At 37.7% G+C, this 57,671-nt stretch carries 45 protein-coding genes (1 of these 45 only partly in view); 13 read left to right on the forward strand and 32 right to left on the reverse strand.

The window, feature by feature from the left end; all coding sequences use genetic code 11:
• A protein-coding gene (locus AC106K_RS20735) for a GH3 auxin-responsive promoter family protein (protein WP_482447347.1) crosses the window boundary here: on the forward strand, positions 1-1,170 show its 3' portion. Its footprint begins 345 nt before the window's first position; the window shows 1,170 of its 1,515 coding nt (coding positions 346-1,515); the start codon falls outside the window, past its left edge; its stop codon occupies positions 1,168-1,170.
• Between the two features lie 84 nt (positions 1,171-1,254).
• On the opposite strand, the gene AC106K_RS20740 is transcribed toward AC106K_RS20735, so the two are convergent.
• The 10 genes from AC106K_RS20740 to AC106K_RS20785 all read right to left on the reverse strand — a co-directional run bounded on the left by AC106K_RS20740 (position 1,255) and on the right by AC106K_RS20785 (position 10,897).
• Complete coding sequence (locus AC106K_RS20740) at positions 1,255-1,701, reverse strand: hypothetical protein (RefSeq protein ID WP_482447348.1); 447 nt, start codon at positions 1,699-1,701, stop codon at positions 1,255-1,257.
• A gap of 27 nt (positions 1,702-1,728) precedes the next feature.
• Positions 1,729-2,100, reverse strand: coding sequence for a hypothetical protein (locus AC106K_RS20745; protein ID WP_482447350.1), 372 nt, complete (start codon positions 2,098-2,100; stop codon positions 1,729-1,731).
• A gap of 4 nt (positions 2,101-2,104) precedes the next feature.
• Positions 2,105-3,076, reverse strand: coding sequence for an endonuclease/exonuclease/phosphatase family protein (locus AC106K_RS20750; RefSeq protein WP_482447352.1), 972 nt, complete (start codon positions 3,074-3,076; stop codon positions 2,105-2,107).
• 73 nt (positions 3,077-3,149) lie between these two features.
• Positions 3,150-4,142, reverse strand: a complete 993-nt coding sequence (locus AC106K_RS20755; protein ID WP_482447353.1) for an endonuclease/exonuclease/phosphatase family protein — start codon at positions 4,140-4,142, stop codon at positions 3,150-3,152.
• A gap of 9 nt (positions 4,143-4,151) precedes the next feature.
• The gene (locus AC106K_RS20760; protein WP_482447354.1) at positions 4,152-4,880 is read right to left on the reverse strand and encodes a rhomboid family intramembrane serine protease; all 729 of its coding nucleotides are present in this window, start codon (positions 4,878-4,880) and stop codon (positions 4,152-4,154) included.
• A 5-nt stretch (positions 4,881-4,885) separates the two neighbouring features.
• Positions 4,886-6,679, reverse strand: coding sequence for a DNA mismatch repair endonuclease MutL (mutL, locus tag AC106K_RS20765; protein WP_047099546.1), 1,794 nt, complete (start codon positions 6,677-6,679; stop codon positions 4,886-4,888).
• A 328-nt stretch (positions 6,680-7,007) separates the two neighbouring features.
• Complete coding sequence (locus tag AC106K_RS20770) at positions 7,008-7,835, reverse strand: YoaK family protein (RefSeq protein WP_047099545.1); 828 nt, start codon at positions 7,833-7,835, stop codon at positions 7,008-7,010.
• A gap of 35 nt (positions 7,836-7,870) precedes the next feature.
• On the reverse strand, positions 7,871-8,365 hold the full coding sequence (locus tag AC106K_RS20775) for a hypothetical protein (protein WP_482447355.1): 495 nt from the start codon (positions 8,363-8,365) through the stop codon (positions 7,871-7,873).
• 417 nt (positions 8,366-8,782) lie between these two features.
• Entirely contained in the window at positions 8,783-10,186 is a 1,404-nt protein-coding gene (locus AC106K_RS20780) for a sensor histidine kinase (RefSeq protein WP_482447356.1), read from the reverse strand.
• Positions 10,187-10,189: 3 nt separating this feature from the next.
• On the reverse strand, positions 10,190-10,897 hold the full coding sequence (locus tag AC106K_RS20785; protein ID WP_482447358.1) for a response regulator transcription factor: 708 nt from the start codon (positions 10,895-10,897) through the stop codon (positions 10,190-10,192).
• Between the two features lie 553 nt (positions 10,898-11,450).
• Here AC106K_RS20785 and AC106K_RS20790 point away from each other — a divergent pair.
• The 8 genes from AC106K_RS20790 to AC106K_RS20825 all read left to right on the forward strand — a co-directional run bounded on the left by AC106K_RS20790 (position 11,451) and on the right by AC106K_RS20825 (position 23,188).
• The gene (locus AC106K_RS20790; protein ID WP_047099541.1) at positions 11,451-12,020 is read left to right on the forward strand and encodes an XRE family transcriptional regulator; all 570 of its coding nucleotides are present in this window, start codon (positions 11,451-11,453) and stop codon (positions 12,018-12,020) included.
• A 605-nt stretch (positions 12,021-12,625) separates the two neighbouring features.
• Positions 12,626-15,451 carry a TonB-dependent receptor gene (locus AC106K_RS20795; protein ID WP_482447359.1) on the forward strand — a complete coding sequence of 942 codons (2,826 nt, stop codon included), beginning with the start codon at positions 12,626-12,628 and terminating at the stop codon, positions 15,449-15,451.
• Between the two features lie 9 nt (positions 15,452-15,460).
• Positions 15,461-16,765 (forward strand): DUF5690 family protein, encoded by a 1,305-nt coding sequence (locus AC106K_RS20800; protein WP_482447360.1) that lies wholly within the window; start codon positions 15,461-15,463, stop codon positions 16,763-16,765.
• Positions 16,766-16,776: 11 nt separating this feature from the next.
• Positions 16,777-17,931 (forward strand): TIGR03364 family FAD-dependent oxidoreductase, encoded by a 1,155-nt coding sequence (locus AC106K_RS20805; RefSeq protein WP_482447361.1) that lies wholly within the window; start codon positions 16,777-16,779, stop codon positions 17,929-17,931.
• Positions 17,932-17,937: 6 nt separating this feature from the next.
• Positions 17,938-18,606 carry an HAD-IA family hydrolase gene (locus AC106K_RS20810; protein WP_482447362.1) on the forward strand — a complete coding sequence of 223 codons (669 nt, stop codon included), beginning with the start codon at positions 17,938-17,940 and terminating at the stop codon, positions 18,604-18,606.
• Positions 18,607-19,087: 481 nt separating this feature from the next.
• Positions 19,088-19,912 (forward strand): hypothetical protein, encoded by an 825-nt coding sequence (locus AC106K_RS20815; RefSeq protein ID WP_482447363.1) that lies wholly within the window; start codon positions 19,088-19,090, stop codon positions 19,910-19,912.
• Between the two features lie 17 nt (positions 19,913-19,929).
• Positions 19,930-20,712: a hypothetical protein gene (locus AC106K_RS20820; RefSeq protein WP_482447364.1), complete on the forward strand. Its 783-nt coding sequence runs from the start codon at positions 19,930-19,932 to the stop codon at positions 20,710-20,712.
• 622 nt (positions 20,713-21,334) lie between these two features.
• A complete protein-coding gene (locus tag AC106K_RS20825; RefSeq protein ID WP_482447365.1) occupies positions 21,335-23,188 on the forward strand; it encodes an alkaline phosphatase family protein in 1,854 nt (617 codons plus the stop codon).
• Between the two features lie 78 nt (positions 23,189-23,266).
• Here the strand turns inward: AC106K_RS20825 and AC106K_RS20830 are convergent, their stop codons facing one another.
• The 8 genes from AC106K_RS20830 to AC106K_RS20865 all read right to left on the reverse strand — a co-directional run bounded on the left by AC106K_RS20830 (position 23,267) and on the right by AC106K_RS20865 (position 34,878).
• Complete coding sequence (locus tag AC106K_RS20830) at positions 23,267-23,752, reverse strand: GNAT family N-acetyltransferase (RefSeq protein ID WP_482447366.1); 486 nt, start codon at positions 23,750-23,752, stop codon at positions 23,267-23,269.
• A gap of 15 nt (positions 23,753-23,767) precedes the next feature.
• Entirely contained in the window at positions 23,768-25,183 is a 1,416-nt protein-coding gene (locus AC106K_RS20835) for an aminotransferase-like domain-containing protein (RefSeq protein ID WP_482447367.1), read from the reverse strand.
• A gap of 44 nt (positions 25,184-25,227) precedes the next feature.
• On the reverse strand, positions 25,228-25,593 hold the full coding sequence (locus tag AC106K_RS20840; protein ID WP_482447368.1) for a hypothetical protein: 366 nt from the start codon (positions 25,591-25,593) through the stop codon (positions 25,228-25,230).
• A gap of 344 nt (positions 25,594-25,937) precedes the next feature.
• The gene (locus AC106K_RS20845; RefSeq protein ID WP_482447369.1) at positions 25,938-30,740 is read right to left on the reverse strand and encodes a DNA repair ATPase; all 4,803 of its coding nucleotides are present in this window, start codon (positions 30,738-30,740) and stop codon (positions 25,938-25,940) included.
• 209 nt (positions 30,741-30,949) lie between these two features.
• On the reverse strand, positions 30,950-32,971 hold the full coding sequence (locus AC106K_RS20850) for a flotillin family protein (RefSeq protein WP_482447370.1): 2,022 nt from the start codon (positions 32,969-32,971) through the stop codon (positions 30,950-30,952).
• A 124-nt stretch (positions 32,972-33,095) separates the two neighbouring features.
• Positions 33,096-33,758 carry a hypothetical protein gene (locus AC106K_RS20855; protein ID WP_482447371.1) on the reverse strand — a complete coding sequence of 221 codons (663 nt, stop codon included), beginning with the start codon at positions 33,756-33,758 and terminating at the stop codon, positions 33,096-33,098.
• Positions 33,759-33,761: 3 nt separating this feature from the next.
• Positions 33,762-34,463 carry a PspA/IM30 family protein gene (locus tag AC106K_RS20860; RefSeq protein WP_482447372.1) on the reverse strand — a complete coding sequence of 234 codons (702 nt, stop codon included), beginning with the start codon at positions 34,461-34,463 and terminating at the stop codon, positions 33,762-33,764.
• Positions 34,464-34,482: 19 nt separating this feature from the next.
• Complete coding sequence (locus AC106K_RS20865) at positions 34,483-34,878, reverse strand: YbjN domain-containing protein (protein ID WP_482447373.1); 396 nt, start codon at positions 34,876-34,878, stop codon at positions 34,483-34,485.
• 121 nt (positions 34,879-34,999) lie between these two features.
• On the opposite strand from AC106K_RS20865, the gene AC106K_RS20870 reads away from it, so the two are divergent.
• Positions 35,000-35,629: a helix-turn-helix domain-containing protein gene (locus AC106K_RS20870; protein WP_482447374.1), complete on the forward strand. Its 630-nt coding sequence runs from the start codon at positions 35,000-35,002 to the stop codon at positions 35,627-35,629.
• A gap of 10 nt (positions 35,630-35,639) precedes the next feature.
• Here the strand turns inward: AC106K_RS20870 and AC106K_RS20875 are convergent, their stop codons facing one another.
• On the reverse strand, positions 35,640-36,809 hold the full coding sequence (locus tag AC106K_RS20875; protein WP_482447375.1) for a PepSY-associated TM helix domain-containing protein: 1,170 nt from the start codon (positions 36,807-36,809) through the stop codon (positions 35,640-35,642).
• The gene (locus tag AC106K_RS20880) at positions 36,810-39,194 is read right to left on the reverse strand and encodes a TonB-dependent siderophore receptor (protein ID WP_482447376.1); all 2,385 of its coding nucleotides are present in this window, start codon (positions 39,192-39,194) and stop codon (positions 36,810-36,812) included.
• A gap of 98 nt (positions 39,195-39,292) precedes the next feature.
• Here AC106K_RS20880 and AC106K_RS20885 point away from each other — a divergent pair, with 98 nt between their 5' ends.
• The gene (locus tag AC106K_RS20885) at positions 39,293-40,279 is read left to right on the forward strand and encodes a helix-turn-helix transcriptional regulator (RefSeq protein WP_482447378.1); all 987 of its coding nucleotides are present in this window, start codon (positions 39,293-39,295) and stop codon (positions 40,277-40,279) included.
• Between the two features lie 101 nt (positions 40,280-40,380).
• Complete coding sequence (locus tag AC106K_RS20890; RefSeq protein WP_482447379.1) at positions 40,381-41,127, forward strand: ThiF family adenylyltransferase; 747 nt, start codon at positions 40,381-40,383, stop codon at positions 41,125-41,127.
• Between the two features lie 7 nt (positions 41,128-41,134).
• Here AC106K_RS20890 and AC106K_RS20895 read toward each other — a convergent pair whose 3' ends face one another.
• From AC106K_RS20895 to AC106K_RS20935, 9 genes are all read right to left on the reverse strand, one after another.
• Entirely contained in the window at positions 41,135-42,241 is a 1,107-nt protein-coding gene (locus AC106K_RS20895; protein ID WP_482447380.1) for a DUF7005 family protein, read from the reverse strand.
• An 18-nt stretch (positions 42,242-42,259) separates the two neighbouring features.
• Positions 42,260-45,169 carry an NHLP bacteriocin export ABC transporter permease/ATPase subunit gene (locus AC106K_RS20900; RefSeq protein WP_482447381.1) on the reverse strand — a complete coding sequence of 970 codons (2,910 nt, stop codon included), beginning with the start codon at positions 45,167-45,169 and terminating at the stop codon, positions 42,260-42,262.
• Positions 45,170-45,180: 11 nt separating this feature from the next.
• Positions 45,181-47,373 carry an NHLP family bacteriocin export ABC transporter peptidase/permease/ATPase subunit gene (locus tag AC106K_RS20905; RefSeq protein ID WP_482447382.1) on the reverse strand — a complete coding sequence of 731 codons (2,193 nt, stop codon included), beginning with the start codon at positions 47,371-47,373 and terminating at the stop codon, positions 45,181-45,183.
• Between the two features lie 16 nt (positions 47,374-47,389).
• Entirely contained in the window at positions 47,390-48,652 is a 1,263-nt protein-coding gene (locus AC106K_RS20910; protein WP_047099524.1) for an NHLP bacteriocin system secretion protein, read from the reverse strand.
• 11 nt (positions 48,653-48,663) lie between these two features.
• The gene (locus AC106K_RS20915; protein WP_482447383.1) at positions 48,664-50,238 is read right to left on the reverse strand and encodes a TolC family protein; all 1,575 of its coding nucleotides are present in this window, start codon (positions 50,236-50,238) and stop codon (positions 48,664-48,666) included.
• Between the two features lie 24 nt (positions 50,239-50,262).
• Positions 50,263-50,784 (reverse strand): cyclic nucleotide-binding domain-containing protein, encoded by a 522-nt coding sequence (locus AC106K_RS20920; protein ID WP_047099522.1) that lies wholly within the window; start codon positions 50,782-50,784, stop codon positions 50,263-50,265.
• 89 nt (positions 50,785-50,873) lie between these two features.
• Positions 50,874-51,212, reverse strand: coding sequence for a hypothetical protein (locus AC106K_RS20925; protein ID WP_482447384.1), 339 nt, complete (start codon positions 51,210-51,212; stop codon positions 50,874-50,876).
• 18 nt (positions 51,213-51,230) lie between these two features.
• Positions 51,231-51,878, reverse strand: a complete 648-nt coding sequence (locus AC106K_RS20930) for a helix-turn-helix transcriptional regulator (RefSeq protein ID WP_482447385.1) — start codon at positions 51,876-51,878, stop codon at positions 51,231-51,233.
• A 49-nt stretch (positions 51,879-51,927) separates the two neighbouring features.
• Positions 51,928-52,530 (reverse strand): hypothetical protein, encoded by a 603-nt coding sequence (locus tag AC106K_RS20935; RefSeq protein WP_482447386.1) that lies wholly within the window; start codon positions 52,528-52,530, stop codon positions 51,928-51,930.
• Between the two features lie 246 nt (positions 52,531-52,776).
• On the opposite strand from AC106K_RS20935, the gene AC106K_RS20940 reads away from it, so the two are divergent.
• Complete coding sequence (locus tag AC106K_RS20940; protein WP_482447387.1) at positions 52,777-53,541, forward strand: response regulator transcription factor; 765 nt, start codon at positions 52,777-52,779, stop codon at positions 53,539-53,541.
• Positions 53,542-53,623: 82 nt separating this feature from the next.
• Here the strand turns inward: AC106K_RS20940 and AC106K_RS20945 are convergent, their stop codons facing one another.
• The 3 genes from AC106K_RS20945 to AC106K_RS20955 form a co-directional block, all read right to left on the reverse strand.
• Entirely contained in the window at positions 53,624-54,274 is a 651-nt protein-coding gene (locus AC106K_RS20945; protein WP_482447389.1) for a DUF3667 domain-containing protein, read from the reverse strand.
• Between the two features lie 347 nt (positions 54,275-54,621).
• Positions 54,622-56,139 (reverse strand): type 2 lanthipeptide synthetase LanM, encoded by a 1,518-nt coding sequence (lanM, locus tag AC106K_RS20950; RefSeq protein ID WP_482447390.1) that lies wholly within the window; start codon positions 56,137-56,139, stop codon positions 54,622-54,624.
• Between the two features lie 78 nt (positions 56,140-56,217).
• Positions 56,218-57,423 (reverse strand): cupin domain-containing protein, encoded by a 1,206-nt coding sequence (locus AC106K_RS20955; RefSeq protein WP_482447391.1) that lies wholly within the window; start codon positions 57,421-57,423, stop codon positions 56,218-56,220.
• Positions 57,424-57,671 lie beyond the last annotated feature (248 nt).

The following is a 57,671-nucleotide window of genomic DNA, read 5'->3' on the forward strand; positions in this document are numbered from 1 at the left end:
TCAGCAGAAAGTCTGGAATATTGCCATATGAAAGCCGGAAAAGATATGGTTTCCATATATGCCAACAACCATCCTGAGAATCAGCTTTTTAATTATAAAAACTTACGTTTGGGCGGTAGCTCTGAACTGTATGCTGATTTTAACACCAAATTCGGAGATTTATCCGCGATCCTGATTGACAATCTTCCGTTCTGGGTAGAAATAACCACTACCCCAAGCAAAAAAGTTTCCCTGATGGGAGAATGGGAAAGCAAACTGAGAGCCATTACTTCTGAAGTAAAGAATGAAGATGTAGGAAGTATCTTGGGAGTACCAAGCTGGATGATGGTTCTTTTACAAAGAGTTTTGAAAGAAACCAATATAGGCAGCATTTCCGAGCTGTGGCCTAATCTGGAGGTCTTTTTTCATGGCGGAATCAGTTTTAAGCCCTACAGGGAACAATACAGGCAGATCATCGGAAAAAACATCAATTACTACGAAATTTACAATGCTTCTGAAGGCTTCTTCGGGATACAGGACAGATCCAACAGCGATGAAATGCTTCTGATGCTGGATTATGGAATTTTCTATGAGTTTATTCCAATGGATCAGTTTCATTTTTCCAATCCGAAAGTCGTAAGCCTGGAAGATGTTGAAATTGGAAAAAACTATGCGATGGTCATCACTACCAATGGAGGCCTATGGAGATACCTCATTGGGGATACAGTCGTATTTACATCTACCAATCCGTTCAGAATAAAAATAACGGGAAGAACCAAACATTATATCAATGCCTTCGGGGAAGAACTGATGATCACGAACGTAGAATCTGCACTCTCTAAAGCCTGCGAGGCAACAGGTGCTCAAATTACAGATTTTACAGGCGCTCCGGTCTTTATGAAAGAAAATGAAGGAGGTGCCCATGAATGGATCTTCGAGTTCAGCCAGCATCCTGATAATCTCGACAGTTTTATTGATGTATTTGACACGCATTTAAAGAAGATCAATTCAGATTACGAAGCGAAAAGATATAATAATATGACCCTCAGAAGGCCAATTGTTCATATTGCTAAAGATAACTTATTCTATCACTGGCTGGAATCTAAAGGCAAACTTGGTGGTCAGAATAAAGTCCCTAGACTGAGTAACGACAGAGAATATATTGAACCATTACTGGAACTTAACAAGTAAAAATGGGTAGATAAGGGCTTATCATATCCCTGAAATTTCTAACATAAAAAAAACCGCAGTTGAAATCAATTGCGGTTCTTCTTTTTATTTGCTTAAATCTTCTTTTACTTTTTTGGCAGCTTCCTCTACTTTTGAAGCCCCTTTTCTGGCAGCCTCTTTTGCGTCTTTTCCTGCCTCCTGAGCGCCGGTTTTAATGTCCTTTCCTACTTTATTAGCCTCGTTTTTTATGTCCTGCCCCGCTTTGTTAAGATCATGCTTTGTCTTATCGGCTGTGGCATCAATTTTATCTTTGGCTTTCTGGGCAGCATCGTCTATTTTATTTCCAGCTTCATCTACCTTTGCTTTAACATCTTCTTTGGCCTTATTTACTTTTGAAGTATCAACAACACCAGAAGGGGTTTCTGTAACAGTAGTGGTCGTAGTGGTAACCGATCCGTCCGGGTTTTCAACCTGTTCTGTTTTACTGGTCGATTTTGTGCAGGCTACAGCAAATACTGAAATTGCCAGAGCTGCTAAGATTTGTTTTTTCATATTATATATTTTTAGGGATATTTTGGTCTATTCTGTGGTCTTGTTTTCTTTGGCTGCAGAAGCAGGAGACTCTGAAGCTTTCTGCTTCTTTTCTGTTTCTGTTTTTTTCTTTTCCTCGTCCAGTTTTGCTTTGTTTTCTTTTTCAAGCTCAGCTTTGAGTTTTTTCTCTTCTTCCTGAAGCTTTTTAGCCTGCTTTACCGAGTCCAGATATTGAGGAGAAGACATTCTTATCTTACGCGCAATATCTACCGAAACAGCACCTGTTGAAAAAGAATCAACAGCAGCGGTATCATAATGGATCTTAACGTCCTGTTCATTAGCGAATCCCGGTGACTCTTTCTTGGAACAAGCTATAAACAGAATCGTAGAAACAAAAGATGCAGACAGTATATTTTTCATGGAACTAATTTAGCAGAAATTCTGCAATTACAGGATAGTGATCCGATAATTTTATAGACTGATCTACCTTATAACTCAAAGGAATAATTGATTTTGAAGTAAATATATAATCGATTCTCAAAGGAATTTTATAATCGTGGAAACTGCTTGCACTCCCTTTACCTGCAACTAAAAAAGCATCCTGAAGATCTTTCCCAAGGTTATAATATTCATAAGAATTGGGCACAGAATTAAAATCCCCGGCCAGAATCACAGGATAAGGTGATAAATCCACTATTTTCCTGATTCTTTTAACCTGATCTTCATGTGCCTGAAAGGTAGGTATCATATGAGAAAGTAATGTAGATACATTCCCAAATCCCAATCCGTCAAGTTTCGTAAACATGGATTTATGAAGGCGGAAAGGCTCCAGATATACATTCACAATTCTCACAATTTTACCATTGATATCTATATCAGCGTAGAATGAGTTTCCTCTTGCTTTTTCATCAATCAGCTCAGCCTGTCTTACGATTTTATGTTTTGTTTTGAGAATGACGGAAGGATACTTTACCAAATCCCGTTTGATAGCACGGTTGGTATCTTTTTCCTGAACCAGAATAATATCTGCGTTTTGTTCTTTGATGTAATTTTTCACTTTATCCCAACCGTATTCTCCATATTTTACATTGAAAGTGACCACTTTTATATCCCGTATTGTTTTTGTGTTCTCTACTTTAGGCGAATAGTTGACCCATCTTCTCACAGGATTGTAAAAAATAAGAGTACCCAGGGCAAAAGCAATGGCAACTTTTTGTTTTTTAATGATCCAGACCAGTGTAAGGAGAATATGTATGGCCATCAGGTAGGGGAAACCAAGAGAAAGAAGATTAAGATTTCCCAAAAGGTTAGGAGAAACCCATGCATTCCCCAATGTGCATAGCAGCAAAACAGCAACAGCGATATGTATAAATAGTAATATCTGATTCGACTTCATGAAAAACGGTCTTGGTACGGCTAATTTTAAGCAAAAACCCTACCAAGCAGTCAAATATTAACTATTTTTATGATTATTTATTCGTTGTTGAAAATTTTACAATGACCGGATAATGGTCTGAAATACTGACAGAACGGTCTACTTCATAGGAAACGGCACGTAATGATTTCGAAGAAAAAATATAGTCAATTCTGATCGGAAATTTATAATCATGGAAGCTGGTTGCACTTCCTCTTCCTGCTGTTAGAAACGCATCTTCAAGTCCATCAGACAAATGATAATATTCGTAGGAATTGGGAACAGAATTGAAGTCTCCGGCTAAGATTACCGGATACGGGGAATTGTCAATAACTTCCCGAACTAAAGCAACCTGAGTCTGATGTTTTTTAAAAGTAGGGATAAGGGTTTTCACAATATCTTTTACTTTTTGCTCATTGGTATCGGAATTGCCATTAAGCTTTACCATATCCTTTTCAAAATGAAAGGATTGGAGATGAACATTGATGAATCTGTATATTCTACCTTTAATCTCTATATCAACCTGTAAGCCCGGAACCTTTACATCCTCATCATGTCTTTCTATTATCTTGTAGCCTATAACTTTATGTCTTGTTAAAACAGTAAGACCGATTTTGGGATTAACTTTCTGGTAATCTTCAAATTTATATACGTCACCAGCATCTTCCTGAAGTAACAGAACATCTGCATTCAGTGACTTCAGAAAAGGAGCTGTTTCTACAGATCCTCTCCCACCGGCTCTGGTATTAAAGGAGACTACTTTTATATCTGAATTTTCTTTTGGGCTTGAAGAATAATTAACCCATCTTTTCACAGGATTCAAAAAAGCCAATCCCACAAACATAAATGCGAAAGCTCTCTTTTTCCAGCTGAATACCCAGAATACAGTCAATATGATATACAGTATGATCAGTATAGGAAACCCTAAAGAAAGCAGGTTGAACCACGAAAATATCTTAGGTGGAACATAAGCATTCAGCAAAGTGCCTAAAAGCAGGAACAGAATTCCAATATGGAAAATCAGGAGGATAAGCCGTAAAATCTTCACAAAATAGTTTTAATTGAATCTATAGAGATGCTTTTTCCAATTCCGTGCCAACAGCCATCCTACTAAAGCACCTCCAACGTGAGCCAGGTGAGCAATGCCGCCCCCGTTTCCGGAAACACCGAGATATACAGAGATGACCACAATAATTGGCAACAGATATTTTACTTTTATGGGAACTGGGATAAACATGATTCCAATTTTTGAATCAGGATATAAGGTTGCAAATGCCGCCACTACTCCAAAGATAGCTCCGGAAGCTCCAACCATTGGTGTTGTTATAATATCCTTTAAGCTTCCTAATAATTCCTTTTGTTTAAGAATAGAGTCTGCATTTCCATTAAATTCAACACTTGCTCCGGATAAATATGCATTTACATTAAACCCAAGCTGCTGCAATTCACTGGAAAATTGCTGAGCTTCAACAAAGTTCCATAAGTTAAACAGGAAAAAAGCACCCAAACCGCTTAAAAAATATAGAATCAGATATTTCTTATCTCCTAATGTTTGTTCTAAAATAGGACCAAAACTAAATAGCGTCATCATATTAAACAAAATATGCATGATACTTCCGTGCATGAACATATGAGTAATCACCTGCCACGAATGGAAAAACGGAGAAAAGGGATAAAATCCTGCAAGATAACCAATGACCTGATTCCCCATTAACGATGTAACAATGAATACAATGACGTTTATAATGATAATATTTCTTGTAATCGGCGGTATATTGTTAAACATAATTTTTAAAATTTGTTTTTAAAATCATTGAACGGAACTTCATAGAAGCACCTTTTCCCATCCGGTAAAAACTCTGGGAATCCTAATGCTGTAAAGTCTTTGATGACCTGTTCCGCATCTTTTTTATAGAGAAAATCAAATCTTGATTTCGACTGCATTTTATTCCATTGATTGTGGTAATACTGCAAAAACTCTTCTTCCGTTTTATAATCCAGAATCTCAAAAAGGTTCTCCAGAAACTTCATTGCCTGGGTTTCTTTCAGGCCTTCCGGAAGTGAATCGATCCTCAATACACTTTCATGAGCAATTTTCATGTCAAACCCTAATTCCGGAAGATATTTTTTGAATGCATTGTATTTACTTTTTTCAATTTCATTCATATGATATTCCAGAGAAAACAAAAGAGCATGGCTGTTTGTGCTTGATTTTCTGGTAGATTTATTATTTTCTGACACCAATAATCTGTGCATTCTACCCAAATCCAGCATCAGGGTGACATCTCCCTTATTGAAAAGCCAGTAGCCGTTCGGAAGTCTCATTAAATCTTCGTCAAAATCTTCATCTTCAAATAAATTGATCTTTGAAGGTTCTGCCGTAATATTCTGATGGTACATTTCCGTAAGGTTCTGAATTTCTTCAGGATGCACAACATTTTTTTCTTCCAGGAACGGATTATAATCTTTGTCTACAATAATTTCCGGCATTTTGATAACCCCGCTGCCTCCGCCACCATTTCCTTTGCTCGGAATAGGTTTATTCATCATTTCATCCAATTCAGGATCTTTGTCGAAGTCAAGGCTTGGAGACACATTATAAATTCCTAAAGACCTTTTAATTGTTGAACGCAGTAAAGCAAAAATAAGATGTTCGTCTTCAAATTTCACTTCCGTTTTCTGCGGATGGATATTTACGTCTATTTTCTCCGGATCAAGTTCCAGGAAAAGGAAGAACGAAGGTACATATCCCGGCTGAAGCAATCCTTCGAAAGCTTCCTGTACTGCCTTATTGAAATATGGGCTCTTGAAATATCTGCCGTTTACAAAAAGGAACTGCTCTCCTCTTGATTTTTTCGCACCTTCAGGCTTGGCAACAAACCCGTGAAGTTTACACCAGATAATATCTTCTTTGATCGGAATCAGGAGCGGCTGTAGCTTTCTTCCGAAAACATCTACGATACGCTGCATCTGACTTCCTTTTCTCAGCCTGAAAACCGCTTCATCATCATGGAACAAAGAAAACTCAAGATTCTCATGGGCCAATGCAACACGCTGGAATTCATCAATTACATGCCTGAATTCGATATTATTATTTTTCAGAAATTTTCTTCTCGCCGGAACGTTATAGAAAAGGTTTTTCACTAAAAAATTAGAACCTTCCGCTGTCTGAACAGGATCCTGAAACTGGAAAACACCTCCTTCGATATAAATATTGGTCCCGATAGAAGTATCTTTTTGTTTTGTTCTCAGCTCAACCTGGGAAACTGCAGCAATAGAAGCCAAAGCTTCTCCACGGAATCCTTTAGTGGCAATTTTAAAAATATCTTCCGTTCCCTTGATCTTGGAAGTAGCATGTCTTTCAAATGCCATACGGGCATCTGTTTCAGACATTCCTTTTCCGTCATCCACCACCTGTATAAGATTTTTTCCGGCATCCCTGATGATCAATTCAATTTTCGTTGCATCTGCATCTATAGCATTTTCCAAAAGCTCCTTCACGATGGATGCAGGCCTCTGCACCACCTCTCCCGCTGCAATTTGATTGGCTACATGATCCGGTAAAAGCTGAATAATATCTGACATAAAAACGTAAATCAACTTACAAAAATAGTCAATGAAAACGGGAATTAAAATACTAAAACCGGGATTTAATATTTAATTATCAACATTTTTCCATATTTATCCCCATCCGATTTTTTTATTCTTTGTAACGAAGGACTTTAGCAACGCTCTTCCTTTAATTCAGAAATCCGGTTTTACGGGATCAGAATCATTCCTATAGTATTTCAATCTCTTGTACCCTCTACACTATAAGAAAAAGTCACTTTTCTAAAAAAACACCCCCATTTTATAATAAAACAGAGGTGTTTACAGCTAGTTTATACAAAAAATTAATAGTGATGTATCTATTTTAGTCTTCAAAGACAAGTTTTCTCTTCTTTTCTCTTTTAGGAATTCCGTGAATCTTTTCATACAAATAAGCAAACAGATTCGGTTTTCTGTAAATCCTGTTGTATCTGTATTTGGTATTGAAGTGTCGTATATGAATTTTATAAGCATCATACCCGATGACAATCAGAAGACATACACTTATCACATAAAACACTCTGAATTCCAGATAATAATAAGTCATTCCTGAAAACACGGCCCCTAAAACATAGGCAAGCATAATGCTCATGAGTAGTTTTGCTCTTCCGATCAGTTCCCCGTTTTTCCTGTATTTTTTCTGGGTAAACATAGACACCAGAATTCCCAGGTCGGTGGTGGTTCCCGTAAGGTGGGTTGTTTTTACAGAGAAGTTGGAAATACTTGCTGTCAACCCATTCTGGAGACCTGTAGCAAAAAGCATCAGGGCGACCAGATATTCTGTTTCTTCCAGGGTTTTCTGATAATACAGCTGCCCGTAGACTCCTACAAAGAGTAGACATATGATCTCCAGCACAATCGGCATGGCATGGGCAAAATATTTGCTTTTCTTATTAAAATTGATCACAATAAAGTTGGATAGAAAACTTCCGAAGAAGAATAAGAAAATCCATCCACCTACGACTGCAACCTGCGTCCAGTTTCCTTTACTGATCTCTGCGGCTAAAATGGCATAATGCCCGGTTACGTTCGATGTGAAAGAGAGGAATATTAATAGGGATGCTATATTTATAGTACCTGCGGTAAATGCAGTCAGCGTCCCCAATCTGATATTGTCTCCCAGTGTCCTGCTGTTACTATAATTTCTTAACATTTTTTAGTTTTTTAAATTGTTCATGATGTGTTTTTCTAGACCTCTACAAAGATCTCTGCCAGTCTTCCTCTTTCCGGAAGGCTTTCTCTTACCTCAATTCTGATTTCATGAGACTTCAGTTCTTTGCTTTTTTTGATGTAAGGGATAAGATCAAATTTTCCTTTTCCTTTGCTTTTGATGGATGGAGAATAATACGCTTCTTCGATATTTTCAGCCTTTACATACTGATTGAATGTTCTCTGGAAGCTTCCGGTGAAAATATCACAGACGATTTTATTAACCAGGTGAGGATATTTATTCTTAATAATTCCATACGCGTCACAAAACTCTTCGGGTCTGATCTTATTAAAAACCGTTGTTTTGGTATTAAACAAAAGATCTCTGATAGAATCTCCGGAATCGTATCCTGAAGTAAGAAGAATATTATACTGGTTCGGATCTTCTGCCGCATCCTTCTCTTTAAGTACTTTTTTCAATATGTTCAATGACTCAAGAGAGTAATCTGTTGCAATTAAAATTGTTTTAGCCATGTTCTTTATTATTTTGTATTGTGTTTATCTTTTTTGATGATACAAAACTAGAACGACCATATTAGAAGATCTTTGGAACGGAATTAAAATGTGATTAAAGAGATTAAAATGAGATTAGAAAATTGTTAAGGGGAGTTAATGTAGGCGGGGGTAAAGGAAGCTGAGAGAGCTAAGAAGGTAAAGAAAAAAAAACACGCAAACAACTTAAAATAAGACAATTATACAGTAAATAAAAAGAAAGAGTAGATAAGATAAAAACAAAAAAACCGATTAATCGGCAATATTTACGATCAATCAGTTCCTTTTAATTTTGAGCATTATATCTACTTTATCCAACTCTTTGCTCTTCCAGCTTCCTTTGCCTTCTTAGCCTCCTTTGCTTTCTTAGCCTTTTCACCATTTCGCCTTTTAGCCCCTCTATCCTTCCCCCTTCTGCATACTATAAAAATTCGGGAAACGCATTTGAACGGTTGTCCCCTGGTTCTCATGGGAACTTACGATCAGTTCACCGTGGTGCATTCTTACGATATTCCGGGCCAAAGGAAGCCCGATTCCGTAACCTTCGTAGTTATTGGTATTGGAAGCCCTAAAGAAAGGGTCGTAGATTTTATTCATTTCCACTTCCGGAATTCCGATACCATTGTCTTTTACAATGATATATACATCGTTATCTGTTGCTCCCAAAGAAACTTTAACCTGTTGAAAATTAGAATACTTACATCCATTACTGATGATATTGGCTACCGCAAGATGCAGAAGCTGCTCATTCCCCTGAACCTTCAGTTTTTTCGGATTATCGGGAAGCATGCTTATATCCAGATAGATATTGTTTCTGGAATCGATTCTTCTCAGGGTTTCGATTACATCCCAAAGCAGCTGATCTATTCTCACCTTATCCATTTTCTGGATCTTACCGTCGAATCCGGTTTGGGCGATCATCAATAAGGCTTTGATCTTTTTGTCAAGCTTTTCAGCTTCATTCAGGATAATTTCCAGGGTTTCTTTATATTCTTCCGGAGTTCTGCTGATGGACAGAGCAACATCCGCTTCTCCCATAATAGAGGTCAGAGGAGTTCTTAATTCATGAGAAACATTTCCGATCAGGTGATTCTGAGTTTCAAAAGAAGTCTCGATACGGTTGAGCATCCCGTTAAATGTATCTACCAGCTCATTCAGCTCTTTATTATCCGGCTGGGGCTCCAGTCTTAAATGAAGATTTTCTGAGCTGATCTCTTTTACCTTTCCTGTAATTTTTAAGATCGGCCGGAATAATGTTTTCGACAAATAAAAAGAAAAGATCATACTGAAGAACAGTGAAAGGACGATACAGGTAAGCAGCGTTCTCTTTAAAAATCCAAGGTAATAGACGACATAATGGTTTTTTGCAGAAGCAATAGCAATATAGTCTTTATCATCATATCTGAAACTCTGTCCTATATAGTAAAACTCTTTATCATTGTAATTGGACTCTCCTGTTTTGATGATATTTTTAAAGAAATAATCCGGAATATGAACTTCCTGGGATATTTTTTTGAAATTGGAATCAGAGGGAACGGCAAAAACATAGTCTTTCTCCATTGGAAGCTCTTCATCATTCAGACTATTAAGGATATAATTCTCCGGAAGGTCGAGATGGTCTTTGCTTTTTTCGATCTGAACAATGGTCGCTGTACGGATCTTCAGCAATTCATAAAATCTCTGATGGGAAAAATTTACAATTGAAAAGTAGACCAAACCACTGAACAACAGAATGATGGCCGTAAAAACCAACATTAAAAGTACCATCGTCTTGGTCTGATTTGTAACTACTTTATTAAACATCCATTACGTTTTTTTCAATACATACCCCATTCCTATCACCGTATGAATCAGTTTATTATCATCCTGACTATCCAGTTTTTTTCTTAAATAATTGACATACACATCTACTACATTCGTCCCCAGCTCATAGTTCACTCCCCATACAGCATCCAGAATCTCGGCTCTGGAAATTACTTTTTCAGGGTTATTGAGAAAATAAAGCAGGAGTTTGTATTCTGTAGAGGTCAGGGTAATTTCTTCTCCGGCACGGGTTACTTTTTTCGTATAATCATTCACTGTAAGATCGGAAAACTGAAATACGTGTTCATTATCCGGCTCCGGTTCTACAGTTTCCTGCGGTCCGTTGTTATGGCTTCTTCTCAGCAGAGATTTTACACGCGCAACCAATTCAATAAACTTAAAAGGCTTCACCAGATAATCATCTCCACCACTTTCCAGCCCAAGTACAATATTCTCAGAGGTTCCCAACGCGGTCAGGAATAAAATCGGAACACTTTGATTGGTTTTTCTTATTTCTTTGCATACATCCAAACCATTCATTTCCGGCAGCATAATATCGAGAATTACAAGATCGAAGTCATTGGCCTGCACGAGCTGCACTCCTGTACGGCCGTCAAAAGCCACAGAAATTTCATACCCATTTTCCTGAAGTCCTTTTTTAATAAAAGAAACCACGCTGGTCTCGTCTTCGATAAGAATAATTTTTTTCATAAATGAAATAAGGAGTTCTACAAAAATAGGGAATTTTTATTGGGATAGACAAACCCGGAGTATTGAAAGGAAGTGCTTTTTTGGGAAGAGAAAAAGGAGAGTTGAAAGAGGAGAACCTCTTGCGGACGGTTTGTTGTTGCTTAGGTTTTAACACAAAATGCGCAAAGAATTTTTAATATAAAAAGGAGTAAATATGATCGCAAAGGCGTTTCACTCAGCTATGGAACATGCTTGACTGAACGGAGTGCCACTGCGATCGAAAAATAAAGCAGCATACTTCATCAACTTGCGAACCTTGCGCTTTTATTTTTTTCAGATATGTTTTTACTACAAAATACATAATGATGCTTATAGAAACAATTCTGATGCAGATTGTGCCCCCAGCTGAACGAAGTGCCTTTGCGATCGAAAAATAAAACAACCTACTTTATCAACTTGCGAACCTTGCGTTTTTAATTCCCCCCTTCTTATCATTTTACCTTTTCGTGAATTCTTCTTTTTACCACACAACCTATATAGAATAATACTACCTTTGTTTTTCATTGAATACAGCATGAATGACTTTTTAATAGGGATCGGTAAGCGATTAAAGGATATTAGAAAAAAGAATAATTTAACCATTAACGAGCTGGCTTTCAAGGCCAATGTAAGCAACGGTCTTGTTTCCCGGATTGAAAACGGAAGAACGATTCCGTCATTACCTGTTTTACTGGATCTGATTCAGTCTCTTGAGATTGATGCAAGTTATTTCTTTGAAGGCGTAGAGAAAAAATCCAATGCCAAATTCATTTATGTTCCCAAAGAAAGCCAGCAGGTCATAGAAAAAGAAGTTGAAGCTGAAGGCTTTAAATACATGCATATCTTCAGCAAAAGTCTTCATTCTTTAGGTTTTGAAGCTGTTTTGCTGACCCTTGAACCCAATTCTAAAAGAGAAAAAGTAATTACTGATGCCTGGGAATTCAAATATATTCTGAAAGGCGAAGTAAAATACATCATAGACAATGAAGAAGTCATCATGAAAGAAGGTGATTCTTTATATTTTAACGGAAAGTTTCCTCACGTTCCGGTAAGCATTAGTAATGAAAGCTGTGTAATGCTTGTTCTCTATTTTTATACTGCTTAACAAACCGATTTCTTTTAACGCAAGAATACGCAAAGAGACTATACAACATCATTCCCATTTTTTGATCGCAAAGGCACTCCGTTCAGCTAAGCACGCTACCATAGCTAAGTGCCAACGCCGCTGCGAGCATAAAATTTAAATTTTTCAATAATAATCTTAGCGAACATAGCGTTAAAACGATCTCTTATTTCAAACTTTGGGTGGAATAAAAAGTTTCTTCTTGCTTTCCCGGATCATTTTGCACTCCATTCTTCATTTATTGCTCTTCTCTTCGCCTAGTTTCATTGAGGTTTCCATACAAAAGTTTACAAATATGCAACTTTTAGTTTTCTGTTTTTTCCTTAAATGAACTCAATATTAACTGAAACAAGCACTTTTCTGAGAAATATTCCCTCTGTTATTTTTACCCATTATTCACAAAAAAACGCTGATATAGCACATTTAAACTGTGTTTTCATCTGTTTTCATTCATTGATTTATTTAGTTTTCAAAGTAAAAAAGGCGTAACACACAACACTTATTTGTTAATCAATACTTAACATCAAATATTTATATATATTAAAATTATTAGCGTGATTTGCATAAAAAATTTAATATATGTAAAAATGAAAACAACATTAGAGAAATTACTTACCCTTGTTTTTGTCTGTTTCATTATTTTTGTTTCAGCACAGAAACAGTTAATTATAGGAACTGTTCTTGACGACAGCCAACCCCTTCCTGGCGCCTCAGTTAAAATAAAAGGCCTGTCCAGAAATACAACCACTGATGTTGACGGAAAATTTACGATCAACGACATCAAAGAAGGCCAATACAGCCTTCAGATAAGCTACATTGGTTATGAATCTTCCGATATAAATATTGACTTAAAACCGGGAGAAACGTTTGATCTGGGAACAGTGAAACTTTCTCAGCAGCGAAAAAACATTGATGAAGTTGTAGTGACCGGAACTTTGAAGAATACGGAAGCAAGAGCATTAAATCTTCAGAAAAACGCGATCAATATTACTAATGTTATCGCTTCGGACGGAATTGGAAAGCTGCCAGACAGAAATGCAGCTGAAACGGTACAGCGTGTACAGGGTGTTTCGATTGAAAGAGACCAGGGAGAAGGAAGATTCGTTTCTCTGAGAGGACTTCCACCGTTCTGGGCCTCAACAACCATTAACGGAAACAGACTTCCCACCGCTGAAGAAGAGACCACTTCCAGAGCAACGGCCTTCGATTTCTTTCCTACGGAACTGATCTCTTATGTACATGTCAATAAGTCTTTTACCCCGGATATGGAAGCTGATGGAATTGGTGGCGGAATCAATTTTATCACCAAAACTCCGCCAATGAAGTCTGAGTTCAAGGCCACTTTAGGAAGTGGATACAATGCCAAGGCAGATAAAGGAGTTTATAATCTTGGATTACTGTATGGCGGAAGAACGAAAGATAAAAAATTCGGGTATCTGTTCAACTTTGCCCACTTTATCAGAAACTGGTCTACGGATAATTTTGAGGCTAGAAGAAGTGGCGATGAAGGTGTTTTCAGACTGGAACTTCGTGATTATAACGGGGTGAGAAAAACAACCGGAATCAATACGGCTTTTGAATATGTTTTATCCCCAAAAACAACTTTCTACCTGAAAGGAATGTATGGAACACTTTCAGATGATGAAACACACTACAAACATAGGATCAGATTTGATAAATTCAGTTCAGCGAATAATACGGCAAGAGTTGAGCTTCAGAACATTCACAATTTACTGATCACGGAACTTACATCTGTGTCTTTGGGTGGAATTCACAATTTAAACAAAGGGAAAATCGACTGGGATTTATCTTATTACGATAACCGGTTCAAGTATGGAAATATTCCTGATCAGCAGAACAACTCTTATTATGTTATCAAATATACTCAATCAGGTGTAGGCATCAATCCTTCTTATATCTCTGATCACGGAAACGGGCCAAGAGCTTACTGGAAGGCTGACGGGGGGAAATTGGATTATAAAAATCCTGATGCCCTATTCGGTTTCTATAGTGACCCGAATTTTAAAATGGACGCTGCACAGATGAAATTTACAGATCTTGAATTCTATAAGGTTTTTGTGGAAGAGAAAGATAAAATCGTGGCGGCATTCAATCATGAGATCAATGCATCTGATAAGCTGACCTTTAAATATGGTTTCAAATACAGAGATAAAGAACGTAATGCCAGATTCTCAGATATTTTCTACAACTGGAGCAACGGAACAGCACCCCTTTTGTCAGATTATTCTCAATATATTACGACACAAGCCAACGGACCGAAATATTTAAGTGAAATGAATACCCACATCGGGAATACTTTCGGACCGGTGCTTTCCACCACAGGCATGAATCAGTTCTGGTACCAGAATCAGGGGAATTTAAAGATCAATACAGCAGATTCCGAGGCTTTAGAATACAATAAAGCATTGGGACGAAATTTTGATGTGTTTGAAAAACATGCAGACGCTTATGGAATGGCAACGTACAAACTAAATGATAAGATGACCATTCTCGGAGGAATCAGATTGTCAAATACCCATACGAAAGTAAGAGGATACAGCGTAATTGACGACGTGCTTACCCCTGTTGAAAATACGAAAAACTACTTAGCTGTTCTTCCGATGGTTCATTTAAAATATACACTGAATGATAAGGCCAACCTTCGTTTTGCCGCGACAAGAACTTTCTCAAGACCGAATTTCGGAGATCTTACACCAGGTGGAACTTATATTGAAGCGGATAATGAATTCAAAGGCGGAAACCCAAACCTTAATCCTACGTATTCATTGAATTTTGACCTGATGGGAGAATATTATTTTTCCAATGTAGGAATTCTGAGTGGTGGTGTTTTCTATAAATCTATTACAGATCCGATCTTCCAGGATTCTTTTATTGGAAATTATAACGGAATCAGCGGAGTACAGTTTACGGCTCCCAACAACGGAAATGCAGCATGGCTAGGCGGTATAGAACTGGGAATCAACAAGAGATTCGACTTTTTACCAGGTTTTCTTCAGTATTTCGGGGTCCAGCTTAACGCCACTTTCATGACCTCTGAAATGGAAAAACCAAGCGGAAGAAAGGTTGCACTGCCTTATCAGGCTAAAGAGCTTTATAATGCTCAGCTTTTCTTTGAGAAAAAAGGATTTAACGCAAGACTTGCCTACAACTATAAAGGAAAATATGCAGTGGAATATGCTGAAGACGACATCAACGATTCTTACTATGGCAAATACAGCAATCTGGACTTCGGAGGATCTTATCAGTTTACAAAGTACCTGACGCTATACGCCGATGTAAACAATATTCTGAACAAACCTCTGATCTACCACTTTGGTAAAAACGAAGACCGTCCTGAGCAGGTGGAATACTATGGTGTAAGATTCAACCTTGGAATAAAACTAAATTTCTAAATCATCACCATGGCCAGAACCATCAATAAAAAAACATTAGTAACACTGAAGGCCGCTTTTGCCGCTTTCGGTGTTTACTTCTGCATGTACGGTTTCAGAAAGCCTTTTACCGTAGCTTCTTTTGAAGGACTCTCCTATTTCGGAGTGGATTATAAGATCCTGATTATCATCGCTCAGGCTATCGGATATTTTATTTCAAAATTCATTGGGATCAAATTTATTTCCGAGCTGAAACCTAAAAAAAGGATTACTTATTTATTTTCTTTCATTGCCATTGCTGAGCTTGCTCTGTTAGGATTCGCGGTGGTTCCTGCTCCTTACAATATTCTTTTGATGTTCATCAATGGGATTCCGTTGGGAATGATCTGGGGTATTGTTTTTTCTTATATTGAAGGGCGGAAGACAACAGAGATTATCGGACTGTTCTTATGTTCGAGCTTTGTGGTTTCTTCAGGATTTACTAAGTCTGTGGGAAAATTCCTGATGGATACGTTCCATATATCTGAATTCTGGATGCCTTTTTCGGCCGGACTGGTCTTTGTTGTTCCACTGATCTTTTTCGGGGTTCTTCTGGAAAGAATTCCCAAGCCTACGGAAGAAGATATTTTACTTAAAAACAAGCGCCAGCCTTTGAATGGTCCTGAAAGAAAAGCACTGGTTCAGCAGTTTTTTATTCCCATTGTCTGTATCATCTTTCTTTATATATGTCTGACGGTTCTGAGGGATTTCAGAGACAACTTCAACCGTGAGATCTGGGACGGGCTGCATTTTAGTTTTGACAGTTCTATTTTTACCTTAACCGAAATTCCTATTGCAGTAATGGTGCTGGTGATCTTAAGCTTTATGGTAAAGGTGAAAAACAATAAGAGAGCATTTGCCTATTATCATTACATCCTTTTTGCCGGGATTATTACGGTAGGGCTTTCAACGTATTTATTCCAGCAGGGGGCATTATCACCGTTTTTATGGATGACTGTTTCAGGTTTTGGAATGTACATCTGCTATATTCCTTTTAATGGAATTTATTTTGACAGGATGATCGCCGCTTTTGAAATCAAAGGTAATGTAGGATTCCTGATCTATATTGTAGATTCATTCGGGTATCTGGGAAGCGTACTGATTCTATTGTACAAGAACTTCGGTTCTGCACAGACCTCGTGGCTTAATTTTTATATTGAATTAAATTATATTATTACAGCTTCTGTACTTATTCTTTCGGTGATCGCTTTTCTGGCATTCAGAAAAAAATCAAAGCCGAAATCAAACTCAAACTCTAATCAAATCATCAATTTCGATACTTCGAAAATTTTATAAATAATAATACAATGACAACAAAATTTGATTTACTCGTTGTAGGAGGTGGAATTTTAGGAACATTCCATGCATATCATGCGCTGAAGAAAAATCTGAAGGTAGCTTTACTGGAAAGAAACTCTGTGCCTCAGGGCGCCACGGTAAGAAATTTCGGGCAGGTAGTTCCCTCCGGAATGGATCTTAAATGGCAGAATTTCGGAAGAGAAAGTCTCGCAATATATAATGAACTTCATACTCAGGCCGATCTTACCATCAGAAAAAACGGATCTGTATACATCGCTTCCAATGATGAAGAGCTTCAACTGATTGAAGAGCTGTATGAAATCAACAGAAACAATGATTATGAATCTGTTTTATTATCAAAAAATGACTGCATCAAGAAATTCGATGGTCTCCGTTCCGATTATTGTAAAGGAGGGCTGTTTTTCCCACAGGAGCTATCTGTAGATTCCGCAGAGATGATTGTAAAGCTTCATAAGCTGTTACAGGAAAAAATGGGACTTCAGATCTTTTACAACACAACGGTTCTGGAAACACATGAAGATGATCAGAAATGCACAGCAGTCGCAGCAGACGGAACGGAATTCCATGCTTCCAAAATGATCATTTGTGGCGGGCATGAATTCAAAACTTTATACCCAAATGTATTCAATGAAAGTGATCTTGAAGTGAGTAAACTTCAGATGCTTCAGACCAAGCCTCAGGGCATTTATTCTCTTCAGGGAAATATCCTTACCGGTCTTTCGATCAGAAGATATGAATCGTTCAGCGAATGTCCTTCTTTCCAACAAATCAAGGCATTGGAAGACCCTCATTCGTTTGAAAAGAAATATGGGGTTCACATTTTATTCAAGCAGGCTCTGGACGGTTCTGTGATTCTGGGTGATTCTCATGAATATGCCGATGCAAAGAATGCTGATGATCTGGGGTATGACCTTAATATGGAGATTGATGAATTCATGATTCATGAAGCCAAAAAAATTATTGACCTTCCTACTTATGAGATCCAGAGAAGATGGTTTGGGGTATATTCCCAGTGCAAAACAAAAGACATTTTTGAACACAGCCCATCTGCCAATATTCACATTGTAACGGGAATCGGAGGAAAAGGAATGACGGGAAGCGGCGGCTTCTCTAAATTTAATATTGAAAAAATATACGCCTAAACTGAAATGAAAAATATAGAATTACTGGTTCTGGATATGGCCGGAACAACAATTGATGAGGACAATGTAGTTTATAAAACCCTTACAGATGCAGTCAATGATTATGGCTATAAAGTAAGTCTTGACAAAGTCTTATCCACCTGTGCCGGAATGGAAAAACTGGAAGCCATCACCAGTCTGCTGAAAGAAATTAATGGTAAAGAAGAAGATGCTCCGGCTATTTTTGAAAATTTTTCGGACCAACTCAAAGAATCGTATCAGAATCTTGAAGTAAAACCCATCAACGGAACGGAAGATTTTCTTCTGAAAATGAAGGGCCAACATAAAAAAATAGTTTTAAATACCGGCTACACTTCCGAAATCGCCCATCAGCTTTTAAATAAACTGAACTGGAAAGAAAATATACATTTTGACGCTCTCATTACGGCAGATGATGTCTCTGAAAGCCGTCCAAGCCCGGAAATGATTCATCTTGCAATGAAGAAATTCAACATCACTGAAGCGAATAAGGTTTTAAAAGCCGGAGATTCCGTAATTGACATCGAGGAAGGAAAAAATGCAGGATGCGGATTGACGATTGCCGTGCTTTCCGGCGCACAAAACAGATCTGAACTGGAAAAGGCTGCCCCTGATTACATCTTCAATACGATTTCTGAAGCTGAGACAATTCTTTAGTTACTTCTTTTTTTAAATACTTGGGACACAAATGCATTTTATTATTGCATTTGTGTCATTTTTTTGCCCATTCACATCTTTGGAAGAATCGAATAATCATTCTGTTGACAGGAATTATTCAGCTTTTGAGTTCTCCTGAACTCACTCTGGGAAGAATTAAATAACTGCAAGAATACCAAAAGCTTACCTCTTAATTTTAAAAAAATAATAGATATGTATTATTTTTAAAATTATGTGAACGTTTTAAATTTGCCCTCCGAAATTAATTTTATCATTAATAATTATAAGCAATTAAATCAATAATATTCTATTTATCACATAATACTTATGCTTTATGTGAAAAATATAAACAAAGCATATGATCTCAGAATATATTCTTACTGAAAAAAAATCTGAACACAATATTTTTTCAATGGAAAAGTATCCCTGAGAGTTTTATAGATCAATTTTTTACAAAGCAACATTAACAAACAACAATACAATGAAAAAATTAAATTTATTACTGACCTTTTCCCTCTTCATTACGGGCAGCAGTTTTTTTGCACAAGTTGGCATCAACACAACCAATCCTAAAGGAACATTTCATGTAGATGCCGGAAAAGACAATCCTGCAGCTCCAGATGATCCGGATGCGACCCAACAGCTCAACGATGTGGTTGTAGCACCTTCAGGAAGTATGGGAATTGGAACTGTGATCCCTGGAGCAAAATTGCATATTAACAGTGCCACTCCGGGAGCCATCATTATTAATGATGGTACTCAGGGCCAAGGAAAAGTTTTAACCAGTGATGGCTCCGGTATAGGAACCTGGACCAATGTCCCGGTATACCAAACAACAGTGATGGGAGATTATACGTCTGCTACAGAAAAAAAGGCAAGCCTAAACAATGGATTTGATGATGGTGGCGGTCCTACTAATTTTCCTATCTATTCAGGAATCCAAATAACACTTCCAAAAGGAAAATGGGCTTTAAGTGCCGGTCTTGCCTTCAAAAATGCAGGAATTTCCAATTCTTTCTGGCAGCATGCCTATCTTTCCACAAGTACTACTTCAGTGGTCCGAAACGGATTTACTCATCTGGGACCCGCCACTACCAATACAGCTTATGCAGGTTTTATGCTGGGTACAGCGTCTTTACCCAATCCTAATAATAAAGGTTTTATCTCAGGGACCTCTATTATTGATGTTACAGCAGCTTCAGGGGTGACCATTTATCTTATCCTTGAAAACAGATCTCCGGTTAATGCCTTCACATTTGACCCTTTTATGCCTGAAAATTATTTTTATGCCTTCCCAATTAATTAAAAAAGCGAATCAGAACAATGAAACCCTATTATATATTGCTAATTTCTCTGTGCTTCAGCCCATTTTTTAATGGACAGATTGGTATAGGAACATCCGATCCTAAGGGATCTTTTCATGTAGACGCAGGAAAAAACAATAATCCTGTTGTACAGCCTGATGATGATGTCATCATACAAAGCGGAACGGGGAATGTAGGGATTGGAACTACTGATCCTACCTCCAAACTTCACCTCAATGGAAAAATAAGAATAACGGATGGGTCACAAGGTCCTGACAGAATTCTCGTTTCTAATGCTAATGGACTTGCAAAATGGGTTTATCCGGCTATTAAAAGAAATAATAGTGTGGGGATCAATCCAAATCCTGTTGTTACAATCAATTCAGGGCAGACTGCCAATAATTTTAATTATAGTGGGTTTTCTATTACTTTGACAGAAGGGAAATGGCTTGTGAGCTCTTCTCTTACTTTCTCTTCAATAGGACGTAATGGATCTTCCCCTCTTCCCAATGTCAATTACTGGATGCGGGCCTATCTCTCAACATCCAATACTGATTTAACAAATATAAAAAATGTTGGCTTCACTCATTTAGGTCCTGCTGGTCCCAACACCGCTTTCGGAGGCCCTCTTGTAGCGACCAATTATACACAGGATGTAGGCTCTATCTACGGAAGTTCTGTCATAGAAGTGACGGTTCCAAGTGTGACTGTTTACCTCTTGATGGATCAAAAACCTGCAAAATACTATATGTATAGCAGCAATTATTTTGAAAATTATTTCTATGCAGTTCCAATTGATTAGATAACCTGCTGATTTTAAAAGGAGAATATTGCAAATCTGTAACACGCAATAAAAATAATTCATTTACAGAACTAAAATATTACAATTCTAGGGATGAAGACCCCAATATAACACAATGATTTTCTTAACATTAAGCCCTATTCAGGTTAATACCATTTTCATTTAGCATAATAAGGAAGTCAATGCGGAGATCATTGATGCAGGAAGATCACTATCTCCAACTGAACCAGTGATCTTTGAATAGAAATTATAGCGGGAAAATCAATATTGGAGGTCTTCTTTATGATATTTAAAAAAAGTAGAAAGTAACAGATAAAAGCTGTTATAAAGCAATTAGATTTAAATTTTTGATATTAGAACAAGGATTTTCTGTCCAAGTTCTAATATCTTTTTTTATGCTTATGGATTGGAATGTTTTGATCCGTCCTTTATTTAAAGTTTTAAAAGTATTTTAAGCTTTTGTGATTTTTGAGGTTTTACGATTCTCTTTTTATATGAACTTTTTAATTATCAATTAATTAATCTTACGTTCATAAATGTTTACAAATAGTAAACTAATTTTACAATAATTAAAAAATAAATTACTATTTGTAAATTTTTCTTTTTCAAAACCCATTTTCCCATGAAAGCAAAACTATTCTCAATGGCTGTTGTAATGAGTTGTTTCCTCGGAGCTCAGACCAAAAAAGTTTTATTTATCGGTATTGACGGATGCCGTGCTGATGTAATGATGTCTGCTCCTACTCCAAACATTCAGGGCCTCATCAATCAGTCTATTTATTCTCTTGACGGGCTTTGCGCTGCAACGACCTGGAGCGGAAACGGCTGGAGCACGATGCTTACCGGCGTATGGCATACCAAGCACAATGTTCAGGACAACAATTTTACCAATCCGAACTATGTCAATTATCCGGATTTTCTAACGCGGGCAGAAACCTTTAATCCGGGCTTAAGAACCATTTCCCTTGCCCATTGGGGCCCAATCAATGATAAAATTATTCAGAATGCAGACGTAAAAACCAATCTGGCAACGGATCTCGCTGTGAAAAATGCTGCTGTAAATGCTTTACAGAACGATAATCCTGATATTCTTTTTGTAGACTTTGATGACGTAGATCATGCAGGTCATTCTTATGGTTTCTCTTCAAGTGTTCCACAATATGTTTCTTCAATTCAGACCACAGATTCTTTTATCGGAGAAATCGTTGCAGCCATGAAAAACAGACCCACCTACAACAATGAAGACTGGCTGGTGGTATTGACAACAGATCACGGAGCGGTGGAAACCTCACATGGTGGCGGAGCGCTTTCGGAAAGAAATATTTTTACCATCTACTCCAATCCCGGGTTTAGTCCTCAGCAAATCAGTAAAACGTTGCTGGAAGCCAACAAAACATTTAATCAGTTAAATTTTCCGTCAGGGACGTATGCAAAGCCAGCTGATCAAACTCCTTTTAATTTCGGAGCCAACCAGGATTTTACCATTGAATTTTGGGTAAAACCCAATGCTTCCTATACCAGCGATCCTGTAATGCTTGGTAATAAAAACTGGGCCAACGGAAAAAATAAAGGAATTATCTTCTCAGGATATTCCGGGCAAACCTTCAAAATGAATATTGGCGACGGAACCAACAGAATAGACCTTACAGGTGGAAAAGCAGAAACCAATAAATGGAAACATATCGCCGCCAGCTTCGACAGAGACGGTCTTGTAACGCTGTATGAAGATGGAGTTCCGGTAACTTTTGCAAAAATGAACAGTATCGGAAATATTGACTCCGGATTTCCTTTGACCTTGAATCAGGATGGAACGAATACGTATGGAGTCAACCTGGCTGCGTCTTATAAAGATGTCAGAATATGGAAATCTGCACTTCCTAATGATGTAATTGCAAACTGGGCCAACCAGGATATTACCCCATCACATCCTTATTATTCTCAGCTATTGGCGAACTGGAAATGTAATGAAACATCCGGAAATATCCTGGCAGATTCAGGGCCTAATGCCAACAATATGAATATTACAGGAAATCCCACTTATAATGCAAATACAACGAATAATTTCAAAATTTATGATTATACCTCCACAACACGGGAAACAGATCACTTCCCTACCGTATTGAACTGGCTTTGTATTCCGGTACAGTCTTCATGGGGAATAGACGGGGTAAACAGAATTCCCGCGTGTACTAATGAAACATTGGCCGCAAAAGAAATAAAGGCAATCTCTAATGATTTTAAATTATATCCCAACCCTGCATCTACCAACATTGGCATTCAGTATAAGTCTGAAGATAAAGTGATCAGTATTGATATTATTGATACAAAAGGAGGTCTTATTTCAACATATCATTTGAAATCTTCAAATGGTCAGTATGATGAAAAATTCAATATTGAAAGCCTTCCAGCCGGAATCTATTTCCTTAAAATCAATGGAAGCAAAAAGTCTCTGACGAAGACTTTTATCAAGAGATAAAACAGTAAAGCAATTAGATTTAATTTTTTGATATTAGAACGAGGATTTTCTGTCCAAGTTCTAATATCTTTTTTATGCTTATGGATTGAGATCCAGCTGCATCTGCACATCTACCCGGTCATACCCGGCATCTGTAATAGGAATATGTCTGAAGCCCAGCTTTTCATAGAGTTTTATAGCCGGACCCAATGCTGAGTTGGTTTCCAGAACTATTTTATCGGCTTTCAGGTCTTTTGCCATATTCACCAGTGTCGTACCCAGCAGATACCCAATCTTCTTTCCCTGTGCTTTGGGACTTACGGCCATTTTTGCCAGTTCATATACGAAAGGTTCATGTTCTGATTTCATTAAAGCGCATGTTCCCACAGCTTCACCATTCAGTATGGCAAAAACAATATGCCCGCCTTTCTCCAAAATCTCTTCTTCAGGATGATCCAGCATTTTATAATCGCTCTCTTCCATCACAAAGAATGTTTTGATCCATTCTTCATTTAAAGTTTTAAAAGCATCTTTATACTGAGGCTCATACGTCACTATTTTTACTTCATCTTTAGTATCATTCATTGTTATAAGGTTTTGTTATATTCTGTTTTTAATCAGTTTGCCCAGTTTTTCAAGATCACTTTCCACACGGTCTGTCCATTCCAGGGCATAGTTCAGCCGCAAGCAGTTCTGGTACTGGTTATATTGTGAAAACATTCTTCCGGGGGCAAAATTTACTTTCTGCTCCAGTGCTGCATCATAGAGACCTTCCGTACAGATTCTTTTATCCAGCTCCAGCCAAAGCATAAACCCACCTTTAGGCTCAGAAACTTTGGTATTATCAGGAAAATACTGATTCACTGCTTTCTGGATCTGAAGATAATTCGCATACAGTTTCTTTCGGAACATTCTCAGGTGATGATCGTATCGTCCATGCGCCAGGAAATCGGCAATCACATCTGAAAATAAAGAAGGGCCACTCACTGTCTGAACGAGTTTCTGACGAATGATCTTATCTTTAAATTTCCCGGGAGCCACCCAGCCCACCCTGAATCCGGGAGCCAGTGTTTTTGAAACAGAACCTGCCCACATCACAAGATCAGCTTCATCATAATATTTACAAGGTTTAGGTCTTTCTGCTCCAAAATAAATATTCCCATACACATCATCTTCAATCAGAGGAACATTGTATTCTGTGATAAGCCTTACCAGTTCTTTTTTATTTTCATCCGGCATCTGGAAACCCAGCGGATTATTAAAATTCGTTACAAAACAGCATGCGGAAAGTTTCGGCAATACTTTCTTTAAGGCATCCAGATCTACTCCGTAAATAGGATGGGTAGGAATTTCCACTGCTTTTAATCCCAACAGCTGAATTGCCTGAAGCATCCCGAAATACACAGGACTTTCTACCGCTACGGAATCACCGGGCTGGGTAACTGCCATTAAACAATTATAAACGGCATTCATGGCACCGGAAGTAATCACCAGATCATCTTCTGTAATTTTTCCCTCCATTACAATAGACCATTTGGCAATTTCACGGCGGAGCGCTTCGTTTCCCTGTACCGGCTCATAATTGGTTCCGCTATCACTCTTCCGCTTCATTACGTCAATCATACATTTCTTCATCTTGGCTACCGGAAGAAGACTTTTCCCCGGAATTCCCAAAGCAAATTGGGTAATATCCGTTCCTTCAATGGTTCCGAATACTTTATCAATGAGATCCTGCGGGGTATTTTTCTTTTCCGACAGTTTCATTTGAGCCACAGAAGGCAATGCCAGTTTCCGCTGGGAAGTCTGGCTTACATAATATCCGTATTTGGGCCGTGACTCTACCAGAGAACGGCTTTCCAGTTCCATATAGGCCTGCTTTACGGTATTCAGGCTTACATTATAGAGTTTCTGGGCACTTCTCAGAGAAGGCAGCCTCTCGCCGAACTGCAGCGTTTCACTTTTGATCTGCTCCGTGACGGAATTGGCTATTTTAAGGTACAGAACATCTTTAGACATCGGATTCCGGTTTTAAGTAAATGTACAATTTTCTCTCTGTTTTATTAAAAATTCAGCCAATCTACCATATTGCTGATATTGATTTTCAACTGTTCAGCATTGCGGAAATTGGAGGTATTATTCTTTTTAAAATAACTTTCAACACGGGAAATAAAGTTTTTTTTCTCAGCTTCCGACATTTCTTTTTTATGATATACACGGAAAGAGATTTTGTCGTTTTCATGAAGAATAAGGCTGGCAAATGCAATGATCCCGTTTTTCTTTTTTGCCAAAAGGAAAGGAAGCCCGAAACTTGGGTTTACGGACCCGGCAAACTGCGTCTGCAAAAAAATATTTTTCAGCATCAATAAGTCTGAAATATAGACTTCAGCATATTGAATCTGTTCCTGATGTTGAATGATTGTTTCCATATGTGTTCTTCTTGCTTAACAAAATTATGGAGTCTTGATCTTTGGATACAGATACAGAAGAATAGAATATCATGGGTACAGATTTTAAATAATTTTTAATATGAAGCCCACTATTGCCATGGATTGGCTGAAAAATGCAAAGGACTATATATATTGTATAGCTTTAATGGCCAAGGAAAGTGAGAGTTTTGTGAGAGTTTTTTTGCCACGAATACACGAATTTTTTCTTTTATTCGTAGTAGATAGAACAGGATTTAATTCTATCGCAGCATATGTATATAAAACCCGGGCAGTTTCTATTCGAAACTGCCCGGGTTGAAGATCTTTAAAAGATTTTTTGTGTATTACTCCACTTTTTTCAAAGCTTCTTTAATGCCTTCCAATCCGTCTCCGAACTGGGCAAGCAATGCTACAATCTGAGACATTCTATCGTTCTCTCCCAGGCCTTTTATCGTTTTATTTTTTACAAACGTTTTTTTGATTTCTTCCCAACGTTCTGTTTCGTCATTTGAAATGGTTCCGATCAGCTCTTTCAGCTTCAGCATATTGGCTTCTGCTCCGGTTGTCAAAGTCTGGGATTCATTCTGATAATGATTCAGGACAAGTTGAGTGACCTCATCTTTTTTCAGAATAGGTTGGATCTGTGCAATAAGCTTATTCATATTACGGTATGATCCCTGAAGCTTGAATGGCGGCTCATTTCGGTAATCATCAGACATCGCTGCAGAAGCAATATATTCTTTATTTACTTTAAGAACCATATTTCTCACCATAATGGTGTTTTTCAGCACTGCTCTGAAGTCTGATATTTCATTGGAACTGAAGTTTCCTTTCAGGTTATCAGCAGGATTATCTGTTATTACACAATCGTAAAGTTCGTAAAGATTATCCATTCCCGGCTGGGTCAGTCTGGTCAGATATTCATTAGACATTAAAGCATTTTCTATAAGGCTCAAGTCGAAAAGATCTGTCTTAGACCCTGAAATTTCTCCCAGATTGTATGTGTCTGAGCGGTTGGCCAGCATATCCGGAATTTTAAATTTCTCTCCGTTTTCCGTATATGGGTTTCCGGCCATTACCAGACAGAATCTTTTGGAACGGAGATCATAGGTTTTGCTTTCGCCGTTGTAAATTCCTTCTATTTTCCTCTGTCCGTCGGCCAGTGATATAAACTTCTGTAAAAACTCGGGGTTGCAGTGCTGGATGTCGTCGAGGTACAACATTACATTATCTCCCATTTCCAGGGCAAGGTTCAGTTTTTCAAGTTCCTGTCTTGCTCCGGCATTTTTCGCTTCTGCAGGATCTGTGGAAACAATATCATAGCCTAAAGACGGGCCGTTGATCTTCATGAAAACCAAGCCCATGCGTTCTGCCATGTATTCCATCAGGGTAGTTTTTCCGTATCCCGGAGGAGAAACCAGAAGAAGCATTCCCATTCTGTCTGTTCTCTTATCTGTACCTACTGTTCCCAGCTGTTTGGCAAGGTTGGCCCCGATCAGAGGAAAATAAACATCGTTGATCAGCTTATTTCTGACAAAAGAACTCAGCACCTGTGGCTGGAAGGTATCCAGTTTCAATGCTTTCTTTTTTTCATCTACCCAACTGAATTTCAATTCCTGAAGGTGTTTATATTTTGGGACGGTCACTGTATTGAAATGGCTCAGACGGGATACAAATTCAAAATAATTCAGATTGTAGTCTGTATCTTTTTCAAGAGATTTCAGTTCTTTAATGGTGACTTCATAAGAAATACGTTTGATATTTTTCGGATCAAACTTCTGGGTGATGATAAATCCGGCCGTTTCCTGTATGATATTCTTCTCCGCCTGTGGATCAAAGGCCTGTAACGCACTTTCTGCAATATAATAACATGCCGAAGGATACTGATACATCGCCTGGATCTGGGCCATAAATTCAAGATCTTTGCCTTTTTCTTTCAGCTCTTTCAGAAATAATTCATACAAAGCCCCTGCTTTTTCTGAGATCAGGAAGTTTTCTTTGTCTTCCTGTTTCAGGTACAGTGCAGCGTTGATACAATCTGTTTCTTTAAGAATGTTATGGGTTGATGCAAAAGTTTTCATTTCTTCTGCCAGCTCTCTTCTTAAATACTCAAATCCCTGCTTCACTGTAAAAGACTGAGAGATGATAGCTGCTGCCTCAAACTGTCTGTTGTAATAGTCTTTTCTTTCTTTTTGAAGGAAAAACCAGAACAGCTGAGCCAATGCTCTTTCCTGAGCGGTGAACCTCATCAGTCCAAGCTCATTATGTATTTGCTGCAGTCTGGTCACAATATTCTGTGCATCTTTATCGTGAATTCCTTTTACCAATCCTTCTCCGAAATGTTCTGCAGTAAACTGCTGTACAGCCAGCTCATTTTGTTGCTCTGCTGCAATGTCCTTATGGGCAGAGAATACGTTCCAGGCCAGGTATTCAAATCTTTTGACATGGCTGTTTTCGGAAACGAATTCCTGATTCCAGACTTCTTTGAATTCATCAGCCGTATTGAAATTCAGCGGCTCATAAAAGCTCGTTCCGGTAAGGTGATAATAATATTGAGCATTTCTCAGTACCAGCGTAAGATCCAGTTTCTGCTGATTGACCGCAAACTTATAGTCTCCCAGGGCAATAACGCTTTCTCCATCTGCATAGATCTCTTTTTTATCTTTAAGCTTTCTTACCGCTTCCTGCTGAGATGTTTTTAACAGTGTTTGAATCTCTTCCGATTTTGCTGAATCTTCCAATTCTGCAAGCTGTCTGGCAAGATCTCTTACCTTTTCCACCATCAGGTCTGCTGCAAAATAGCCGTTGATTTCATTTTCAGAGTCAAAGGATTCTGCTTTGGTCTGTACGGATTTCAGAATTCTCCGGGCCGCATCAAAAAGATTCTGTGTTCTTTTATTTCTTGATTCGGTAAGCTGTACCCTTTTGTTCTGAAAATGTCCGTAAACTTCTTCTCTTTTGGTTCCTATCTGCTGGATAAATTCTTCGAAATCGATAAATTTGGTCTCCATTTCCTCCAACTGAATGGAAAGCTTGGTCAGGTATTCATCACATTTCTCCGGCGTTTGGGAAAGTTCCAGAAAATTGATAACAGACTGATCAAATAAAGTGATCTGTGCCTGAAAGTCTGAAGCAAGTTCCTTTCCTGAAATCTCTCTCTTCCTTTTGCTAAGTTCTAATCTTTCCTGGTTCAGGCGGGCAAAGATCAGTGAGATATTTTCAATGATCTGGGTAGACTGGGAAGTATCTTCTATTTTTAAATTGTTGACAATATCTACCAACAATTCCAGCTGACCAGATAAGATATTGATATTTTCGTCTATGATTTTTGCGTCTACCGCTTTTTGCAGGGCTATAATGTCTTCTGATATTTTCTGAGCCTTCTCTTCATAAGGCAACAACGCACCTTCCTGAAGAAGAAAATCAACACAGGCGCTTGAAAGTTCAGTATAGCGGTCTGCTAAGGATTTTTCCAGTGAATCCAATAGAGCTGTATCTGCATATTTAAGCTCTCTGGCTCCAGTAACTTCTCCTCTTAAAGCTCTAATCTGCGAAAGGGCATCGATATATTCCGTAAGCTGGGAATAATGAAGTCTTTTGGTATCATCAAGGATTTTATCACAGGAATGCTTTATTTTTTCCAGCGCTTCTTCTGTATTTTTCCTCTGTTCTACTACCTTTTCATATTCATTGATCGCAGAATGGGCAATTCCCCGGATCTCCTTCAGCGGCTGGTCCAGTTTCTGAACTTCGGCTTCTCCAAGGAAGTAGTAGGTATCGAGAATGAATGTGGAAAGTTTTACAATATCATTATAAAGGCCGCTGTAAGAGTCTTTTTTATTGAGAAGGGTAATCAGCTCCTGGCTTTCTGCCATTACTCTCACAATATCCTTATTCCCAATTTTGTAAATTAAACTGTCTGCTTTCTCAGCATTGGGAAGCAGCTCTTTGGAAAAAGGAGTCTGCCAGATCTGGGCAAGATGATTTTTTGTAGTTTCTATGCTTTCACGAAGATAGATGAGCTTTCCATCATGTAAGAAAGTAAATCCACTGCAACGGATCGGAGTTTCTATTGTCTGGGTAATGATGTTGTAGGAAATCAACTGATAGTTGTTCGTTTTATCATCATAGAAAACGTATAAAAAGTTCTCTCCGTTCGGTTCTATAATTGTCTTAAGATAGTATAGCCGGTTCTGATCCTGAGAGATCACTTTCAAACCTCCGGTCTGAAGTGCATATCCGTTGGAAAACAATACACCTTGATTTTCAGGAAGTAACAATCCTGAATATTTAAGAGCATCTGCCCTGGAAACGGTTTTTTCTTTATGATTGTAAATAAAGTAACGTTCTGTTTCCTGGTAAGGTTTTATTTTGAACAAAACAAGATTATCCAGATCACAGAAATGGATCTCTGCATCATCCAGATTCTGATCTTTGTGGATCACATCTTCGGAATAGATCCCTTTTCCCGTATCGGTATTGTCTTCTACTTTGATGGTAATATCACCACCAATACTTTCTACAAAAACTTTATCTGCCAAAGAGACATGGGGATGCTTCCCCGATCTCTGCATATCTCTCGTGGCTTTTGTCCAGACAAAACCATGTTGCTGAGGATACGACGTTTCTGATGCACTTCTTGAATCTACATAGATCAGCTGATTTTCTTTAATAAGCCATTTGAATGCTTTGATGTCTGTAGTACTTTCAGAAAGCTGGAAAACCATATAAAGATAGTTCTCCGTAAAGGTAAATCTGGCAAAAAAAGTATTTCTGTAATATTTATACAGGTTTTTGAATTCATCGATGAAAACCTCATCATTGATCAGGTTATAATCCTGAGGTTCAAATCGGTTCTGATTGATTTTATATATTGAGAAAACATCCGAAATATTGATTTCAGTCTGTAAGCCTAAATGAGCATTGGACCCAAAGATCAGGTGATCTCCCAAAGAATAAATATCCTTGGCAATACAGCTGTGATTTGTTGAAATTCTTTCATTGGCGATAAGGGAAAAGTCTACGCCTCCGAATATATTTTTACGGCTCTCATTAAGCTGCTGAAGTCTTTGAATAAGGTCATTTTTCTGCTCATTCAGACGGTTCTGAATAATTTCGTAGGTTCCTGAATTAAGTTGTTCTGACATAGTTTCGGTTTAGGTTTCATTACTGCTGTCTGACAGCAGGTCCTGGTGTAACAACTTGTGATACTTTAAAAAAACAGTGCAGTTTTGTATTGGATATAAACCTTATAGGCTTTTGAAACCCATAAGGTTTACCGGCAGCATTTACAGCCGCCTGTTATTGGTCAGGTATCACGTTTTAACACCCACTCAATGGAATCCCAATACGTGGTTTAAACGTGGTTATTATTGACCGGTTTATTTTCTACTCCAAGGTGTCTGGCCATGTCCAGAGCTCTTTCCAGAATCCCTTTTTCCTGCTTGTTGGCAACGCCGTTCAGCTTGAAGATCAGGGAAGCGATGCTCATATTTTTGATGTCATCTGAAGAGATTTTATATTTATCTACCATTCCCATTACTTTTCCAATGATATTCTCACCGTCTCCTAAAAGGTTTTCTCTTACCATCTGTGCATTTTCACTGTGGCTTACGAATTTATCCAGCCCTTTTCCTGCAGAAACCTGACGGATCACATTGTCAAAGAATGTATTGTCGCCCCCTACGATGTCAATTTTTGCTGTTTTAAAGGCTTCTGCCAGTACCATTGACTGTGCTTCTGCAATATCTTTCTGAATAGCGATCTGAGCCAGTTCCACATCTTTTTCTTTCGCCAGCTGAAGACGGAATTCTTCGTGGTCTTTTCCGGCATCATTCAGTTTTTTCATCGCTTCTGCTTTTTCAGTGATTCCTGCAGCTTCTGCCAATGCTTTTTCTTTGATCACTTCAGCCTGTGCAATTCCTTCTTTCTTGGTAGCATCTGCTTTTTTCTCAATTACTACGGCTTCTACAATACCTTGTCTTTCTGCCGCATCTGCTTTTGCATGCATTACCTGAGCTTCGGATAATCCTACTGTTGCTTCTTCTTTCGCTTTTGCATCAGCGATGATCTTACGTGCTTCTGCTTCTTTTTCTGCAGCATCTCTTTTCGCCTGTGCTTCGATCACATATTTCTGAGCATCTTTTTCTGCGGCTAGCTTACGTGCTTCTGCGGCTTTGGTTTCTTCGATCAGTTTTTTCTCTGCTTCCTGAGTGGCTACGGTGATTTCCACCTGCTTGTTTCTTTCTGCTGTTTTGAATGCTTCAAGATCTTTGATTCCCTGCTGCTCTTCCACTACTGTTTTCTCCATGGTCAGACGCTCACGGATCGCATCCTGAATACTTTTCTTCTCTAGTTCTATTGCTTTCTCTTTTTCGATCTGAGCAAGGGAAACAATTCTTTCTCTTTCTGTAGCTTCAAGGGCTTTATCTTTCAATACTCTTTCTGTTTCTACCAGATCAGCACGCTCTTTATTTTTAGCCGCAATCACTACCTGACGAAGTTTATTTTCTTCTGCAATCTGTAGTTTTTCTTCTGTAGCAATACGTACGGTTTCATATCTCAGACGCTCCTCTTCTTCTACTTTTAAGATTTCGGCATTTTCGCGGGCCTTGATATTGGCCACTTCTCTTTTCTGAGATTCTTCTTTTTCAGCCAATTGTTTTTCCAGCTCCAGGATCGCTTCACGAGCTTCTACGTTCTGCTTCGTAATTGTTTTTTCTTCATCACGACGCACCTGATTAGCTTTAATATTCTGTGTAGCAGTAAGTTCTGTAATTTTCTTAATCCCCTCAGAGTCAAGGATATTATCTTTATCTAACTTGTCAATAGAAGTCTGCTCAAGATAATCGATGGCACAGTCATCCAAAACATATCCGTTCAGGTCTGTTCCGATGATGTCAAGGATTTCCTGGCGGAATTCACTTCTTGCTTCGTATAGTTCTGTAAAGTCAAATTTCTTTCCTACGGTTTTAAGGGCTTCTGAGAATTTGGCTTCAAAAAGTTCTCTTAAGGTCTGTGCATCTGAAGCTCTCTGGCATCCGATCGTCTGTCCTACATTGACAATATCATCTACCGATTTGTTGACGCGGATAAAGAAAGCTACCTGAATATCTGCTCTCATATTGTCTTTACAGATCAGGCCGGCTCTTCCTTCTCTTGAAATTTCCAGTTTTTTTACGGAAATATCCATAGATTCCATGCGATGGATGATAGGAATAACAATACCTGCGTTGAAGAAGACTTTTGTACCTCCGTAACCAGTTCTTAAAATAACAATTCCCTGAACAGTTTTTTTATACATCGATAAAATCCAGAAAACCAATCCGATTGATGCTACCGCAACAATAATAATCCCAGCAATTAAAGGTAAGTTCATAGTTTTATAAGTTTATAGTTTATATGTGAATGTGTTTTTTGTTTTAAAAATATCGGAGAATCATCTCCAGGATATAATTCATCATGATCAAGAAAAGAGTTAACATGGTTATTAGTCTTGTTTTTTAGTATCTCATTGATCTTTGTACGTAATATATTCTTTTGTCCGGTTCCTCGTCTACAATCATGACATGGGTTCCGTGTTCCAGCCTGCTTCCGTCTTTACTCCTCACCATCAGCGTCATAGGATCGCTTCCGATAAAGACTTCCATCATTCCTATTTTATCATCCTGAATGCTTGATTTCAGACGGCCTTCTCTTCCCAGAAAGGCATAGGGAGCTTCTCCTTTATGATTGATCTCATTAAAAAAGGGATTGAGCGGCTCTAAAACGACTTTAGTAATCAGCATTCCTCCGATCATTAAAGGAAATATGGCTACTATTCCGGCCCAGGTAGGAAGGGTAAAGAAATAGTTCAGGTAAAATGATCCCAGCCAAGTAACCAGTAATGACAATGTGAGGAAATACGTCACCGGAACAATATCCAGATTCAGAAATTTCAAAAAGTGCATCCAGGCGGAAGGGTCGTGATCTGAAGGATGGAAATGACCGTCCGGGACATCCACATCGGCATCAGCATCAATATCCACATCAGAATGGATTCCTATATCAATATCCAGCCCTGTAATTATGGTAAACAGCCAATAGATCACTGAAAGCCCAAGTAAGACTGTCAGCACCGTATTCACCGGAGAAAATGCTATATTTAAAAATTCCTGAAAGGTCATAGATTAGCCTTTTTTAAGTGTTTCTTTTAATCTGTTTAAAGCTTCTTCAGCTTCGGTATCTTTATTATTGACAATGGCATCAATTTCTTCATCAATCGTTTTTCCTGATTTTGACAGATCGGCATAGGCGTCGGCAAGTGCTTCCTGCTGTACTACTCTGTCTTTTAGTTTTTCGAGCATGCTTACAGTACTTCCGGTATCCATCTGGGTCATTTTCTGGTTGATGTCTTTAGTGGCTTCGCTCACCTGCACTCTTGCTTTCAGGGTTTTCAGTTCATTTTCCCATTTGGCGATACTTGATTTCAGGTGATTGATATTTCCCTGCATTTTTTCGCATTCTGCATGGAGTTTTTCGTGCTCTTTCTGTAGTTCAAGGGATTTTTCCTGTGAAGAAGTCTGTCTTTTCAGGGCTTCTTTGGCAAGACGGTCAGCTTCGGCGGTGTCCACCTCCCCTTTTTCTGCTTTCTGCACAATGACAATGGCTTTGTTGTAATAGTCTTTTGCAATCTGCTCTTCCGCTTCCGCCTCGTTCTTTTTACGGATCGTAAGAGCCTTCAGCTGTGCAAGAGCCTCGATGCTTTTTCCCAGCTGTTCTTTCATTTCGCGGATTCCCTGTTCCGTTGCATTAATGGGGTCTTCAAAGCTTTCGATCACAGAATGGATCTCTGCTTTTCCAATTGTTAATAATCTTTTAAAAATGTTCATTTTAAATATCTTTTGTGAATTACTTACTCATTTCAAGCATTTCGTTGGTAAACTCTCCTACCAGGATTCCCAGTGAATTAATAGACGCCATCACTTCGTTCTGTGCCATATTATCGGTAGGTAATGTATCTCTGAAAATGACTCTTCGGCCTGTACCATCCAGTACAAATGCTCCGTGAACAATATCTCTGTTTTTCTGCAGCAGTTTTCGGAAGGTATGTTCGGAAGGGTTTTTGATTTCGAAAAGAAACTGTTCCATGATCAGAATAGAGTCTGATATAATAAGGATCATATTTTTTATCCCGTTGGATTCTTTTTCAATGATTAAGATTCTCTGAGCCTCATCTTCCAGAGTGATGGTAAACTCGTAATCTAGCAACCACTCTTTGACCGTTCTAAATATTTGATTTTTCATGATGGCTGGTTTTGTGTTCAAATTTCTTCTACACAAATATAACATAAAATTTTCAAATTGCAAATATTTTTAGCAATTATTTATTTCAGATTCTCTATATTTGCAAAAAAGATTAGACAAGATGAGCTTCTTTGGAACTAATATTAAGAAAATAAGACAGGTGAAAGGACTGAGCCAGAAGGCTTTTGCAGACCTGTTTGATCTGAACAGAGGTGTGATAAGCTCTTATGAAGAAGGACGTGCCGAACCGAAAATCGAGACGATATTAAAGGTTGCCAATCATTTTAACCTTAATCTTGACAAATTACTGACAGAAACCCTGCAGGTAAATCAGTTAGTGAGTGTTTCTGACATTGATCAGCTCATGCTTTTCCCGGAACTGGCCATTCAAAACACTAAAGAAGCAAAAGCAGATCAGGAAAAAGATACCCCCAACGCTGCTATATTGCAAAAAATATTAGCATCGGTAGATCTGGTGTATGAGTTTACCGCTGATAAACCTCTTTTACCACAATACCAATACGGGGATATTGTATTTCTGAATAAGGCAGATCTTACAACAGAAAGCCACAATACATTATTGTTATACACCGACGAAACCCTTCAACATCTGCCTGATAATCACTCAACAAAATCAAAAACACAGCAGATTTACAAAGTGGTAGGCTATGTTTCCACTGCTGAGAAAAATATTTTTGCAGGTATTTTTGAAAGACTGGAACAACTGGAAAGAAAGACTACAAACAAATAAAAAAAGGAGCTCACACTCCTTTTTTCTTTTTCTTGAACCACCACACCAGAAAACCTGTAATGGGAAGTGAAGCCCCTACAATGGTAATAAAAAAGTATAAAACCCTTCCCCAGATCCCTCCAATTGCGGAACCTACGTGAAGGTCATAATTCAGTTTCTGAACTTTAGTCGCAAAATCTGCCTGTTCAAATGATCTATTATACGGGGAACCGTTAGAAAGTCTGACCCCAGTATTCCTGTCATAGCTGAAACTTTGCAAATCATGAAACCGGCGGTGGGACGGATATAAATATAAGCCGATCGTTTCCGTAGAATCTTTTGGAACAGAAAGATAATATCCTTTGGCGTCTATCCGGTCTATTGCATCTTCCCAGGCGAGAAGCATAGATTCCGGTAATTTATCCGGCAGATATGGCGATATATTTTTCAGTTCCTGGCGTTCTGCTTTTTCAGTTTTACCCAAAGAGGTTGTAAAGTAAAGAAACTTATTAAACCATGGTAAGCCGTAATACATACCAGTCATTGCTATGACTAAAAGAACGATTAAAGCATAAAACCCGAAAACATTGTGCAGGTCGTAATTCAATCTTTTGATCTTGGCATCCCATTTTACAGAAAAACTCTGTTTCCGCATGGCTTTTGTCCATTTTTTGGGCCACCACAGCACCAAGCCTGTTAAAAGGGTGATAAAAAATATAAATGTAGAATAATTGATGATTGGACGTCCGATTTCAGAAGGAAGCCACAGGAAGCGGTGTCCTCTTAACGTCCATTCGAAGAAATCAAATTCTTCTTTAAAACCAGGTTTTCGGAGCACTTCACCTGTATATGGATGAAGATAAAGCACATATCCCGGATTTCTTTTACCAAACCCTATCATAGCTGCTTTCCCGGCTGGACGCCAAACAAAAGAAATCTCCTGCTCAGGATAAAGTTTTTTAGCAATCTGGTAAAGTTCGGCAGGATTAGTCATGGCTCTTCCTTCAATGAATTCAACCTTCAGTTCAGGATCAACCCAGTCTTTAATTTCATCACGAAAGGACCATGTGATCCCTGTAAGGCAGATAATGACTACAATAACCCCGGAACCCAGACCCAGCCACAAATGCAGCCAGGCCGAGATCCTGTAGAATAAGCTTCTCCTGCTTTTCTTCTTAACGTTGGTTTTCCTGGTAATCATTTAAAAATTATATGAAAGATTCAGTCTGAAATTGATCGGATTGGTCGCTCTCCACCCATAATGGGTATAGCCCCATGCTCCCGGATAAAAGCCAACATAATTATATCGGTCTGTAAGGTTATTCACCAGAAAAGAGATCTGGTAATTGTCCCGTTTGTAGGAAACTCCCAAATCAAGAGTAAAATAATCATCCGGAAGATAAGGATGGTCATTTACCACAGGCCACGCCGCCCGTTTTGCCTGATATTCATAGCCAAGAGAGAAGCCCAGCCCTTCAAGATCTCCTCCGGCAATTGTGTATTTGATCCATGCATTGGTAATATGTTTTGCCGTGCCATACAGCATCCCTCCTATTTTCTTCGGGTCGTTATCTTCAGTTACTCTGGCGTCAGTATAGGCGTAATTGAAGAGAATACTCCAGTTTTTGCTGATGCTTCCATTCAGATCAAATTCAATTCCTTTGGAAACACTTTTCCCTGACTGCTCAAAAAGTCCCGGATAATCGATGCCTGCCGAGGTAAGCATATTGGTTTTGGTGAGGTAATAAAAAGTAAGGTTGGTCATCAGTTGCCCATTGAACCAGGTTTTCTTCAATCCGAATTCTGTGTTCTTCCCAAAAGACGGATCTGCCGTACTTCCATTGATCAGTTTTCCTGTCTGCTCCTGAAACGTTTCATCATATAACCCGTACACGGTAAAAGTAGGGGTCAGCAAACCTGTGATACTGGCTCTTGGAGTCACAGCGGTATTTTTTACCTCAGCTCCTTTATCTGCCGCACTCGTTTTAGAAGTCGATGTATAACGGAAACCTGCAGCCACTCTCAGTTTATCATCCAGAAAGCGGGCTTCATCCTGCAAATGGAATGAGGTATAGGAATAATCCGTAAGATAATTTGCCCCACGCTCTCTGAGTGACTGGGAACGGTCGTACCCCGGAATGTCTGTTTTTTTCAGGTTGCCATACACCGGATTATAAATATTAAATACCGGACCTACATTCTGTGGAAGCACAGACCAGTCGGCCACGTAGAATTTTTTTCCCATATCAATCCCTGCCAGGATATTATGATTGATATTTCCTGTTGAGAATTTCCCACGGGTAAATACTTGTCCAATTGTAGAGGTATTTAAAGCATCATTAATACTGATCCCACGGTCTACATCTCCTTTTTTCCTTCCTGTCACCGGATTGTCTGTCAAAGCAATGCTATTGTATTTTGCATAAAGAGACTCCCCTTGCATCTGGGAACGGATATAGCCGAATTGCCCCGTCATAAGCCAGTTATCATTAAAATTATGATTAATGGTTCCGTAGATATTATGTTCCCATGAACGGGTAGGATTCATAATAGGATCAGAAAACGTAAATGATCTTTTCAGTTCACGGAAACCATCGATGCCGTATACATATTTGGCAAAGCCGCCCTGAAAATTATTCTGAGACAGAATATATTCTAAGGTAACATTGGTATTCTCTGAAGCAATATACTTGAAAGACGGATTGATGACATATTGCTCATGTTCTACATATTGCTGGAAAGAGCCTTTCTTGGTTCCCATCAGATTGAGTCTTCCCCAGAATTTGCCATCCTTGCTCAGTTTTTTTTCAATATCTGCTGCTGCACGGAAAAGACTATTGCTTCCAATGGTAAGCTGAACGTTTCCTTTTTCTCTTCCTACCGGTTTTTTGGTCACAATATTATAGAATCCTCCCGGCTGGGTATTTCCCATCATAAAGCCTGCAGGGCCTTTTACAAACTCTACTCTGTCTACGAAAGCCATATCTTCCCGGAGCGGGCCAAAGCTTCCGCTTACATCCATCCCATTCCGAAGGTTGGATGCTGAAAACCCACGAACAGCAATTCCCACACTTCCTTCTTCCTGATGGGTAATCGTACGTACTCCACTTACATTCCGGCTGAGTCCTTCTGCGGTGGTCAGAATCTGCTGATCATTCAGCAGCCGCTGATCGATCACCTGGATATTCTGAGGGGTAACCAGCAGATTTTCACCCAATCTTAAGGTGGAAGAAGGTATGGTTTTCCTGTTGGCCGTAACGTTTACCTCAACAATCTGATAAGAGTTTGTCACCTGGGTAAAATCATGATTGATGCTCTCATTTTCTTTCAGGGTAAAAGAATAGGTTTTCACCACTTCCGGATCATCTACCTTCATGACGTAGTTTCCCGCCGGGATATTATTGAATCTGTAGACTCCGTTTTCGTCAGTAACTGTTTCTGCCTCTCCGTTATTCAGGATCACTTTTACAGATTTCAATGGCTGTTTCTGAGCATTAAAAACTTTTCCTGTGATCTGTGTTGTGCTTTGTGCCCACATCATAGCAGGAAAAAGTAATGCCGGGAAAAGAAACCTATTCTTATTCATAGATTGTTATTTAGAATTAGTTTAATTAAATTTACGGTGGCAAAATTAAAGTTTGCTGACAGGAAAAACTTTTGAGCTTGGGATTAATACTTTAGATTTTGGGAGAAACGGTACCGGAACATACAATAACGAAACAGATTTTGGACTTCTTTGCGGAAGATCATCACTATGGCATACCTGAAACGTTTATCAATGATCTGGGAACATTTGAGACCCTTAGTCTGTATAAAGGGGATGAGTTTCTTATAAAGGAATACAGATCTACCTACGATAAAGAGTACACGATGAAGTTCCAAACAGAAGAAGCCCAATATATAGAACTTGCCTTTTTCCTTGACGGCGCAGATGTTATCCGAGATTCTGTAAATGGTAAAGAAGGTGAATATAAGCTATTCCATCATTATATTTATTTCACTCCGGGGAATGCTGAGGTTGAAATTTACTTTCAAAAGGGAATTTGTTATAAAAATCTGGATATTTATGTGTCTAGAGATTATTTTCATCAGTTGGCAGCGGACAGCCATGTTTTACAAAATTTTATCCATACAATCGATCAGGAAAAAACGGCTCATCTTTTTCCGGATGGGCTTCCGATCACTCCGCAGATGATGAGTATCCTTCTGGAGATCAAGAAATGCAAGCTTGAAGGTTTTTACAGGGATTATTATATTAAAAGCAGGGTTCTGAATCTTTTATTACTCATCTTTGAATTTGCAAAAAATGAGGGCGAAGATCCTTCGGTAAAAAATAAAGCCTCCATCAGCACTGCTGAGATCCATAAACTCATGGAAATTAAAGAGTTTATAGAGGGAAACCTGAAATCATTTTACACAATTGAGCAGCTTTCTTTGAAATTCGGGATCAATGAGTTTAAATTAAAAAACGGATTTAAAGAATTATTTGGGGACGGTGTCTTTCACTATGCTTCTAAACTGAGGATGAAAGAAGCGCTTTATCTGCTGAAAAATTCTGATTTCTCTATTAAAGAAATTGCCTATCATCTGGGCTATGCCTCACCATCGTCTTTCAGTGTTGCCTTTAAAAATGAAGTAGGTATGGGACCGAGCTATTACCGCAAGAACTGATCTATTTCTCCTTTCTTATTTTCAATATTCGGTTCAAAACTAAACTTTTGTGTAGCCATAATTCTTTTGCATACTTCTATTTTTGTTTTAAAATATAAGCCATGGAAGAGCAGTATTCCCGAAACAGATTGTATGTAAAAGAAGAAGAGCAGAATATCATAAAAGATTTTTCTATTTTACTTGCCGGATGTGGCATCGGAAGTAATATTGCCGAATGTGCCTTACGTTTTGGTTTTGAAAATATTACTTTAGTAGATGGTGATACCATCGAATTATCTAATCTGAACAGACAAAACTATACTTACCAGGATGTTTCTTCTTATAAGGCGGAAACTTTATACCATCGCCTGAAAAGCATTAATCCCAATGCCAATATCCGCTTTCACAGTGAGTTTATCAATAAAGACAATGTATCGGAGATTATTGGTGAACATGATATTGCAATCAATGCTTTGGATTTCTCAAGTGATATTCCTATTGTTTTTGACAAGATATGCCAGGAAAAGAATATTCCTGTTCTTCACCCTTACAATCTGGGCTGGGGAGCATTGGTTATGGTAATCAGTGAAAGCATTGGTCTGGACTCTCTACAGAAAGCCGAGGAAAAGTTTAATGAAGTAAGTGTTGTACAATATGTGTCAAGCCACATGAGATACTGGGGAAATCCACAAAAATGGCTGGAAGATGTTATTGAGCAATATCTTCAGGAAAACAAACAGCTTCCCCCACCACAATTATCAATCGCATCTTTTCTGGCAGCAGCAAGTTGTGTAAAAATAGCATTCAATATCGCCACCCAACAACCGGTAAAGAAATTTCCCGATTTTTATCTTACAACTGTTAACTGACAAAATATCAGTTGTTTAAAACCTTTTCATTATACTTTGTCAACAAGATATAGCCTCCTCTTTCGGAGGCTATGTCGATAAGGTCTGTTTCGCAAAGAGTTTCTATACGCTTTATCTGATCTTTATCAGACCGTATAGAGCCTAATTCGTTATCAAACCAGGCAATGGAATCAATCGCGTTTTTAATGATATTGATAAGCTGTTGGAAGTTCTCTTCAGACAGCTGCATATTGTCCAGGTAATTCTGTAATCTGGCACCCTGTCTGTATTCCGGATAGTTTTCCAGCCCCATAAACAGAAGCATCCATTCTTTATGATACTTCCCGGAAGCTTTGGCTATTCCGATATAGTCTGCAATAAGCTCATCATGCAGATTATTGGATGCACTTCCATATGTTTTTAAGGTATACAGATGGGTACATTCATGTTCAAGCCTGATTGTGTACGAATAGGCTTTCCATTCATCATCTGAAAGCCCCAGTTGGTCTGCAGGAACATTGCTATAAGGTTTTGTGCTCAATACAATGATCTTGTCTTTATACAGATCAGGATGAGGTAGAATATTCTTAGAAAATTCCTCATTCCAGTTTCCGAAAGGATGTGTGGTAGTCCATTGTTTTTTCAGGGCATGAATTCTTGCCCAGTTATTGATTCCGTTTGCAAGGAAAGCTCCCATGGATTGAGGGACCTCAACAGGATTATTTTTATGGAGGAAACTTTGTACAATGATGGTAAAATCTCTGCTGTCATCTACTGATATGACAGGAATTTCTCCGATAATACTTTCGTATATCCTGATGCCAATTCCATCTGTATCATTCAATTGCAGATATTCCTGCAGGTTCTCATAAGTATCTTTTCCTTTCAGAACGGCACTCATATAATCTTCAGTTTTGTTGATTTCCAGCTGTATAGGAAAATACAGTTGAGGATAAAAGTCCTTTAGAAGTTGAAATGGATGCAGGTTCTGTGTCTCCATGCCCTTTTTCCAAAAGTCTATATAAAAATTTTCTCCAGAGGGTATTGCCGTAATACCTTCTGAAGAAAATTTATTTTTTAAATATGATTCAAGTTCCAGTGGAATTTTAAATTCCCCGTTATTTTTCACTCCCATTATTGTTGAGTCTTAATATTAAGCAATCTGGCGTTTTGCCAATTGTGAAAACAGCCCATCCAGCTCCATAAGCTCATCATAAGTTCCTGTTTCTACAATAGTTCCTTTATCCATTACATAGATGCGGTCTGCATTTTTGATCGTGCTCAGCCTATGGGCAATGATAATACGGGTTGCCTGAAGTTTGTCTAAACTTTCTGAAACAATGTTCTGCGTTCTGTTATCCAGCGCACTGGTAGCTTCATCCATGAATAACAATCTCGGTTTATGAACAATAGCCCGTGCAATCATCAGTCTCTGTCTCTGTCCTCCGGAAAATGTTCCGGCTCCTTCACTCACCACCGTATGCATTTCCATAGGCATTTGTTTTATATCTTCTTCCATTCCTGCCATTCGGGCAGCTTCCCAGGCGTCATCCAGGGTCAGTTCAGAGTTTCCGACAATGTTCTGGTAGATACTTCCGGCCATCAGAGAGCCGTTTTGCAGTACTACCCCTATCTGCCTTCTTACAAGTTCTTTATTCATCGAATCAAAAGAATCCCCATCGAAATAAATAGACCCTACTTCGGGATGCTCGAATCCTAAAAGCAATCTCATGATCGTGGATTTTCCTGAACCGGAGGCACCTACAAAGGCAACCATTTCGCCCGGTTTGATTTTAAAGGTAACATTATTCAAAACTAAAGGCTGATCCGGATTGTATCTGAAAGAAACAGAGTTCATTTCAATATCTCCTGCCAGTTCTCCCGGATCTACGCTCTGCTCTGCAGACTCAGTTTCTTCATCCAGAATCGGTTTTACTCTTTCATATAAAGTAATCACGTTGAGAGAGGTGATCAAAGCCATACTCAACCTTAAACTGTCATTCAGAAACTGATTAAATGCTGTAATGAATGCCATAAAGGCTCCAACAGTAAGCATCGTAGTAGCGGTATCAGAATTAAGTACTGTATAATAAAGAAAGGAAAAGAAGAATATGCTGGTCAGAAGAGGATAAGAAGCATTAAACGTTTCCACAAAGTTCTGGTAGCTTCCTGAGCTGAACCCTAATTTTTTCAATTTTGAAAACTGATCTGCCCAAAGCGCAAAAACTCTTCTTTCACCTCCTGTTATTCTTATTTTGGAAATTCCTGATAGAAACTCAAACAGAAATCCCTGTAATTTCCCTTGGTATTCAGCAACCTGCCTGTCAAATCTCAGCTTTAGCCAACCTACGGTCACCATGAAGATTACAGCAATGAGGCCTAATCCAACTCCCATCCAGGCTAGTTTGGAATCATAATAAAAGAGAAGGATAAGGTTCACAAAAGAAAATGCTCCACTCAATACTGCCGTCATCAATGTACTCGAAACGATCTGACGTATTGCATTAATACTCAACACTCTGTTTGTAAGATCTCCCGCACTGTATCTTTTATAGAAAGTAACCGGTAATCTCAACATATGATCCATAACACCGGCCTGCAGATTGATACTGGATTTGGTTTCCACTCTCAGCTGCAGTACTCCCTGTGCCAGATGTAACCCGGCCGTTACCAGTCCTATCATAATCAAAATACCGAAGACTTCTACATGAAGCGATCTGTCTGCTGTAGGAATAACGTCGTCATACATCATTCCTGATAATATAGGAACCAGCAATCCGATCAAACTACCTGCTAAGGCTGCCAGAATCAATACTCTTGCGTCTTTCTTTATTCCTTTCATGGCAAAGCCTGCCACTTTTTTTACAGAGGACATTTTCCCGTCAAATCCGGAAAGAAACATATACCCGATAGGTTCTAATGTCTCTGCGATCTCACTGTTGATTCGTGATTCTATTCCTGTTGACAGGTCTTTTAGGGTATAGGTATCAGATTTTGTCTGCAATAGGGCAACAGGCGTCTTATCTTTTTTTGTAAATGCCAGCAGATGCCCGTTTTCTTCTTTCCACCATGTTCCTCTCAGAATAATTCTACGGATCCGTATTCTGGAACTTTTGGCTATCGCATATAACTGATTGGTGACACTGTTTTCATAAGATTCTATATGCTTCGGCTGATCCATTTTGAACCCGGATTGTTCTCCTATGAGCTCACAGGTAGAGAAAAGAATATTTTTCTTTCCGGTAAAGCCAGAGGTTTCTGCCTGAACATGTTCATCATTACCCGCAACAATAGATCTGATCTTTTGTAAAGTATTTCTGATCCCTTCTTCTTCTATTACCCGTTTTTCCTGGAAATGTTTAGTTTCTTCAGATTTATAAACTGCGATCATAGCATTCAGCTGGTGATAAAAATGTTCTTCCAGCTTTTTTAATGAAAGCAAAAAGTAGATGTCATCCTGAAGCACTTCTCTTGTACTTAATACTTTTACTTCTGTATCGCTGCTGAGGGATTTGATCCACAACTTATTAGATACCGGCGTAAGGAAGCCCGGAAGTTTGTCAAAGCTAATAGGAGTGCTTTCTGCATAAATGCTGACCTCTCCTTTTAAAATATGTACCCAGTTGATTCCGCTTGACGGGAAAGCAATGGTATCTTTTTCTATTTTCGTTACCTTATAATCATCCAGTACTGTATAGACTCTCGGACTGTTATTGTTGCAGACAACGGAGGTTGTTTTGGAAATCCATCGATCCATCATATTCTTTAAAAAGAAATGATCCATCTCAAGAAGTTTACTTTTATCTATCGTCAGAAGTTTTGCATCATTGGAGAATGCAATAAGCCTTGTATTTTCATTGTCATTCTCCGTTCGAAGACTAAATAATATTTCTCCTTTCTGTACGGTATAGAAATGTTTCAGAGGAATCAGGTAATTGCCGGTTTCATCAACTTTAGTATAAAACACATTCACCTCTCCTGAAAGTACCATCCAAAAATTGTCTGTATCATTCAGGGTAAAAGGATTCTCAACATTGATGTATATCTTTTCTTTTACGGGCATGGCATTTAGTTTTATTTAGTTTCAATTAGTTTGGAATACACTCCGTTGAGTTTCATCAGGTCCTGATGGGTTCCTCTTTCTACTATTTTTCCATATTCCATTACGATGATTTCATCACAATCTATAATGGTACTTAGTCTATGTGCTACAATCAGGCAGGTACAACCTCTTTTTTTAATGTTGTCCATTACCGTTTTTTCAGCTGTAGGATCTAATGCGCTGGTTGCTTCGTCCATAACCAGGATAGATGGGTTGGTAGCCAGGGCTCTTGCAATCTCCAAACGCTGGCGCTGTCCTCCACTAAAATTAGAGCCTCCTTCCAGTACGGAGCTGTCATAAGCATCGTTCCTTGCGGCAATTACATCATGGATTGCGGCATCTCTCGCAGACTGAATGATACTTTTGTCAGAAATCGTAGCATCCCAGAAAGCAATGTTTTCTTTGATGGTTCCGTTGAAAATAAGAACTTCCTGATCGATTACTGCTAAAGATTCTGTAATAACATTTCTTGGTATATCTTCTCTATTTTTACCGTCTAGTAAGATTTCTCCTTTCCAGGGTTTGTATAAACCGGAAGCAATTTTAGCTACTGTAGATTTTCCACTTCCGGATCCGCCTACCAAAGCAACCCGGCTTCCCGGCTTCAGTTTCAGGTTGAAGTTTTCTATCAGCGCCGGCATTGTTGTATTATATCCAAATGTGACATCCTGCATTTCAAAATACCCTACCAGTTTGCTATTGCTTTCTTCTTTAACGGTTTTATTTTCATCCTCTTTTTTCAGAAACTGATCATCCTGCTCATAATTCATCACGTCATCAATTCTGTTCATATCACTTTCTGTTTCGTGCAGCATCGTTCCCACCGAGATCAGTTGATTGACTGGAGAAATGAAATTACTCATGAGATAGGTAAAAGCCACCAATGCTCCGAGGGTCATCTCTCCATCCATGATTCTCAATGCTCCGACTCCTAAAATTAATGTTGTCGTGAGTGAAGTAACCAATGGAGGTATTGCATTAAGGCGAACGGTTAACCATCCCAGCTCCTGTTGAGCATTGGTTACCTTAGCAAGATAGCCGATCCAGTTGGTAAAGAAATCGTTTTCTCTTCCTGAAGCTTTCAGGGTTTCTATCATGCTGATTCCTGAAGTGGTAGTTCCCAGAAGTTTTCCGTTCTCATTGCTTAAGCGTCTGTTACCATCTTTTCTTGCTGTGGAAACATATCTTAAAGCGACAACGTTAATCCCTGCCATCAATATGCCTATTAAGGTCAGAGGAACATCATAGGAAAACATCAGAAAAGCATAGAAAATAACTACTATTACATTGAGTGCAGCATTGGCAAGATCTCCACTTAACAGCTTGGCTACTTTATCATTAAGTGAAACCCTGTTGCCTATTTCACCACTGTAACGCTGGGTAAAAAACGCAATTGGTAAATGAAATACATGCCAGAGAAATTTACTGGAAGTGGTAAGGGCCAATTTTGTTTCAAGTTTCAACAGATAATACTGCTGGATATAGACCAATGCTGAGTTGACCAGCAAAACGGCTCCCATGACAAGCAGTAACGGCATCACAAAGCCTGAATAGCCATTAACGAGATATTTGTCTATAAATATTTTGATAAATGATGGAATAACCAGCCCCGGAATAACCAGGAAAAGACTGGCCAATATCAGGTAAATAACGCTTAATTTGGAGTTGGAAACTCTTTCTGCCAAAGAAGACATCAGCCCTCTTTTTTCATTTCCTTTTTCAAAACTTTCGGTAGGGTTAAAGGTAAGAACCACACCGGTATAAGCATCATCAAATTCCTGATGGGTAACCTGGTATCTTCCCTGTGCGGGATCACTCAGGTACACTTTATTTTTTGTAAATCCTTCTAAAACCAAAAAGTGATTAAAGTTCCAGAAAATAATGGCTGGGGTCTGAACCTGCATCAGCTTTTCAATAGACTTGGCATAGCCTTTTGCATCCAGCCCGAATTCTTTTGCTGCTTTGATGATGTTGGTCGCCTTGAGCCCATCCCGGGAAACTCCACAAGCAATTCTGAGTTTTTCCAAAGGAACGAACTTACCAAAGTATCCTAAAATAATGCTCAATGAAGCGGCCCCACATTCTACACTCTCCATCTGTAAAACGGTAGGAACTTTCACAAGCTTTACCTTCTTGTCTATTACAAAATTTGCAGTCTTTTCCATCTCTCAAATCCGGTTATTAGTATAAGTCAAAGAATTTTTTAAACGCCGGAACTACAATCGTAGCAGGAGGTTCCTGATTGATCGTAATTTTACCGCTGCAGGAAGTTCCTTCTTTTATAGAAACATTCGGTCCTTTGGCAGAGGTCCATTTATAACCACTGTAAGACTTGGGATCTTTTTCAAATTCTACATGAACTTCAAATAAGGGTCCTGAAGCTAGTAAACCTTTAGCCAGCTGATCATTTTTCACAGAAGTCATCATCCCCTGTTGGGTAATCGGGAAGTCAGAAACATAGGTAACTTTTCCTTCTATAAAACCGAATTCCTGAGGCTGTACTGTGGAAGGAACAACAAAAGCTTCCATTCCCTTCTTTATTTTTTTACCATCCTGAGACGGGATATAAAGGACTCCTTTAAGCCCCGCAAGTTTTTCTGTCCCTATATTTTTTAATTTGAATAATGGTGTTCCAGCTCCCACTACCACTCCGGCATCGGTAAGAACTTCCACCACTTCTCCATCATACGGACTTTTTATTTTGTTTTGTGTTTCATATCTTTCTGAAAGGAACTGAAGATTTCTTTCTGCCTCAGAGATACGCTGATTCTGTAAGGTAATCTTCTGCTGAAGATCAAAACCCAGATTATGCTGCTGGCTGGAGGCCTGTACCATTTGTCCTTTTAATCTCTCAATCGTATTTTTTGAAGCATCTATCTGCTGTTTTGTTCCTGCCACCTGTGATTTTATAATAAGGCCTTTGCTAAGCAGGTTATTTTCAGACTCCAATTGATTGTAAAGAAACGCCAGCTTTTTCTTTTCTGATTCTATTTCTCCCTGAATACTGACTCTGTTTTGGTCGATCAGCTTTCCTTCCAACTGGTTTCCTTGACTTCCGTAAGCCATTAGTTTGCCCATTTCAAATTTCCTGTCAGACAATACTGCTTTTGCATCTTCTATCTGCTGATAGAGTTCCGGCTGCTGAATAGTAGCAATAACATCTCCTTTTTTTACTTTATCTCCAATAGCGATATGCAGCTTGATAAGTTGTCCCTGAGAGGTCGCAACCACCTCATGAACCTCTCCTCCAAGCACAACTCCTATTGCGTTAAGCTTCGTTTTTACAGTACCAAATACAGCCCAGCAAATTCCTGTTCCCAATGCGATGAAGACAGTAAAAAGGGCTATCCATGCCTTTGGTCCCGTAACTTTTATTAACTGATCTAATTTTTCCGGAGTAGAAAGTTTTTCTAATGCTGACTTTCTAAAAAAACCTGCTGACATAATTTTTGTATTTAATAATTAGCGATGTTTGGAATGGTATAAAATACATTCTGATTGAGGGTAAATCCTTTATCTCCCTGAGAGATTAGTGTTCCTGTTTCATGTCTCAGACTGATAATTGCATTGGCAAACTGTTGGTAAGCCTGCAGATATTCAAGCTCTGAGGAAGTAAGTCTTTCCTGGAATAAAATCACATTCAGGATTGTTGTGAGCCCTGACTGAAGTTTTATCTGTTCATTGTTAAAGGCATCTTTATAAGAATCCAATGCTTCTTTTGCTCTTTCCAGAACAATCACACTGTTATCCAGTTTATTGATGGCATTGCTTATATTCAGCTCTATATTTCGCTGAAGGTTTTCGTTTGAGATTTTCTGATCATTCAAAGAAGCCAGATCTTTGGCATAATTTCCCTTTGCTAAATTGTTGTTGACAGGGAAGGTAAAGGTAAGTTTAGCCCCGGCACCAAGATTTCTTCCTTCATTATTGGTAAATGATGAAAAGGTTTTGTCAATTCCATTTCCTGCAATAGCGCTTCCATAGAAAACAAAACCCGTAAGATCCAACTGAGGTTTTGTATTGTTTTCTGCCAGCCTGTACTGCATTTCCAAAGCATCGGAAATCTTTCCAACGGCTTTCAGATCACTTCTTTTTTCTTTTGCTATTCTGATAAAAGCCATTTTATCAAGACCGGATCTGTATTCTGATTCGGGAATGGTAGGAAAGTCATTGGCAGGAAGATCCAATTGCAAGCTTTCTTCATTGCTTAATCCTATTGCTCTTCCCAAATTGATCCTTGCCTCGTACAGGTTCTGTTCGGCCAACGCCGTAAACTTTTCCTGATTGGCCAAATCTGCATTGACCTGAGCCAAATCTCCGGCCGGTTTTTTATCTGCTTTGATGAGTTCTTTGGTAACATCCAAAACATTTCTTACCCGGCCTTCGTTTTGTTTATAGATTTCAAGGCTTTTATAGGCCAGGTAATAGTTCCAATATGCCTGACCGATCTGCAGAATAGTGTTTGAGTTGGTAAACTCATTGCTGCTTCTGGAATTTTCTATATAAAGTTGAGAGATTCTTTCTGATATTGTCGTTACATCTTTTCCTCTCCCTCTTAATAAAGGCTGTGTCAATGAAAGATTGACAGAGCTTACATGGTTCCCCCAGAAAGCCCCAACATATTGATTAAAGCTGTCATAAGGAAAGTTATTATTATTAAAACCATATTTTAAACTTATATCTGTTATCTGCCCTGTTCGCAATCTTTTTCGCAATCCTGCGGAAAAATCCAGGGTATTGGTTTTTAAAACTTTATCCATGAACTGGTTTCTCGGGTCTTCAGCAAAAAGTGTATACCGATTGGTTTTTACAGCTACTTCTGAGAATAAATTGACATCAAAGACACTTCTTTGAATCTGAAAATCAGCTTCTGCACTTTTTATAGAATAAGCGCTTCTTTTTATCGTAGGATTTTTCTCAAATGCGATGTTTGAAATTCCTACCAGATCGCAGCTTATTTTTGATTGTCCATAAAAATTAGTGACCCCAATTCCCGTAAACAGTACGCAGATAAATTTATAAAACCTCATTTTTAGAGATGAATTAATTTTAAATTAAACTTCTGAAAATCTGTGCAGTATCTGTCCGAAACGAGATCCTGCCTGAGCAACACCATCCAGAACATTTGTGTCTATAAGATCTTCCTCTTCCGGATTACCGTATCCTAACTGATCGGTTGTTTTTCTCAACCTGTTGGAAAGGAATAAGGCTAAAGCGTAATAGAAATTTGATCTGAATTCCGGATTTTCTGCCATTCTTGTGCTTATGGTATCACGGGAAATCTGATAAACAACCGACGGCCCTGTTACTACTACTGAAACAGACGGTGGTCTTGATTCCAGGAAAGACATCTCTCCTACAATCTCTCCTGCTTCAAGTTTAGCAATGCTGTCTCTGTTGCTACTATCTGAAAATACAGATAACTGACCCGATAGAACGATAAATAAGCTGTCTACAGACTCGCCTTTGTTGATAAGGGTATATCCTACCGGCAATTCCAGTTTATTTCCGTTATGGATCATCCATTCTACATCTCTGTCATTTAATTGACCTAAGAAAAAAAGTACTCTTTTCATAATATAGATTCTTTTAATAAGGTTATGCTAAAATATTTTGTTTTTCGTTGATGATTACGCCAAAAAAACTGCGATACCTGACGTTTCATTTATTTCTTTACGCTTTGTAGGGAATTATATATTCCTTTATAATCCGTCATGCCTTGTCTCCTTTTACCATTTCTTCCGGCAGCTTCATTTGATTGGGTATCTGCCTCTCTATTCTCTTTCTGTGGTTTTACAGGAATGTTGATGTACAGATATTCCGGGTCAGACTGATCAGTAACTCTGATCTTTTTGTCAATAGGGGGCTTTTTTCCAAAGAATTTTTCTAAAGCTTCTTCCGGGTTTTTAAGCAGATCCTGTTTAAAGTCTTCATTTTCCCATGCTTCAGAGATAATTCTAAAGAATACTTCCTGTCCTTTCTTTTGTTCTTCTGTTAAGTTCATATTTTTATTTTATATCTATTATTCCAAAGAGTTGATTAGTTCTTTTGGGCTAATATTATATTGATCTGCGAATAATCTTGAGAAATAGTGCACATCATTATAACCTACTGCATAAGCGATCTGTGAAATAGACTTCTGTATATAATTGTCTATCATCTGCTTTGCCTTGTGTAGCCTCAATATTCTTATATATTTGTTGGGGGTCAGATGAACCAGACTTCCTACTTTTCTGTGCAGCTGTCTTTCGCTGACTGCCATTTTATAGGAAAGCTCATAAAGGCTGAGCTCATTCTGATTAAGTGAACCATAAATTTCTTTTTCTAGATTAATCAGCCAATCCTGATCAATTTTTGCAATCTTTTGGGGATTTATTTCGTTAGCACACAGCTCTCGTACATTTTCGTTGGACTCATATATTTCAAAAATTTCCGGGCGGCTTCGAAACGTTAAGTTCAATGCTTTAGATTTTGTTTTCAGCATTATTTCTTCAATAATATCACTGATTTCTTTGCTGCTGGAAAATATAATCTCATCTTTTTTTTCTTTATGATGCAATGTTGTACTCTTGCTTACAGAGATGATATTCTCCAATGGATGTTTGATGTTTTGAATGATCTGCTCCAAAATGTCTGGAGAGCTCCAGTCTATGTTTCTTGCTGTATTCATCTTAGTGGGATTGGTTTAGTTGTTTTTTTAATGATTATGGTTGGGAATTTTAGCTCACCAAATATCTGTTAGCGTCATAAAAACCTCTGAGTCCTTCATAGTTCATGGATACCGGAATTGTTTCTGAGCCTAAATAATTAATAGAATCACCTATCACCTCTGCTTTTATCCCCATCATATTCATGACTCTTAAAAGTTTACTGTCACATTCTGCAAAAGCAACGCTATTTTCATCTTTACAAATAGGAGTAAGAGCACAGATCATTAGTTTTTTAAACAATGTGCGGTCCTGGTTGGTTTTATTGGTTGCAAATCTTCCAATATGCCATATTGAGGATACGTTCTGAGAGCGGCCAATATCCAGAGGATTGATGTTAAAAAGTTTTTGAATGGGAAGTTTTGTTTTATAGTCCCATTTAATGATGCGTATAGAACCTTGAATATTTCCAGCCGAATCTTTTACCATAAAAATTTCAGAATTCCTGAAATAGCTCAGCTCTTCGTTATATATCTCATTTACACCATGTTGAAGTTCTACTTCGGGGATGCAATTCTCAGAATGATGGCTGAAGTTTTCTTCTACTACAAATTTGGCCAGCTCTGTCAGCTGCTCCAACTCCAGTTGGTCTAAATAACTTTGTGTGATTCTCATAAGGGTTATGTTTTTAACAAATCTACTTGGCATAAATGTCAATTTCACTACACCAAATTGTAGTATTTCACACAGGCATGAACAACCACACAAAAGTGTAGCTATTCATTTTTTGAAAACAAACAGCCAGATTTATTTAAAACATTTGATTATTTCCAATGTTTTTATACGAAAAAGACACAATTTTCCTGACAAAAAGAACCGTCATTATCAATTTTATTTTACTTTTGTATAAAACTGATAAAAATGGACACGAATGAAACGAACTCCTTTTTCAATCATAGGAATACTATTGATAAGGTAACAGACGAGGAAAAAGAACAGCAATTTAGCTACTTAGAATCCATTAAAGCTTTTGCAAGAGCTACCTATACCAGTATTTATGTAATTGATTATATGAAGCAAGGGTTTGAATATGTTTCAGACAACCCTTTGTTTCTCTGCGGTAATACTCCAGAACAGGTATTAGAGATGGGCTATATTTTCTATTTTAAATATGTCCCGAAAGCAGACCTGGAACTGTTACTAAAAATCAACTCTATTGGATTTGAGTTTTATGATAAAATTTCTTTAGAAAACAGACTTGATTATACAATTTCTTATGACTTTCATATTACCAATAAAGAGGATAAAAAAATCCTGGTGAATCAAAAGCTAACCCCTTTATTTTTGAATAAGGATGGAAAAATATGGAAAGCCATATGCATCATTTCCCTTTCTTCAGAAAGAGAAGCCGGAAATATAAAAATATACAAGAGTGGAGAAAATAAAGTCTATCACTACAGACTCGACAGAGATGTCTGGGAAACGGAAAAAAAGGCTGTTCTATCTAAAAGAGAGCAGGAAATTCTACAACTTTGTGCAAGAGGCTTTACTATTAATGACATCGCAGAAGCCATATTTGTTTCTCCGGATACAGTGAAATTTCACAGAAGAAAACTATTTGAAAAATTAGAGGTTAGCAGTATTACTGAAGCGATTGCCTATGCTACGAATAATAAACTGATTTAAAATCTATTTAACGAAGTTATTAGAAATGTAGAAGTATCTGATTTCAAGAGTATCCTACAGTATATTTTTTGAAGAAAACGGGCTAATGAAAATCCATTAAGCCGACTTTATTCACAATTGTATGCATTACCCCGGTAATCATCAAAATCATTCCAACCATTATGATACATCTGATAATAAGATTACCCTTGTTATAACTAAAACCAGAAAAATATTGATAATAAAACCATAGGTAATAACTGATTTTTAGGATGATCAGAAGTACATTCAGATATTGTAAAATAATAACATTTGAACAAAATACTGGAGCAATAGAAAAGACAAGTTCAATCATAAGAATTCCCGCCATCATATACATTGTCTGTACCACATTTTCAGAGTAGTTTTGTTTACTTTTTTTGAAAATAAAATAGCTGGCCACAGCATAAAACGGAACCCATGAGAGAACAATCAATTTGGCATATTCTTTTACGATCTTGGCAAATCCTTCATATACTTTTTTATCCTGGTATAAATCAATAGACTTCACTTTTGCGTATCCACTTATAAAGTGAATCACAGCAATGATAATGAGTAATAATGTAAAATAATTAAAATGTTTTACTCTTTTGCCTTGTATATATTCTCTAATACTATCTCCAGGCCTTGTAAAAAGTTCTTTTATTGTAAAAAGGAAACCTTTATCTAAATGAAATACTCCATGTATAAAATCATGCAATATGAAATGTTTCATAGAAAAACGGTGAGTAGAAGTTTTCTGTCCACAAATAGAACAAAAACTATTTTCAGTTACGCTATTACAATTTAAACATTTTTCGCTCATAATCTTTACCGCTTATTTTAGTCCAAGCTAGAACAACTAAATTTCTTTTGTAAATATAGGCTATAATGAACATTATAAAAATTTCAAATAAAAATTTAATATTAATATATATTCATTATAAATCCGTTTAACCTTCTTTTAGATCAGCAATACTAAAAATAAACATCTAATTATCAGGACCATGATATGGATCCTTTTATTTATATTCATCGGAAAGAGCTTCTCCTTTATATATATTCTGATTTTTTTTAATTAAATTAGTTTAATATACTTTTTTCAATTAATATTTTTTGAGTCTTCAGATCTTCAAAGGATATTTTTTCCAATTTTCTTTGGATATTTTCTACCGCGCTACATTCAAAAAAATCTGTAATGACCCCAAAATCCGTAACCAGATCTCTGGAAGAAGAATTAATTTCAAAAAATGGAATATCTCCTTTTATCATTTGTGCAAATTCATGTTCTAAAATGAATAGCAATTCTGAGTCATCTGGTACATTTTTAAATGCTACAGATAGATATTTTTTTATTTTTTCTTCATATTGCTTTTCATCCTTTAGGTTCTGAGGAAGTTTCATAAGTTCTAAAATTCTTGAATATATATTGGTAGGCCTCCAAATAAAACGGGATTTTAAATTATTAAACTCTTTTATAGGTGACCTTGGGTTAGATAATAGAAAACTTTTATTATTCAATAATAAATAATAGCATTGTTCAAAGCCTACTAATATTTCCTTCAAGTACTCGTAGGGATACATTGCTTCTCCATTTAGTTTAGGAATATTCTCTTTTTGAAGATTCAAAGTGATAAATTCTGTACTTATTTTCCAATCATCTGAATATTTATTTACAGATTTTTCCCTTACCATCTGAATTTCTTTTTGCCTATGATAACCTATTCCACAAGCCCCAAGCTGCATATTTGCTGCAGTTCTCTCATGATTAGGAAGGAGCATAGATTGTATTACAGAATCTTCATAACCATTCCTAAAAGATTTAAAAAAGGTTTCAAAAGTCTTATTCATTCTAGGCTGGATAATCGTTTCATGGTCAATTAATAATGGAGAATTTTGGCTTACAATAAGATTCTCATGATGGAAATCAGACCCATTTAGTAGATAAACAATGCAAAGAAGAAAGCCTACTCTTTCGTAGTAAAGATTCAGATCGTCTTGATTTTCACAATCCTGAAAGTCTATGAATTCTAACCAATGGTAAGTATGCCTATTTAAAATATTATACTTGTATTGACCTATTGAATAAAAATTATTAAGCCAATCCAAGAATAAATGGAAGCTTTCTGTAATTTGTCCATTTGTTGGCTTAAAAACAATTTTATTGTTATCTTTTAAGTCTAATATTGATGTTGAATGGCCGTTATGAAAATCTCCTGCTCCAAAATTGATATTTATTATTTCATTTTGACAGTCTCCAAAAAAAATTTCATTTCCACAAAAGTCTTTAGAAAACTTTTCAGCAATAAAAGATAGGTGCTTATAATATTTATATGCATTTCCTTCTAATATTTTTTTCAATGCTGGATATTGATTGTAAATATACTCCCAGTTTGTATCCATTAGCTTGTTCTTGAATAATAAAAATGAAGTTGCCCCATATTCTTTTTTAAAATTCTCAAAGCTTTCTACAATTACTTTTTCAAATGAATCTAATAAAATTTCATTTACTGTATCTTCATATTTCTCGGGTAGTTTCTTCAGACAAAGAAAACCGGAATTATGAATATTAAACAAATTGATATTTTTATTCTTAACCATTGCTTTTAGTTTAAATAAAAATAGAACAATATTAAAAATTGTTCTATTTTATATATTATTGAAATGGATATGAAGATATTATGAAATAATCTTAAGAAGTCCCCCTCTTATAAGGCGTTTTGCCAGTTTTATTTTATTATCCTCATTCACATATGGTATTTCTTTAACCGTAAATGAATCTTTTTGTTGAGAAATATATTCCAAAGTATCCGCAAGTTGTGATGGTCCTTTTATTGTATTCCCCTGGAACAGTATTCGTGCTCCGGTGGCATGATTAATAACCTTAGACTGTACCCCGTCTCTTATTGAAACAATAGTATCTAAGTCGACGTGATTTAGTTGATCAAGGCTTGAAAAATGTCCATCAGGTTTTGGTTGTTCCTGATTTCTAAATTCTTCTGATAAAAGGTCCTTTGCTCCTTTTACATTTTCTTTTTCAAAAATTGTCAGCAAAATATTCATTAAGCTTGCTTCCGCCTCAGAAGATAGCAATTCTTTTCCATTTGAATTCAAATATCCAATAGGAAGTGCTTGGCGAAGCTCTATATGTTTTTGGCTTAATTGAACCAATGCCTTTGAAATAAAATCAAGCCATTGTGTGGAATGTACACCAAAGGTAATATGCATAGATGATTGATCCGTAGTATAAGCTTCATGAGGAACACCTCTTGGCATATATAATAAATCTCCTGCTCTTAAAGTTATTTGTTTTGCTCCAGTCAGCTGCTCTCTTTGAAAAATAGGTTGGAAGCTATGCATTAGTGGAGTTTTATAATAAGTATCATCATATAAAATCCAATGTTTTTCTCCAGAAATCTGTAAAGCAAAAACATCATGGGTATCATAATGTGGTGATAATGCTTTTTCGTTTTCTGGAGTCAAATATAGATTGGCAACCACGTGATGCCCCATATATTGACGAACACTTTCCACTAATTTTTTGATAGGATCCCAAAACCTTTGAATTTCGTTTATCACTACCGTATGCCCATCTGCATAAGCCGCATATAATTGATTAAGATTTAAACTCCCATCTTGGTTTTCATAAACGGTTGGGCTCATTGGCTGTTGGCTTTTTACGACCCTTATATCCTTTCCTTTAGGGCGAGTATATGCTAACAAATAATCTAAATCTTTAACTGAAAATAATTCTGAATAAAAATCCGGATCATTTCTTTGGATATGTAATACTTGGTTCTCCCAATTATTAGCTTCAAAACTTTCAACACTAATAGGTTTTATTAGCTCTGAAAACAATTCTAATTCTATTAATTTATTAATCATGGCTATAAAATTAACTTCATCGTTTTATGTGTTAGTTTTTTTTCTGTAATAAAAAAACATAATGACAAACAAAACTCCAATAAATGCAGCTCCAGCTCTTAAATTATAATGCTCTTTTGGAATAAAAAAAATTGAACAATTAACAATAAGCATCCCTAATAATAAATATAAATTATACTGTTTCATGACTTAAAATTTAAACGTTTTTAAATATCCAAAAATAGTTTATTTAATTCATAATAAACCTG

This window comes from Chryseobacterium sp. FR048 (genome assembly GCF_056844665.1).

Coding starts and splice junctions, on each gene's coding strand:
- AC106K_RS20740 (WP_482447348.1), bottom strand. CDS start 1,701: ATGAAAAAACAAATCTTAGCAGCTCTGGCAATTTCAGTATTTGCTGTA.
- AC106K_RS20745 (WP_482447350.1), bottom strand. CDS start 2,100: ATGAAAAATATACTGTCTGCATCTTTTGTTTCTACGATTCTGTTTATA.
- AC106K_RS20750 (WP_482447352.1), bottom strand. CDS start 3,076: ATGAAGTCGAATCAGATATTACTATTTATACATATCGCTGTTGCTGTT.
- AC106K_RS20760 (WP_482447354.1), bottom strand. CDS start 4,880: ATGTTTAACAATATACCGCCGATTACAAGAAATATTATCATTATAAAC.
- mutL (WP_047099546.1), bottom strand. CDS start 6,679: ATGTCAGATATTATTCAGCTTTTACCGGATCATGTAGCCAATCAAATT.
- AC106K_RS20770 (WP_047099545.1), bottom strand. CDS start 7,835: ATGTTAAGAAATTATAGTAACAGCAGGACACTGGGAGACAATATCAGA.
- AC106K_RS20775 (WP_482447355.1), bottom strand. CDS start 8,365: ATGGCTAAAACAATTTTAATTGCAACAGATTACTCTCTTGAGTCATTG.
- AC106K_RS20780 (WP_482447356.1), bottom strand. CDS start 10,186: ATGTTTAATAAAGTAGTTACAAATCAGACCAAGACGATGGTACTTTTA.
- AC106K_RS20785 (WP_482447358.1), bottom strand. CDS start 10,897: ATGAAAAAAATTATTCTTATCGAAGACGAGACCAGCGTGGTTTCTTTT.
- AC106K_RS20790 (WP_047099541.1), top strand. CDS start 11,451: ATGAATGACTTTTTAATAGGGATCGGTAAGCGATTAAAGGATATTAGA.
- AC106K_RS20795 (WP_482447359.1), top strand. CDS start 12,626: ATGAAAACAACATTAGAGAAATTACTTACCCTTGTTTTTGTCTGTTTC.
- AC106K_RS20800 (WP_482447360.1), top strand. CDS start 15,461: ATGGCCAGAACCATCAATAAAAAAACATTAGTAACACTGAAGGCCGCT.
- AC106K_RS20805 (WP_482447361.1), top strand. CDS start 16,777: ATGACAACAAAATTTGATTTACTCGTTGTAGGAGGTGGAATTTTAGGA.
- AC106K_RS20810 (WP_482447362.1), top strand. CDS start 17,938: ATGAAAAATATAGAATTACTGGTTCTGGATATGGCCGGAACAACAATT.
- AC106K_RS20815 (WP_482447363.1), top strand. CDS start 19,088: ATGAAAAAATTAAATTTATTACTGACCTTTTCCCTCTTCATTACGGGC.
- AC106K_RS20820 (WP_482447364.1), top strand. CDS start 19,930: ATGAAACCCTATTATATATTGCTAATTTCTCTGTGCTTCAGCCCATTT.
- AC106K_RS20825 (WP_482447365.1), top strand. CDS start 21,335: ATGAAAGCAAAACTATTCTCAATGGCTGTTGTAATGAGTTGTTTCCTC.
- AC106K_RS20830 (WP_482447366.1), bottom strand. CDS start 23,752: ATGAATGATACTAAAGATGAAGTAAAAATAGTGACGTATGAGCCTCAG.
- AC106K_RS20835 (WP_482447367.1), bottom strand. CDS start 25,183: ATGTCTAAAGATGTTCTGTACCTTAAAATAGCCAATTCCGTCACGGAG.
- AC106K_RS20840 (WP_482447368.1), bottom strand. CDS start 25,593: ATGGAAACAATCATTCAACATCAGGAACAGATTCAATATGCTGAAGTC.
- AC106K_RS20845 (WP_482447369.1), bottom strand. CDS start 30,740: ATGTCAGAACAACTTAATTCAGGAACCTACGAAATTATTCAGAACCGT.
- AC106K_RS20850 (WP_482447370.1), bottom strand. CDS start 32,971: ATGAACTTACCTTTAATTGCTGGGATTATTATTGTTGCGGTAGCATCA.
- AC106K_RS20855 (WP_482447371.1), bottom strand. CDS start 33,758: ATGACCTTTCAGGAATTTTTAAATATAGCATTTTCTCCGGTGAATACG.
- AC106K_RS20860 (WP_482447372.1), bottom strand. CDS start 34,463: ATGAACATTTTTAAAAGATTATTAACAATTGGAAAAGCAGAGATCCAT.
- AC106K_RS20865 (WP_482447373.1), bottom strand. CDS start 34,878: ATGAAAAATCAAATATTTAGAACGGTCAAAGAGTGGTTGCTAGATTAC.
- AC106K_RS20870 (WP_482447374.1), top strand. CDS start 35,000: ATGAGCTTCTTTGGAACTAATATTAAGAAAATAAGACAGGTGAAAGGA.
- AC106K_RS20875 (WP_482447375.1), bottom strand. CDS start 36,809: ATGATTACCAGGAAAACCAACGTTAAGAAGAAAAGCAGGAGAAGCTTA.
- AC106K_RS20880 (WP_482447376.1), bottom strand. CDS start 39,194: ATGAATAAGAATAGGTTTCTTTTCCCGGCATTACTTTTTCCTGCTATG.
- AC106K_RS20890 (WP_482447379.1), top strand. CDS start 40,381: ATGGAAGAGCAGTATTCCCGAAACAGATTGTATGTAAAAGAAGAAGAG.
- AC106K_RS20895 (WP_482447380.1), bottom strand. CDS start 42,241: ATGGGAGTGAAAAATAACGGGGAATTTAAAATTCCACTGGAACTTGAA.
- AC106K_RS20900 (WP_482447381.1), bottom strand. CDS start 45,169: ATGCCCGTAAAAGAAAAGATATACATCAATGTTGAGAATCCTTTTACC.
- AC106K_RS20905 (WP_482447382.1), bottom strand. CDS start 47,373: ATGGAAAAGACTGCAAATTTTGTAATAGACAAGAAGGTAAAGCTTGTG.
- AC106K_RS20910 (WP_047099524.1), bottom strand. CDS start 48,652: ATGTCAGCAGGTTTTTTTAGAAAGTCAGCATTAGAAAAACTTTCTACT.
- AC106K_RS20915 (WP_482447383.1), bottom strand. CDS start 50,238: ATGAGGTTTTATAAATTTATCTGCGTACTGTTTACGGGAATTGGGGTC.
- AC106K_RS20920 (WP_047099522.1), bottom strand. CDS start 50,784: ATGAAAAGAGTACTTTTTTTCTTAGGTCAATTAAATGACAGAGATGTA.
- AC106K_RS20925 (WP_482447384.1), bottom strand. CDS start 51,212: ATGAACTTAACAGAAGAACAAAAGAAAGGACAGGAAGTATTCTTTAGA.
- AC106K_RS20930 (WP_482447385.1), bottom strand. CDS start 51,878: ATGAATACAGCAAGAAACATAGACTGGAGCTCTCCAGACATTTTGGAG.
- AC106K_RS20935 (WP_482447386.1), bottom strand. CDS start 52,530: ATGAGAATCACACAAAGTTATTTAGACCAACTGGAGTTGGAGCAGCTG.
- AC106K_RS20940 (WP_482447387.1), top strand. CDS start 52,777: ATGGACACGAATGAAACGAACTCCTTTTTCAATCATAGGAATACTATT.
- AC106K_RS20945 (WP_482447389.1), bottom strand. CDS start 54,274: ATGAAACATTTCATATTGCATGATTTTATACATGGAGTATTTCATTTA.
- lanM (WP_482447390.1), bottom strand. CDS start 56,139: ATGGTTAAGAATAAAAATATCAATTTGTTTAATATTCATAATTCCGGT.
- AC106K_RS20955 (WP_482447391.1), bottom strand. CDS start 57,423: ATGATTAATAAATTAATAGAATTAGAATTGTTTTCAGAGCTAATAAAA.